Raw genomic sequence first — 42,341 nt, forward strand, 5'->3', positions numbered from 1 at the left:
GGGGGAGTGCTTTTTCTGTAGGAGCGACTGCCTGAACGCAGTGAAGGCCGGCCCGACGCAGGCAGCAACTAGAAAGCACGTTGAAAGACGCGCCGCTGGCCTGCCCGGCGCATATAGCTAAACAGCGATTTCTGTCAGGGAGGGTCGTTTAGCGGAATCAGAAAAAGTACTCCCCCGTTCGCCCCTGCCCACGTATGAACAAGATACCTTTACCACGAACTGAACTCCACGACAAACTGCAATTTATTAAAGGCTGGTCCTGGAATATATTCATTTCCTTCAAGAGGTAACGGATGAGGTGGAGATAAATGGAAAAAGCAATGATGATTATCGTCGTGCTGGTCGGTGTCGGTCTGTTTTTCGGCATCGTACTGGCACTAGCGGATAAGAAATTTTATATGGCGGTGAATCCGCTGATTAACGAGGTGGAGGAAATCCTCCCCAAAGGGCAGTGCGGCGCCTGTGGTTTTGCGGGGTGTGCCAAATATGCTGAAGCCGTGGTCGAAGACCCCAGCGTTGCCCCGAATCTTTGCGTGCCGGGCAAGGCGGCTGTGGCGGCTAAAGTTGCTGAACTTACAGGCAAAAAAGCCGAAGTGACAGAACCTAAGTATGCTGCGCTAAAATGTCGCGGCACGAAAACCGCTGCCGCCATGGCGGCCCATTACGAGGGTGTGCCGGACTGTGCGGCGGCCAAACTCATTCAGGGCGGCCCAAAGGGCTGCAAGTTTGGCTGTATTGGTTTTGGCAACTGCGTCAAGGCCTGTCCTTTTGGCGCTATGAGCATGGGGGCAGACGGCCTGCCTGTGGTGGATAAGGATATCTGTACCGGCTGCGGCAAGTGCGTAGCAACCTGCCCGCAGGCGATTTTGACCTTGAAAGGTTTTCATGACCCTGTGGAGGTCTTGTGCAGCTCCCATGATAAAGGCCCGGCAGCCAAGAAACTCTGCAAGAATGCCTGCATTGGCTGTGGCCTGTGTATGCGCAATTGCCCGCATGGCGCCATTAAGATTGATAATTTTGTCGCGGTAGTGGACAGCAGCAAGTGCCGGGAATGTACGGAAGCAACCTGCCTCGCAAAGTGTCCAACAGGTGCGATTAAGTCCGTTTTAACAGAAAAAGCAGCCGCTAAGACTGCTTAGGAGGGTAAAGATGTTCTGGCGAAAACTATTTTTATTACTGGCAGCACTATGCTATGCAGCTACTGGTCAGCTGGTGGAAGCTGTACCGCAGGACGCATTTCACAGTAAGTATCATTTGGTGCAGGCTGTTGTCCTGTCACGGCATAATATTCGGGCACCACTGGCCAGTCCGGAGAAACTGGGAAAGATTACCACGCACGAGTGGCATGATTTTGGTGTAAATGGGGGGGAGCTTACCGCCCATGGTGCGCAGCTGGAAAAAAAGATGGGGGCGTACTGCCGTCTTTATTTCCAAAAGGAAGGACTGTTCTCTGCCGGTTATCAGCCTGAAGCAAGGGATATTCTCTTTTATGCAAATGCGTTCCAGCGTACCATTGCTACGGCTAAAGGCTTTGCCGCAGGTATGTTCCCCCAGGAGGTGCCGGTCAAGTACAAGGGCCATGTAAATGACGCTGACCCGGTATTCCTGCCGGGGCAGGGGGGGCATAAGGCGCCCTTTGATGAAAATCTGACAGCAGAACTTGCAGCATTGGGCGGAGATTCTGCCTTGACGCAAAGTGTGAGCGCTGGCGTGAAGACAGCGGCGGCACTTTTGGACAATCCGGAAATCAACACGGGCGAGTTTAAGGTGACTGTCCAGAATGGTGTCCATTTTGGCGGTTCTATCCGTCCGCTGATGACCGCCTGCGATGCCCTGACTTTGCAGTATTATGAGCTGGGCGACAGCCGGGCAAGTTTCGGGCATGAGCTGTCGTTTAACGAATGGCGGGATATTGCGGCGGTCAAGGATTTGGGGATTCATGTCTACCGGCATCTGCCCACCCTTTCCAGGGCTCTGGCACGGCCTGTGCTCTCCATTTTCCAGGAGGAAATGAACCTTCAGCGGAGAAAGTTCACCTTCCTGTGCGGCCATGATACCAATATTGCCTCGGTGATGGGCGCTTTGGAGGTCAAGCAGGCTGCCCTGCCGGAAACCATCGAGCAGGAAGCCCCTATCGGCTGCAAGCTGGTGGCAGAAGAATGGCAGAATAAGGAGGGGGAACGTTTTGTGGCCTTAAAGCTGGTCTATCCTTCGACCAGTCAGCTGCAGGGAAAAACGCCTATCGATGCAGATAATCCGCCACAGGCAGTGCCCTTGCATTTGCAAAATATCCATGCCAATCCGGACGGCCTGATGACCATGCAGGATTTCCAGCAGCGGCTTACGGATGCTATTACCAGTGATGCTGAACTAATGAAAAATTGACAAAGAACCGGACGTATGAGCAGTACGTCCGGTTCTTGGCTGTGTATTATATTTTAGGAGAGCTTTAACGAAAGCCTGAATATAATATAGCATTATTGAGAATGAAAATCAATAGTTTTTTGATATTTTTTCATAAACGAAAAGAGTTTCCAGGCTAAATTTTTATCCAAACCGCCGTAAAACCCCTAGCTTTAGCTATGGGGATATAAGGCAGACAACTGCTAACTTTCGTAGTATAATAGATTTAACCTAAAGAATACGAAAGAAAGGAGAAGCCCTGCTACGATAGAAACTGGACGAATCGAAAAACAAGGCCATGGGCAACCAGTTCTTAGCAGGTTGAGGTTGCGTGTATCAACCTGCGGTGATTTAAAGACCTCACCGCTGTAAAGATAACAAGCATTCGCATACACAAATACCGTGGGACACACGGGAATCTACGCTTTTGGAGATTGTGTAAGACGAGTTGACTTAGGCCAACTCGCTACGGTCGTTGAATTAAGAATCCCCTGCGTTTACACATGGGGAGTGTCAAGAATTGTCATGGTTTGTGTCCATGAAATAAGTACATTTTTTAGGAAAGATGTGGAAGATATAGCACCCCGGCAGAATTGACTTTTGCCGGGGTGTTTTTTGTCAGGAGTTGATTCGAACGATTTGATAAAATTTCGAACGATTCTTTATTATGCTAAAGGGGTTAAGAATGCTTATGATGAAAGGCTTGACGGGCGATATGTGGAAAAACGTGCGTGATTCGTTCGAACGATTCGGCATATTTTTGAACGATTCTATTGGTCAAAAAATGGTTGGAGAGCCTAAAATGGGGATGGTGTCAGCCTGCTGTTAAGGCGTTTCCCGCCCTGCGGTGTCTTTGCTTTGGTGGACAGGAAAGGCGGGGCTGCCTTCGCATTCCCGCCTTTCCTGTCCACGTCGCCAGAGACACTAACGTATCTCGTCCAAATTGTAGTACTATCCGCACGTAGCTATCAAAGATACGGACATAAATTGACCAGTCAATTTTGATATGGGTAAATATTTTTCAAAAGTTAATGCGCAAGGGGGCGATTGTGGCGGGACGTGCGGACGCACCTCCCGCGCGTTACTGCTCGGCATCCGCAGGCCGCAGCTTTGTCGGTCAAAATCTGCAGCAAGGCGGGCGGCACTAAGGGCAGGGGGCCGTCTCTGCACATGGACACATCCGCGTCCATTCTCCGCCCCCTTTCCCCCTACGGCCCCGACCAGCGGGGCCTACCCTCTTTCCCCCGTTTTCCTGCCCTGCGGTGCTGTGGCTCCTCGGTCAGGAAGGGGAATAAGGTGCTGCGGATTAGGGGGACAGGGGGCTCGGCAGCCCTCCCTGCGGTCGGGGCGACTATGGCGGCCAGCGAGAGCGGAGCAGGATAACTCGCGCCGCCATACCCCCTGCCCTCAGTGCCTATTACTGGTCAGAAGGGGGGGGAGAAGCCTGCTAGTCGTTCATGCGTAATCCCACCCATAGCGGTGTCCCGCTGCTTTGGTGGACATGGACGCTGGTGCCGACCTTGCGACCGGCACCAACTGTCCCTGTCCACGTCGCAGAAGAACACCGCCCCGCCCTAATAAAAGGCTATGCGTGGCAGGAAAGGTGGGGGCGGCGGACAGTCCGGCTCTATTCCTGCGGCGTTCCAGTCGTCAATCTCACGCGCCCGACGGGTGCTCAAGTCTTCGCACTATTTCCGCCGGGGTGTGAGCTTTCCTCCTTCCAGCGCTTAGTCATTCCGCCAGACAGACCGCCGCCGGTGTAACCCGTCACTGGCAACGCGTGTCCATTGCTTTTGGTGGACAGCTGCGCTATCCACGTCAGCACCGACACGGGGGCGATATCCTTTAGAGAAATTTGGACATAGGAAGGGAATATGATAATATAGGGCGAATAAGGTAATAAAATATTTCAAACTTAGCAGTTGTAAAACTGTCCAATAATTATTAAATCAGGTTATCTGAAATTAAATAGCAGAGACCTCCTCCGTTTCGTATAATGAAGACAACTAATTTTGTTTAGAAAGTATCTCTATGACCTTGGAATTGCTCGTATTTCACAGACGGTACTGTTTTTTTAATATATAGCATTAAACTAAAGAATGGAGTTGAGAACATGTCAAGGTTTTGTAAAAAATGCAATATCCATTTAGATAATGATGAAAGTATCTTTTGCCCAAAATGTGGAGAAAAATTAGTCGATGATGGTTGGCAATGTAAAAACTGCAATACAAAAAACAGAGTGGAAGCGTTATTCTGTCAAAAGTGTGGCTCTCCCAAAGTTCAACCAGATTCTACTAAGAATTCATGTTTAGAATCTTATAATAAAAACGGGATAACTCCTAAAAAAATTACAGCATGTATTTTAGGTGTAATATTAATACTTGTTATAGGGGGTCTTGCGAATCAAAAGTATCAAAAACATAAAGAAGAAGTAGAACATCAACAATATATGGAGTGGCAAAAGCAAAATGAGAAAGAGATTGAAGAAAAAAAGACAATTTTTTCTGACGACTATGGACTTACTACAATTTATTTTAATAAGGAAAATATAGATATTCTCGATACAAGAGCAATTTATTTTAAAGATATAGCCTTTAAACTTTCTACAGATTTAAAGGCTATACAACAAAACGATAGCATCGCAGAGTTTTTAGGTTATTCATCGGATGGTGAACATAGGCTTGTAATAGAAGTTCTTCCCCTAAATGACATTCTAAAAGAATATAAGAAATTAAGCGATATCCCTAAAAAAGATGAAGGAAGAGTTCAAGACGCAATGTCTAATTATATTAAAGATTTAGCTGAAAGGAGACATGCCAGAGTCCATCTAAAGAACTCGGAAGCTTTTAAATACAATAAAATAGAATATTATGTAACGCTATCGACACAACAGACAGATAAGTCTGAACGACAAACTGTTTATACATACTTAATACTAAATAAAAATGATGCTTATTTTATAACTGAAATATGTCCATATAATGACAATCCTTCTAGGGTCTCTAATTATTTTTGGGCAGCGGGAGTATTATATACTATTTGGTTAGAACAATGATTAATTGCAATGCTTAATTGAACAAATGAAGGAAGAAGGTGATACTTAATGTTACTTTTCTGGATTATATTTGTAATAGGGATGTCATACTATTGTAGAGCAATACGGGCTAGTTATAAACAAAAAAATTATGGCAAAATGTTTACTTTTACCATTTTGATGTTTATCTTCTTCGGCCTATCTATGGTCATAAAGACAATATCCCAGCAAGCTATTAGAGAATCGGTTAAGCGCTCTATGGGACTATAAAAGAAGGTGGCTATTTTGTTTTGTCACAAATGTGGTAAAAAGCTTTCAAATGATGTTGATTTCTGTATATACTGTGGTGCAAAAGCAATAAAACTAGAGGGAACAATTAGTGATATCACAACGCTACATGATAGCGAGTCTCCCCAAAAGAATACTGCAGAAATAGAAAAGGAAAATATTTCGATAATGAATGATTGTACTTCCTTAAATAATTCTAAACAGAGTTTAGATAATTCTGCACAAGAATCAATCAAAGATAGTGATATTACAACAGATGATTATTCGATTTGGTCTGGTATTGCATTTATCGGTGTAATGCTAATTTATGGCTTACTATTCACATAAAATTTTTCATACTTAATATGTACAAGAATCATTGAGAAATAAATATTCTTGCTGATGAACTAGCCTCCGGTAATACACGGTTTACCTTTACCATGAGAGGTAAAGTGGGAGACTGATTGGTCAAATGACTGGTCAGTAGCTTCTTTGTGCTATTTAGTATGAAATTTATATTGGACAATTTTTTACGTCAGTTTCAAGTGGGGGGCGGAAAAAAATCCTTGCATTTGACCGGTCAACTCCATAATATAGGAATTGAAAGAACTTTCCCGTGTAAATCCTAACTGAATACATATCGGAAATGACAAATTTTACGCTATCTGGCGCGAGACTGCGCTTAGATATATTTGGGTTGTCATTCCGCATAGAAGCCGCAGGGGTGATGACCTTGCGGCTTTTATGCGTTTTTATGAAGGAGGGAAAATTATGCCTACCATTCGTTCGAAACAGACCACTACGCTGAAAATCACCCGTGTAAAGGGCACGTCTAGCACAGGTAAGGACACCCATGATTACGTCAATCTTTCCGTCAATCCAGAGCTGGAGGACGGGGACGTGCTTTCCATTGGGCAGAAGCTCAGCAATTTGCAGAAATATCCCGTTGACGGTATTGGGCGCATTGACGCTAGTTCCTTGGCAGAAGAACATTAAGGAGGGCTAGACCATGAAAGAAACGCTTTTGATTGAGTTCGCGGTGGAAAACGGCAAAAATACCACCATTTCCATCCCCGACCCGCGCACGGATGTGACCAAGGCGGATGTATCTGCGGCGGCAGATGAAATCGTGGCCAAGAAGGCCGTCCTTTCTGCCGGAAATCCGGTGAGCGCCTTCAAACGGGCTTATGTCCGCACCATTGAGGAGACGGAGTTGGCGTAATTGCCGCTGAATAGACGTAGAGGAGGCCGCAGACTAGCGGCCTCTTTTGGTAAGGAGGGACGAGCATGCGCGTGAATTCGACGACGAACCTGAAAATTGCCTGTGTGATTGGCTGTGAAAATAACCGGGATGTTTGTAAAATTATTCATTTGCGGGTCAATCCCGAGGCGACGGACGATGACCTGCTCTTTGCCGGCAAGACCATTGCCGCATTGCAGACACTTCCCCTGCATAGTATTGACCGTGCAGATTGCTGTGATTTGACCGAATAAGGAGGGGCTGACCTGTGGTAGAAACAACGCTGATGATTATTTTTTGGCTGGATAATGGCAGAACCATGACCCTTTCCATCCCGAACCCGCGCAGCGACTTGACGCAAAGAGAGGTCAGCATGGCCATGTTTGAACTCTTGAAACGCGGGCTTATCCTGTCGGAAAACGGAGGGCGGGCAACCGCGGTCAAGCACATGTACCTGCGGATTGTGGATGAACAGCTCCTGCCATAAGGGGGCGAAAAGATGGAGCAGACCATACTCACCGCCGTTTCGGCTGTGGGCTTTCCCATTGTCGTGACGTTCTACCTATTGACCAGCTTTCAGAAGTCAATGGATAAATTCACCGATAAGCTGGGGGAGCTGATACAGGAACTTAGGCGGTTTGAAAAATGACGAAGGCGGGCGGCTGACCGGTCAATTTTGACAGTTAGGCGCCCATCTTTTTGCTTTCTACCCATAACTCCGTACCTGTATCCGTAGGATTGTTTCGACTATGCGGAGTTTGAGTTATTGAAAAAGATTTATGGAATTTTCATCATCCCTGCAATCGGGTAAAGAATCTATATAAGAATCTATAATTCTCACTGCATCGTTTAACGAGATAGAAAAAAACTCTCTATCTTCATTGTATCTATAATCCGATAGTAATTTATGAATAGTTCTCTCACATTCTGTATATTCACTCACTATTCTTTTATATGAGACAGTAAATTTGCCTGGTATATTTATCCCTCTTGAAATATCACGAGCTCTTTTGACAGGCTGTTGCTTTGTTTTTCCAATCTTTAATAGCCCTGGCATGAACTCATTTTCTAGTATGTATATGTACCCTTTACATCTCAATTCATCCCTATCATTTCTAGACGTTATAATATATTTATCTATACAATCATAATTATCAACTTCAATATAATCTGTAAATCCAATGCCGCCACCCCTAGAACCGGCTAAAGCATATATTTTTTTACTATTATATTTCATGAATACATTCCAACACATGGAATGTAACGCTGTTGCAAATTCCTTAGCTTCTATTTCGTTTTCAAAAGGATAATATTTTGTAACATTATATTTTTTTGATATTACAAAAATTTGTTTCCTTTTTATAGGTGGTTTTTTATCATCACGCATATTAATAATATTATTTTTTGTGATTTCTAGAGCATCTTTTATCTTTATTTTATAAAAATTTCTAGTTCCTTTTATTAAATAATCAAGCAATAAATCTTTTATGTTTTGTTTTGTCTCGTAAAAATTATAAATTATTTGCTGATACGCCATAATAAATTCTGCTGGCATACCTGTGCCGGCGGACATTATTTCTAGGATCTTATTGGGTTCATCTAGTGTAAAACCTAAGTTGATTAGGTCAGGAATTGCAGGGTTGATTAATATATACATATATCCAATATCATCTTTATAATTGTAATTTCGGGTAAAACTTGGCGGAGATATAACAAAATCATCATTTTCTTTTGTGTTTCTAGTTACAAACGACCTAGCTTCTTCTAGACTATTAAATCCTCGTTTTATGATGCTATGATTATTTTTAATAACAACTTTATACATCTTTTCTATTTTCTGATTTACTTTATATCCTTTATCAGTCCAATGACGCGCATCATATAAGGACTTAAATCCATAACAAAAGTTAAAATCGTAGCATTCGTCAGTCCAACTTATTAAATACATAATATCACCTTTATTGTTCTATAAATAACTACTTTGATATAATCATTTCCAATATGTTTGTTTTTATTACAGAAGTTTATCGGAATATCAATAATGAAGTTCATAACCATACTTTTATCTTCGCCATTGACCGCACAAATCCTTTTCCTTAAAAAAATAATCGTTTCCGCCTATAATGGGATATACTATTTTTTTAGAGTGACTATTTAACATGACAAAAAAGTATAACTCAGTGCATAGACTTCTGAACTGAAATCATAGAAGGACGAAGATGAGTATAAAGAAATGATGGAATAGATGCAGTCCAACAATCTGACCGCTAGAGAAATTGGCCGGTAATCCCTGGGGGTTGCTTGCTAACGTGGACGGCGCAGCTGTCCACCAAAAGCGACGGACACCTCGAATCTGTGACCGCTGTCCTGCCCCGCTTGACGGGTCCACTATGCTCTTGCGGGATAAGCGAACCAGTGACAAGGTTTTACTCCTTTTCCATCAGCAGCCGGACACAAACCAAATACGCATGACCGACGAGCAGCCTTGCTGCCCGCAGTGCCGTCCTTCTCCCTGTTGATTTTGACCGACAAGGGCACGGCCTGCGGATGCCGGATTGTAACGCGCGGGAGGCGCGCAGTACGTCCCGCAAGCAGTTGATGGATGGAAATAAACTTGAGGTGTCAGATTGGAACCTCAAGTTTGAAGACAAAAGTAACAGTGGGCGGCTGACTGGTCAATGTCAGCCCCGTCTGTGTACGATGGCGGTATTGGATTCGCAATTAATGTCGGATTTTACGACATTTTACATTGACAAGGCTGACATGCTCAAGTAAACTGATTATAAAGGTGGTGTGAAATCATGCACGAGAGATTAAAGGCGGCTAGAAAGGCGCTGCATTTGACGCAGGAGTTTGTGGCCAACCAGATGGGGATGGCACGGACGACAATTGTGGCCATTGAGGCGGGGAAGCGAGAAGTCAGCGCCAGCGAGTTAGCTGCTTTTGCAGAACTGTATGGTACCTCTATGGATGAGCTTGTGCATGGAAGGGCACCGGCAGAGGGAAAGACGGCCCGGTTCGCTCGGGAGTTTGCGGAACTGCCGGCTATGGATCAGGCAGAAATCATCAATCTGATGCAGTTCAAGAAACGCTATCGGGAGAGTATGGGTGGCTGATTTATTGATAATATGCTCTTGCGGGCCTGTATCCATCATAATAAGGAGATTGAATATTGCATATGAAAACAGATAGTGTTGTATCAAGCACTGAGCAATTACAGCTTATAAATACCATAAAGGCTCAAATCCGTCAGGCCCAGTACCAGACCATTCTGCAGGTCAACAGTCAGCTTATCTTGCTTTATTGGCAGATTGGTACGCTGCTGAATGAAAATGCTGCCTATGGAAACTCTTTTGTAGAAAGGCTGGCCGCTGAAATAAGAAGCGATTTTCCACGGATGAAGGGCTTTTCTGTGCGTAACCTTTGGTATATGAAGAAATTTGCTGCTATGACGGACAAAGAGATTCTGCAGACAGTGTCTGCAGAATTACCATGGTCGCATAATATTGTTCTGATGGAAAAGGTCAAGGATATGGAGCCGCGTTTGTGGTATGCCCGTAAGGCCATTGAAAATGGTTGGTCCAAAAATGTTTTGACGCATCAGATTGAGGGCCGGCTTTATGAGAGGCAGGAGACGGCGCCGAAGATAAGCAATTTCTCCAAGCTTTTGTCAAAGCCCCAGAGTGAACTGGCTCGGGATACCATGAAAGATCCGTATATTTTCGATTTTATCGAAATGCGGGAGGATATGCTGGAGCGGGATATAGAGGATGCATTGGTCAAGGATGTGACCAAGACCATGCTGGAACTGGGTAAGGGGTTTGCATTTGTGGGGCAGCAGTACCATCTGAATGTGGGTGGCGATGATTTCTTTATTGACCTTTTGTTCTATAACCTGAATCTGCGGTGCTATTTTGTCATTGAGCTGAAAACTGGTGACTTCAAGCCGGAGTATGCCGGTCAATTGAATTTCTACCTGTCAGCGGTGGACAGCCAGCTTCGTCACGAGTGGGACAATCCTTCCATCGGACTGATTCTCTGCAAAAACAAAAACAACGTGGTGGCGGAATACTCCCTGCGAGATATGAGTAAGCCTATGGGCGTCAGTGAGTACCGCCTGACACGGGAACTGCCGGAAGACTTAAAAACACAGCTTCCTACGGGGGCGGATTTTAACAAATAAATGAGGCGCTGTGGATAAAATGCTTTCGCATTTCATCACAGCGCCTTTTATTGATAAAATTAACGAGGCCAGTACATGATGACAAAGACACCAATCATGGCAATAAGACCACCAATGATGTCAAAGCGGTCTGGGGTTATATGGTCTATGCCCCAGACCCATAGGAGAGACATGACAATGAAAATTCCTCCATATGCAGCGTATATGCGGCCAAAATTTCCTTCAGGTTGAAATGTGGGTATCACGCCGTAAAGGATAAGTATGATAGCGCCCATAAGAGCAAAATAGATGCTTTTTCCTTCTCGGAGCCACAACCATATTAGATAGCCGCCACCGATTTCAAAAAGGCCGGCAATTAAGAAATAAGCTAGGGATTTCAGTATAATCTCAAACTTCCCACATGCAAAAACCTGACGGCTTCTTGAAAACTGTATACTAAGTTTATTATTAAACTTACCAGCATAAGTATTTGCTCTTATACAATACCAATCAGATACTGTATCAGCAGGGACATGCAGGCCACCGCTGCCCAGCAGCAAAGCCCCAGGAAAATGGGCTTTAAGCCATGCTTTACCAGTTCCCCGAGCCGGGTGTTCAGGCCAATGGCCGTCATGGCCATGACAATGGCGAATCTGCCCCAGGTGCCCAGTGCTTGCGAGAGTGCTTCCGGCAGAATGCCGGTGGTGTTGACAATGGAAGCCACTACAAACCACAGGATAAACCAGGGAAAAATCTTTTTGAAGTTAAAGCCAGCACCACTGCTTGATTTTTCCCGTGCCATCAGCAGGGCAAAAATCAGGCAGACCGGAACAATCATCAGAGCTCGGGTGAGTTTTACAATGGTGGCAAGGCCACCAGCTGCTTCGCTATAAGAATACCCCGCAGCTACCACGGAGGAAGTATCGTTTACCGCTGTCCCGGCCCACATGCCAAAGCCCAGGTCAGACATATTCATCAGATGGCCCAAAAAGGGGAAAATAAATACAGCCAGAACGTTGAAGAGAAAAATGGTGGAGATGGAAAAGGCGATGTCCTTGTCCTTGGCACCAATAACGGGAGCAATCGCTGCAATAGCTGAGCCGCCGCAGATGGCCGTACCTGCGCCAATAAGGGTGGTGGTATTGCGGTCAAGATGCAGCATTTTGCCTACCACCAAGGCTACCATAAATGCTGTTAGCAGGGTAAATATCATGACGGAAAAGGACTGGCTGCCAATGTCTAGCACATGAAAGAGGTTCATCTCAAAACCCAACAGGATAATGGCGTATTGAAGTATCTTTTTGCCTGTAAAGGCGATGCCAGGCTCTAAGGCCGTGGGGCGCTTTATTCCAGCCAGCAGCATGCCCAGCAGGATGCCAAATACCGGCCCGCCGATAATAGGAAACTGCTTGCCCAAAAGCCAGGCTGGTATGGCAATGACCAACGCCAGCAAAATACCGCGTATGTGTTCTTTTTTCATTTGTTAAGATGCCTCCTCGAATATCATTATGGAAACATCCTAACATTTGCTGGGGAAATTGTAAAATACTATGATTTGATGATTATCATAGGTTATAACCTATGATAATCATCAAAATTGCCGCAAAGGTCAATGAAATTCTCCAGGGCTGGCGTCTGATATTTATTGACATGGCAGACAATCCGAAAAGTCCGTGTAAAGGAAATGCCTGGAATGTCAAACTTGCTCAGCTTGCCTGCAGCAAGTTCATGGTTGGCAACCCGTTCTGACAGCACAGCTATACCAAAACCTGCCATGACCGCCTGCTTTATGCTTTCGGAATTATTGTAGGTGCCGATTATCTTAGGTTTTATACCCTGTTCCGTCATAATACGCGTAAAGAGTTCCCGAGTGCCGCTGCCTACTTCACGGGTAATGAAAGGCATTTGGGACAGGTCGGAAATAGTACGAGGGATAGGATTATGGGGAGCAGCCAGGAATACCAGTTCATCGGCCATAAAGGGATGTTCCTTCAGATAGGGAGAATGTATGTTTCCCTCTACCAGGGCCAAATCCAATTCATCATTCAGCAGGGCTTTTTCCAAAGTAGCAGTATTGTGAATGTACGAGTATACCCGCTGCCTACAGATTTTGCGGAATCTGTCCAGCAATGGGATAAATATGCTTTCTCCCACAGACAGTGTGGCACCAATTCGCAAGGGCGAGCCGTCAGCAAAATCCTGCATAGCAGATTCTGACTGGTTAACAAGGCCGGCGATGTGACGGGCATACTGCAAGAGTTCTTCCCCAGCTACGGTCAAAAAAAGCTTCTTGCCCAGCCGTTCAAAGAGCTTCGTTCCATAATGCTCTTCCATCTCTCGAATGGCCTGACTCACCGAGGGCTGGGAAATATGCAGTTTTTCGGCGGCTCGGGTCATGCCGCCTTCATCGTGGACATAGAGAAAAATTTGGAAATGACGCAGTGTCATAAAGATGCTCCTTGTTTCGTGTTTACTTCAATACGGATGAGCTAATAAAGAACCCGATAAAAACATATAATAATTGCATAGGGCCTCCCCAAAACAGTTGTAATGAAACATAGTATAATGCGGTTCCTTGGTATCGTCACTTGCGAATACTCTCATCCTCTGACAGTGTATTGTGAAGTTGTCATTGTCTATAGACAGGATAAACAGCAGATTGCTTTTTTGTCAAGAGAGGCTTTATATCTTACGCGATGCCCCAGTATTATCAAGGGAGCGGCTCCATTTTCGTGATGGGAAAGATGAGTATAATCATAAGTTCCTCCTGATAGATGTTCTCAATATAGTTTATCGAAAAGGAGGTGGCAAAGCAAGATGTTTGTCAGATTGAGTAAATTTCGGCAGAAAGCGAAAAATCTGTGTCCAATCGCTGAATAAGGCATCAGTGTGACATTCAAGGATTAGACAGCATTTCATATAAAGTAAGAGTTGGTGCGTGGATAAAATGATTTCGCATTTCATCACAGCACCTTTTCTCTATTCAGGCAAAATAAAAGAGTCTCGCAGGTTACCAAGCTGCAGACTCTTTTATCGGTGAACCCAGTGGGCTACCATCATTACTTCATTTGTAGCTTTATTATACCACCTCACCTACGCACTGGCAAGAAAATTTGCGTAATCCGTCACGCCCCGGGCAAGGGCTCTTGCTATGTCGTCGCCGTGGCGGGTGAGGAGGTTTACGTCCTCACTGTCGATAAAGCCGGTTTCGACGAGGACGGCGGGCATAGTGGTGTTGCGCAGGACGCAGAAGGAGGGATGGGCTTTGACGCCGCGGTCTTTGTAGCCTGCGTCAAAGGGGGAGAGGGTTTTTACGAGCTGGTTTTGGATGCAGGCTGCGAGCCTTCCGCCCGCTCCTTGCAGGTCGTAGCAGTAGGTTTCTGCGCCCCGCCCGCCGCCGGCGTTGACGTGGATGCTGAGGAAGATATCGGCGGGCCAGTGGTTGGCCGCGTCCACGACGCAAGGGTAGCCGGGGGCTTCGCCGTAGAGGTTATGGCTTTGCAGGAGTTTGACTTCTAAACCTGCGGCCTCTAAGTATTTGCCGCAGAGGGAGCCATAGGTCAGGGCCAGGTCACATTCGCGCAGGGTCAGGGCTGGATTTACGCAGCCGGGGTCGGGGGCACCGCCGAGGGCGTGGCCGGGATTGATAAATATGCGCATGGAACGCTCCTTTCTCTCGTGTACCGCCTCGCCCAGATTGGCAATAATCATTTTGACGATTGTTTATGCTATCTATGGGCGAGGTGATATACTAGCTCACAATAAAGCCGTCTTCGGTCATTTCCGTCAGATAGGTGTCCTCGCCTTCGTATTCGTGGGAGTAGACGGTATAGGTGCCGTCGCCTGTCAGGCTTTCGCTGATGTAGATGCAGGCGCCCAGGGCGTTCATCAGAGCGTCCGTCCATTCGTCGAAGTCGTAGAAGGTGCCCGCGATATGGGGCATGGCGGGGAGAAAGGCGGCGGCAGAGTCGCTGTTTGGCGGTTCTGCCATTGCAGGGGCAGCGGTGCTTGTATCGTCGGAGGCGGGCGGTGGAGAGGGGGCTGCCTGCGTTCCGGCGGGTGCAGGCGATACCACATGCGGGGCAGGGGCGAGACTGCCGCCCGCCGGACTGACCGTAGTGGCCGGACTGACTGCTACGGGCGGCTGACCCGTCAAAGGTGTATCGTTTTGACCCGTCAGCGTATAGTAGAGTTTCCTGCCCTGTTTGGTCAGTTGCAGCAGCCCCGCCATCTCGAGTTCCTTGCGTCCCGCCACGATACTGCCGTGGCTTAGGCCGGTTTTGTCCCGCAGCAGGTATTCGTCCAATATGCCGCCGCCTTTTGCCTGAATTACCGCGAGCAGTTTTTCTGCTTTTGCTGATACCATATTTACGCCTCCCCGCACTTTTGGAACACCGCAAATTCCCGCACGCCGCAGGGCGGGCGTTTTTGGATGCCGTGTTCGTGGTCGCGTTTTTCCATGCCATCGGCAAAAAGCCTGCGGCCCTCGATGGTGGCAAAGTCGATATAGTCTTTGCCGAGCATACTGCAGCGGGGCAGGATTTCCCGCGCCACGTCCCAGGCAAGGCTGGCGTAGAGCTGCGCCCAAAGCCGTGCCATGTGGGGGTAGCCAAAATCCCCCAATGCCAGGGCAATATCCAAAATATCGCCGCCGGACAGGTCAAACTCGGATGCCAGGTCAATGCCGTGGGGAGCGATATGCAGGGGCACCCAGAGCATAAGTCCCTCGCGGGTGAGCCGCTGCGCCAAAAGCTGCTGCCAGTAGGCGGCAAGGGACGGTTTTCCCGCAGAAAGCTGCGCCGCCTGCTCCTCCCGCTTTAGGCAATCTTCGATATAGAGGGCCTGCGGCCCGTCCAGTCGTAATCTCACACTTCGTTCCATGAAAGACGCGCTCCTTTCTCGTAGGCGACGCGAGCCACGGGCCTGCCGTTGACCAGTGCCACCATCTTTGACCGGTCAAACCGGACGGGTATCCGCGCCCGCCGGTAGACCTCCAAAACCACGCATTCGCTGGCAGTTCTGCCGCTAAATAGTCCATAATCTGCTGTTTCTGAATCTTCTATGCTGCTCAATTTGACATCTCCCTTATTTTGTCGTCTCGCAAAAATGCGCGCGGAATCCGCAAGGGGAAAAGCAATCGCCTCCCGCACCCCTTCACGGGAAATAGCCAAAATCGTTGTGGTGAATCCCAAAAATTTTATGCCAGATGCAATCCGTTTTTCTGTGCTTTCGCTGTCTGTACCGCCTCCCCGCTTTGTTCCACCTGCGGCGCAAGTTTCTGCCCGATATGGATATTGGACAAGATGTAATACCCCGCGGGCTTGTTGCCCCCAAACGACTGGTGGCGGATATAGCCGTAATCCTCCAGCTCCCGTCGGGCGCGCTTGACCATCGTGACCGACATTTTCGTGCCGCCCGCCAGCTCCATGAGCGACAGCCGCAGCGGAAAATGCCAGAACGCCTCATTGCCCCGGTACATCAGATACGACCAGAGCGCCTGCGCATGGGTGGACAGGGGAAACGATAGTTGCCGCTTGTAAAAATAGCGGATTTCCTGCATCCAGCCGCCAAGCGTATCCATCAGAGTTCAATGGAGGGCAGGCACGCGTCCTGATGCGCGGCGCAAGTAGCCAGCCAGTCCTCTGCGGACCGCTTGTGAATCATGATGCGGTGACCGATGCGGATAGCCGGAAAGCCCTGCACATGCGACAGCCGCCGAATGGACTTTTCCCCAAGCCCTGTGATTTTGGCAAATTCCTGCACCGATAAAAGAATCTTGATTGTTTCTTCCATATTTTTTCCACACCTTTCCACTTATTTGGTCGGGATTATCCTACCCACGAGGACACAAATCAACGGAATCCGTTATAATACTAGAATTTGATTGATTGTTTCCTGATAATCCCCATCTGTTAGTTTATTATACTATTGTTTGTTCGTGTTGTCTACTAAAAGATTGGTATTTTAGCGTATTTTAATAGTATTTTTATGGTATTTTGTGCCAGACTATGGTAGAATAGGGGTGAAAGGAGGATTAGAGGTGAACGATAAAATAAAAGCATGTGCGGCAAAATCTGACCGGTCAATCCTCGCGGAACGCCCTGACCTGGCGGAACGGTTCGCCGACCTTGACGCCCAGGATGCCAGCGATAACCTGTTTCCCGGGCGGCTCAAATCCTTGCGGCAGGAGCTTTCCATCCGGCAAAGTGAGATGGCCAAAATCCTCGGCGTACCGCTGACGACTTATGCCAACTGGGAGCAGGGACGTTCCTTTCCCAGCGTTGACCGCCTGCCGCGCATCGCGGCCTTCTTCGATGTGACCGTGGACTACCTCATGGGAGCCAACCGGGACACCGTGAACCGCCGCATTGTTGAGCAGCTGGCCGCGCTCTCTCCGGAGCAGCGCCAGGCTGTGGAGCTCGTTTTATCCAGTATGAACAGCAGCAAGAAAAGCACCAAAAAAAACAGCACAATATAACGAGGCAAGAAAATGCCTCTCGCCTCATCAGTGAGGGGCACGAATAGCCAAACAGGCGGCGAGTAAAACTTCCGCCTCGTTGAAACGCCAAGAGGAAGTTTTGCCTACGGCAAAACTTGAACAACGGCGTTATAGACCGGTGTTTGGCAGGCGTTCTGCCCACTACTATTATTTATAGGTTATGTCTTCCAATTAGGTACGTCTTAGGGACTCTGGCAGGCCTTGTGCCCCAAGGGATAGCGACTATCCACAGGGCACAATGTGCCCGCAGTTGTACCCGCACTTGTACCCGAAGATGTATCCGTAATAGTACCAACCCTGCCGGTTATCCACCGATTAATCACAAGAAATTCACAAGTTATCCACAGATTTATCCACAATCTGGGGAGTAAATCCACATCTTTCCTGTATCTACTCAAGAGGAGTGACAGGAAATGACAACGCAAAGCAAGTCTACCCATCGCGGTGCCGGTGAGGGCACCATTTACAAGGATACGGCCCGCAATCGCTGGGTGGCACAGGTCACCGTGGGCTATGATGGCCGGACGGGACGTTTAATCCGGCGGTCAAAATCTGCCCGCACCCGCAAAGAGGCGCAGGCGGCGCTGGCCGCGCTCAAGGAAAAATATGCCAGCCAGACAGCTATCCTGGCCAGTCGTATGACCGTAGGCCTTTGGCTTGACCGTTGGTTTGACACGTATTCCAGGCCCCATATCCGTCAGAATACGGCGGCCGGCTATTTGCTCATGATTGATATTGCCAAGGAATATGTCGGCAGGATTGACCTGGAGGCGCTCTGCAGCTTTGACCTGCAAAATGTCATCAACAAGCGCCTTTACAACCATTACCGGGAGGCCCAGTATTTTCGTACGGTCATGAAAATGGCCTTTGCGCGGGCGGTCAAACTGAAAATCATCCCCGAAAATCCGGCGGAGGATTTGGAACTGCCCAAGAAACCACCCAAGCGGCCCTTTATCGCGCCCACCAAGGAGCAGCGGGAGGCGCTGATTGAGGCACCCTCCATTTATTACTGCTGGCGTCAGATGATGCTGGTGGAGTTTATGACCGGCCTTAGGCGCGGGGAACTTTTGGCCCTGCATTGGGAGGATTTGAACCTGGAGGAAGGCTGGCTCAAAGTTCGTCACGCACTGGTCAACGGCCGGAAGGAAGCGGGCATGGATGCGTATCCCGTCTTTTTGAGTGAACCCAAGACGGAAAAGAGCCGCCGCCAGCTTTATCTGCCGCCTGCCCTTTGTCGGGAACTTGCGGCTTACAAGGTTCAGCAAATGAAACTTCGCCTGCAGAACGGCCATTGGGAGCACCCGGAAATGGTGTTCACGGATAAGGACGGGGCCTATATCAGCCCCTGCGTCTTTTCCTCCCAATACGTCAAAGTCCGCAAAAAGCTGGGCATCAAGACCACGTTCCACATGCTGCGCCACGATATGGCCAGCCGCATGAAAGCCTCACACCGCTTTGACTTCAAGGATATTCAGGAGCAGTTGGGGCATAGCACCATCCAGATTACCATGGATATTTATACACATATTAATGAAGAAAAAAAGGCAGCCGTCAGCGACTGGCTTCAAAACGACATGGATAATGTCGTGGACTTCGGCGAATGTGACAAAAACCAATTACGTCAGATGAAATGAAAAAAGGGACGACCAGCGCAGAAAAATCTGCCTGTTCGTCCCGACTCATCTAACGAAAAATGTCCGAAAAACGGCTATCCGTGCCAAACATAATACTTTCCTGTTGCCCGCAAGTTGCCCGCAGACACCTCAAAAAACACAGCAAAAAAGACCCGCACAAAAACGCGCGAGCCCTTTAATCTCAATGGCAGAGAGGGTGGGATTCGAACCCACGGTGGCTATTAACCACACTTGATTTCGAGTCAAGCACCTTCGACCACTCGGACACCTCTCCAAGGTCGTTCATGATTGAACAACAAATATTATAACATAAGGAGGGGGTGAGTGTAAAGAAGTTTATTACAAATTATTGCCTGGCTTGTCTTGCCTGTTTCGGTGGGGAGGATATTCGAAGTTATATTAGGTGGGAGATTTTGTTCGAGACAGTTTTGGGGGAGCAGGAGGAGTTATTTTTAATGAAATTTTAATGTTCATTTAATGTGATTTACAGAAATAAGTTGTATAGTAGGTTTCGTAGTTAAGAAATGGTAATTTTAGGTTAGGGGTAGATAAAATGTTAAAGGTGAATGGTAAAAAGGTTTTGGCATTGGCTTTGGCAGGTATGTTCAGCTTTGGTATCGCAGGTACGGCGATGACTTCGGTTACGGAAGCTGCGGATAAGCCGGCTTATGAAGATGGTACGCACAATGAGTACAGCCATCGCATGAAAGAGGAAGAACGTACGCACAGACAGAATGTACTGTCGCTGAAGTATCAGAAAAGGCATGGCGAATTGTCGGAAGAAGAGTTCGACAAGAAGATGAAGCAGGAACAGAAACGTCATGACCGTGTGGTCAGCGAAATCAAAGACGATTACAATCATCATAAATAAGCTGCGCAGGGTGGTGCAGCAAGAGCCTTCTCCTTTTTGGGGAAGGCTTTTTTGCATGTCCAAAGGGCTTGTGTTACAATGGAAAAGTGATGATTTTTACGGTGATATCGGGGATTGGAGGGCGCTTATGTATAAATTGATCAACCGCTTGGTTATCTACCGTGAGGCGGATAAAGAGGGAATCTTGTCTGACTTGGCAGAAATCTGCCGCTGTGTGGATGCGGGCAGTTTTGACCGTGAGGAGATGGCGGGGAGAACGCTGGCTGTGGTCAATCGTTTGCTCGATGTGGCAACCCGTTATGGGTTTGATGGCAATTTGTGGCAGGCGTATCTCGCTTTTTTGCTTTCGGTGACGGAAGCGCCGTTCACGTTGGTCTGCGAAAAGCGGGGGGCGTCTTCGGGCAGTGTGCGCAGCTTTGCCGAAAATGACCTGACGATTTTCCGCAAGCTTTGGGAGTATGATTTTTCCGGGTTGGAAAGGGCTTTGGGGCTGGATTGTTTTTCCATTTTGACGGATTATCAGGCGGTGGCCAAGTCGGAGCAGATTTACAACAAGAGCGTCAGCGACAAGGTACGTGAACTTGCGGCGGCTATTGGCGGGGCTGCAGATGGGGCGGCACTTTTTACGGTGGTGACGGATTTTTATGCCAAATATGGCGTGGGCATGTTAGGCCTGAATAAGGCGTTCCGCGTATCGCCGGAGATAGGTATCACCGGGCAGCTGTTGGAGCCGATTACCACCACGGGGGACATCAAGCTGTCCGATATCGTAGGGTATGAGAGCCAGAAGGAACGGCTGGTCGCCAATACGGAGGCATTTGTGCAGGGGCGCAAGGCGAATAATGTGCTCTTGTACGGTGATGCGGGGACGGGCAAGTCCACGAGCATAAAAGCTATCTTAAATGAGTATTATGACCAGGGCTTGCGCATGATTGAGGTCTATAAGCATGAGTTCCAGTATCTCCAGCGGATTATTGCGCGCATCAAGAACCGCAATTACAAATTCATCATTTATATGGATGATTTATCCTTTGAGGAATTTGAAATTGAGTACAAGTATTTGAAGGCGGTTATCGAGGGCGGTCTGGAGGTCAAGCCGGACAATATCCTGATTTATGCCACGAGCAACCGCCGTCATCTGATTAAGGAGCGGGTAGATGACCGGGCCGAGTTTGTAGACCCGGATTTGCACCCCAATGATACAGTACAGGAAAAATTGTCGCTGTCCGACCGCTTTGGCCTGTCGATTGGCTATTTCAAGCCGAATCAGAAGGAGTATTTTGCCATTGTGGAGGCCATTGCGGCGCGTTACCCGCAGATTAAGTTGTCCAGTGAGGAATTGCGGGCCGGGGCTGTGCGCTGGGAGATGAGCCATTCGGGGCTGTCGGGGCGTACGGCGCAGCAGTATATCAATTCTTTGCTGGGGCGTGTAGATTGATTGAAGGTTGAGTGAGGAGTTTATATGATCAAATTGATTCTTTCCGATATGGACGGTACGCTTTTGGACGAAAATAATCAGCTGCCGGCAGAGTTTGATGAGGTGATGGCAGAGCTGCATAAGCGCGGCGTGCAGTTTGCGCCGGCCAGCGGGCGGCAGTATTATTCTCTGCTGAAGAGTTTTCCGCAGTATGAAGACCGGTTTATCTTTGTCAGCGATAATGGCACGATTGTGCGGCAGCATGGCAAAGAGCTGTTTTCAGATGTTATCGAGCACGATGTGGCGCGGGAAATCTTCAATAGCGTCAATGATGTGGAGGGCGTTTATAATGTGCTCTGTGGCAAGGAGACGGTGTATCTCTTGAAGGATAAGCAGCCGGAAGCGCAGATGGCAGAACTCAAGAAGTATTTCCGGGCGGTGGAGATTGTGGACAGCTTTGATGATATCGCCGATGAGCCGATTAAGATTTCGTTTTTTACGCCGGATGCGGACGCAGAGGAGAAAATCTATCCGTTATTTGCGCCGTATTATGATTCCATGCAGGTCGTGCTGGCCAGTGCGTATTGGGTAGATGTGACCAATAAGGGGGCCAATAAGGGCATGGCGGTGAAGGCGCTGCAGAAACGGCTGGGGCTGAAGCCGGAGGAATGCGCGGTATTTGGCGATTATATGAACGATTTGGAAATGATGGGGGCGGCTTATTACAGCTATGCCATGGAAAATGCGTATCCGCCGGTGAAGGAAGCGGCGCGGTTCGTGGCGCCGAGCAATGCGGAGCATGGGGTGATGAAGACGATTCGCGGCTTTATGGAACAGGGATTGTGTTGACAGCGAGGCTCTAAGGACGCCGAGAGGACAGGCAATATTTTTCCTCCACTTAGACAGGCTTGTCAAACGTTGCGGAAAAACATCGCCTGTTCTCTCGGCTGGAACTTGGTGATTGATTGGCTTACATCCAGGATAAAAGGACGCCGCGGGACAGGTTATATTTTTCCTCCGCCATAGACAGGCTTGTCAAAAGCTGCGGAAAAACACAACCTGTCCCGCGGCTGGGCTTGGTCGTTTGCTGTTGACAGCGGCGTGCTAAGGACGCCGGGGAGCAGGTAATATTTTCCTTCGTCATAGGCAGGCTTGTCAAAAGCTGAGGAAAACATCACCTGTTCCCTGGCTGGGCTGTACTGATATGATGTTTACATCTATATGCTAAAGACGCCCGCGGGGCAGGTAATATTTTTCCTTCGCCATAGACAGGCTTGTCAAAAGCTGCGGAAAAACATCACCTGCCCCGCGGGCTGGGTTTTGTGTACTTGAATTGGACTTGTAACGAGGTGGCGGGATAGGTCTGGATAAGTGTTTGATAGGAGTGTGAGTTTTTTGAAACAGAGAAAATATACGCGGTTTTTGGCGCAGGCGGCAGTGATTGCGGCGGTTTATGTGGTGCTGACGGTGGTGTTTGCGCCGTTTTCGTTTAGTGAGGTGCAGGTGCGGATTTCGGAGGCGTTGACGATTTTGCCGGTGTTTACGGCAGCAGCGGTTCCGGGGCTGACGGTTGGGTGCCTGCTGGGCAATATTGTTGGTGGCGCACCGCTGCCTGATGTGGTGTTCGGGACGCTGGCTACTTTGATTGGGGCTGTGGGGACGCGGATACTGCGCAGCTGGAAGCCTGCGGCGGCAATCTTGCCGCCGATTGTGGCCAATATGCTGATCATTCCCTTTGTCCTGCGTTATGCGTATGATTTGGAACTGCCGATTCCCTTGATGATGGCCAGTGTCGGCTTGGGAGAGGTGATTTCCTGCGGCGTGCTGGGGCTGCTGCTGCATAAGGCGCTGTATCCGCGCCGCAAGGAGTTGTTTCGCTAAGAGCTTTCTTGTGCAAGGACGCCCGCGACGGCAGGTAGTATTTTCCTTCGCCATAGACAGGCTTGTCAAAAGCTGCGGAAAACACCACCTGCCGTCGCGGGCTGGGCGTGGTAGCAGATGGGCCTTACATCTCGGTGCAAAGGACGCCCGTGATGGCAGGCAGTATTTTCCTTCGCCATAGACAGGCTTGTCAAAAGCTGCGGAAAACACCACCTGCCGTCGCGGGCTGGGCGTGGTAGGAGATGGGCCTTACATGTCGGTGCAAAGGACGCCCGTGACGGCAGGCAGTATTTTCCTTCGCCATAGACAGGCTTGTCAAAAGCTGTGGAAAACACCACCTGCCGTCGCAGGCTGAGGTTGATGTACTGGAGATAGGTTTACATCGAGATACTGAAAACAATAAGATAAAGATAGCATTAAGCCCGGTGGCTGCGGGTGCTTTTCCGTCGCGTTTGACAAGCTTGCGCAGAGGAAAAGTACCCGCAGCCACCGGGCGTCTTTATATTGCGATGTAAACCAAAACTAAATATGCAGCTCGACTACTTCTACGCCGCTGTTTTTGATTGCGGTGAGTTTGTTTTCTTTGCTGCCATGGCAGGTAATCAGGCAGTCCACCTGACTGAGGTCGGCGCTGTGGAAGTTGTGCTCGCGCCCGATTTTGTTGTTGGCAGCCAGTACATAGCGTTTTCCCTGGCAGCGGCGCAGCATGGTGTCGTTGATGGCGGTTTCGGGCAGTACAGAGGTGGTAATACCGCCGTCGGCGCTGATGCCGCCTACGCCGATAAAGGCTTTGTCGGCGATGATTTTGGTCAGGGTGTGCAGGGCGAATTCGCCGACCAGCGATTTACGGCGCCGGTAAATTTCGCCGCCGGTCATGATGATGTCCACCTGAGAATCATGGGGGTGATTTAGGGCAAAACCGTTATTGGTTACCACGATGACACGCTTTCCTTTTAAGTAATCCAGCATCAGCAGAGCGGTGGAACTGGAATTGATGAAGATGGTGTCGCCGTCTTCCACCAGTTCGGCGGCGTAGCGCGCGATAAGCTGCTTTTGCTCCTTGTTCTCGGTTTCGTGGTTGTCCGTGGGGATATCTTCTTCCCGCAGTGATTCTTCTAATAATGTGGCACCGCCGTGGAAGCGTTCAATTAACTTTTGTTTTTCAAACATAATCAAATCCCGCCGGATGGTGGTGGGGGAAACGTCCAGCTTTTTGGCTATGGTTTCCACATCAATAGTCTTTTCTTCCCGCAGTTCCTTTAATAAAGCCTGCTGGCGTTTGAAAACGACGCTTTTGCTATTTTTCATGGAGAAAACCTCCTTGTACCTTTATTCCTTATTATTGTGCAAATTTAGCAATATAACAATTTATTTGCTTGATTCTATTATAAAGTGAAAATAAGCATAAATCAAGAGCAAAAATAAACGTAAATTGAGCATTTTATGAATAAAATAGAAAAAAATAAGCATTTTAAGAAAAAATAATTCAAAAAGGGCTTGAAATAAGCATAAAAGTGTTGTATGATATGAACATCAAATGATTTAGACCAATAACGAACATAACAAAAAGCAAAAAGCCATAAAATGTTCGTTACGCTTATTTACATCATTAGGAGGGGCAAAATGAGCAAGATTAGTGAAATGACGAGAGAATCCTGGATTAACAGCACGTTCCCGGAATGGGGCACCTGGCTGGTGGAAGACATCGAGCAGGCGGTTGTTCCGGAAGGTCAGGTTTCCATGTGGTGGCTGGGCTGCACGGGCGTTTGGTTCAAGACGCCGGGCGGTGCCAACGTAACGGTTGACCTCTGGTGCGGCAACGGCAAGCGCACGCATGGTGATGGTAAGATGAAGGTTGGTCATCAGATGGCTAACATGTGCGGCTGCCGCACGATGCAGCCGAACCTCCGCAACGTGCCGTTCGTCATTGACCCCTTCGCATTCAAGCATGTAGATGCAGTGCTCGCCACGCATTACCATCAGGACCATATGTCCGCTGAATGGGCAGCACACGTCATCAACAGCGGCATGACCACGACGGACGAGAACGGCAAGGAAATCCCGGTTCCCTTCATCGGCCCGGAAAAGAGCGTTGAAACCTGGGTGAAATGGGGCGTACCTCGTGAACGCTGCCAGGTGGTAAAACCGGGTGACACGATCAAGATCAAGGATATCGAAATCATCGCCCTCGACAGCTTCGACAGAACCTGCATCGTGACCACGGACAGCACCGGCGAGGATCGAGAAGAACTCACCGGCAAGTGCCCGACGGACATGGACGAAAAAGCAGTTAACTACCTCCTCAAAACGCCGGGCGGCAACATTTACCACTCCGGTGACAGCCACTTCTCCATTTACTTTGCTAAACATGGCAAGGATTATGACATCGATGTGGCCTTCGGTTCCTTCGGTGAGAACCCGATTGGCATGCAGGACAAGATGACGTCCATCGATATCCTCCGCATGGCTGAAAACCTCCAGTGCAAGGTTGTTGTTCCTATCCATTGGGATGTATGGACGAACTTCCAGGCAGACTGTGAAGAAATCAAAGTTCTCTATGACTTCAAGAAGGATCGCAACGAATACAAGTTCCATCCCTTCTTCTGGCAGGTGGGCGGCAAGTACACTTACCCGCAGGATAAAGACAAACTTTATTTCCATCATCGCCGGGGCTTCGAGGATTGCTTCGAGCATCCGCAGAATATCCCCTTCCGTTCCTGCCTGTAATAACCAAAACCAGAAAGGTGATCGTAAATGTTCAAAGAATTTGTGGAGAAAAAACACTATTCCTTCCATGAAGGGTTCGATGATTGGCGTGATGCGGTTCGCGCAGCCTGCGCACCGCTTCTGGCTGACGGGACCATCGAGAAGGAATATCCGGAAATCATCATTGAAAAGGTGGAGGAGCTTGGCCCCTACATCGTCATTGCACCGAACATCTGCATTCCGCATGCTGAGCGCGGCCGCGGGGTAAACGATACGGCCATGTGCTTCATGAAGACGGAAAAGCCGGTAAGCTTTGACCCGAATGACCCGGACAAAGATGCCCGCATCTTCGTGGTGCTGGCAGCAACGGATGATGAAGTTCACCTCAACAATCTGATGGCCCTTTCGGAAACCTTATCCGATGAGGATATTGTGGCGAAAGTTCTGGAAGCAAAAACACCGGAAGATTTGCTGAAAATCGAAGGTTAAGAAAATGTTTTAGCAGGGAGGAGCCGGGGGCGGTTCCTCCTAAGGGGAAAAGAAAGAAGGGGAATCATTTTTATGGATATGTTACTTGCTGTTTGGGAGTTTTTCCAAAACAACATCTTGACGAAACCGGCCTTCTTTATCGGTTTTATCGTCTTTGCCGGTTATGCCCTGCTCGGAAAGCATTGGTATGAATGTCTGGCAGGTTTTATCAAGGGTACTGTTGGTTACATGATTTTGAACGTAGCCAGCGGCGGCTTGGTCGGCAACTTCCGTCCGGTGCTTGCAGGGCTCAAGGACAGATTTGAACTCTCCGCAGCCGTTATTGACCCGTACTTTGGTCAGGCAGCTGCACAGGCTTCGGTAGAAAATATCGGCCGTTCCTTCTCGATGATGATGATGGTACTGCTGATTGCCTTCACCATGAATATCCTTTTGGTATTGTTCCGTAAATATACGAAGATTCGTACGCTCTTTATCACCGGTCACGTTATGGTACAGCAGTCTTCCACGGCTCTCTGGCTCGTGCTGTTCTGCTTCCCGGGCCTTATGGACCCGCAGGTTGTCGTTATGCTCGGTATCCTCTTGGGTACTTACTGGGCTGTTGCGTCCAACCTCACGGTTGAACCGGTAGCTAAACTGACCGAAGGCGGCGGCTTTGCAACTGGTCACCAGCAGATGTTTGGTATCTTCCTCGTATCCAAGATTGCCAAGAAAATCGGCAACCCGAAAAATTCTTTGGAAAACCTCAAACTGCCCGGTTTCCTGTCCATCTTTAATGAAAACATGGTGGCAACGGGCGTACTCATGACCATCTTCTTCGGTACGATTATCACGATTCTCGGCCCGGACCTCATGCATCAGATTGATAAGGGCTTCGGTGCTAAGCAGAACTTCGGTTTCTACATTCTCGAAAAATCCTTGAACTTCGCCGTTTACCTCACTATCCTGCAGCTTGGTGTTCGTACATTCGTATCCGAACTCACCAATTCCTTCCAGGGTATCTCGGAAAAGCTCCTGCCGGGTTCCGTTCCTGCAGTAGACTGCGCCGCAACCTATGGTTTTGGTCATCCCAACGCAGTAACCTTCGGCTTCCTGTTCGGTGCTTTCGGCCAGTTCCTGGCTATCATGGGCCTGATTGTCTTCAACAGCCCGATTCTGATTATCTCTGGGTTCGTACCCCTGTTCTTCGATAATGCAACCTTTGCTGTATTTGCTAACCGTCTCGGCGGTATCCGCGCTGCAGCCATCATTCCCTTCTGCTCCGGTATCATTCAGGTACTGGGCGGCGGCTTTGCTGCTTACCACTTCACCACCGGTAACTTCGGCGGCTGGCATGGCAACTTCGACTGGGATGCTGTATGGCCGTTCATCGGTGTGATTATGGAAAACTTCCAGTACTTCGGTGTGGCAGCAGTGGTTATCTTCCTGCTGGCGATTCCGCAGATTATCTATCAGAAGAACAAAGATACTTACTTTGTCATTGCTGAGGATTTCGATAAGTATAAAGAAATCCTGGCAAAGAAACAGGGCGTGCCTGTTGATCAGGTCGTTATTGATTAAATTGAAATCCCATCCGGGGATTTACGCCCGCAGGCGCCCTTCCTTGGGCGCCGGGATTATCGCTATTGTTCTAGAGTTATATAAAAGGAGTGCTTGAAAATGGCTAAATTGAAAGTTATCGCTGCATGTGGTTCTGGTATGGGTTCTTCCCAGATCATCAAGATGAAACTCGAAAAGGTCTTCAAGAAACTGGGCCTCGAGGCAGAAATCTATCATACGAATGTTGGCGATGCCAAATCGCAGGCCAATAACTACGATGTAGTGTTCTGCTCCGAATCCCTCGTGGGTACATTCACCGGCACCAAGGCTAAGGTTATCGGCCTGAAGAACTTGCTGGCAGAAAAAGAAATGGAAGAAAAAATCAAAGCCAATATCGTTGACGCATAAGAAACGTTTGGCCGTAAAAGATAGCCAGAAAAAGTCCGTTGACGAGAACGCCAACGGACTTTTTTATCAAGTGCAGTTTGTTAGTGCGTGCTGAAATATTTTTTGTTACAGCTCAGTGGGGGCGGAGGTGGTAATACTTTTCGCCGTTGCACTAAATGGCCCACAAGTAAATGTATGGCCTTTTTAGTAACCTGCGCCGGGCAAGACCGGCGGCGCGTATGTTCAGCTCAATTTTTAGGAACTACCGTTTGTGGGCCAGTCCTCACTGCGTTCGGACAGTCGTTCCACGGCGAAAAGCATCACCACCTCCGCTCTAAGTGATGTTCGTATCAACTATCATTTTCGCGGTGACAAGCAGCCAGTACATCGATGTTCCCGTTACAGGAGCAACGAGTTTGTGGCAATAGGCTGAATCGCAGCGGAGAGAATGAACTGTTCCCGCCCAAAGTTATGCATGTATCATGTGGCTATGTTGTGATGACAAACAGCAAGTACCGCGATGTTCTTGTGACGGGAGCAACGAGTTTCGTAGCAACAGCCTAATCCGCAACTTAGGGCGAACGGGGAGTGCTTTTTCTGTTAGGAGCGACTGCCTGAACGCAGTGAAGGCCGGCCCCTGTAGGAAGCAGCTAAGCAAATACGCTGAAAGAAGCGCCGTTGGCCTGCCCGGCGCAGGTAACTGGACAGCTATTTTTTCCGAAGAGGTCGTTTAGCGGGAAACAGAAAAAGTACTCCCCGTTCACCCCTGACCACGTATGAACTGGATACCTTTATCACGAACTCGCCAACAAACTGCAATTTAGATGTATCTGTGGGGATTTATGTCAGAAAACATAGGGAAAAGGACGATTTTTATGTGTAAATATCAGTTAGGTTTATATGAAAAAGCCATGCCGGGAACGCTTAGCTGGGTGGAAAAGCTGCAGGCGGCGAAAGAGGCTGGCTTTGATTATGTGGAAATGAGCATTGACGAAACGGATGCGAAACTGGCTCGTCTTGATATGAGCGAAGGGGAAAGAGACAGCATTCGCGCAGCCATGCGGGCTGTGGGGGTGCCGTTCCGCTCCATCTGCTTGTCGGGGCATCGCAAGTACCCCTTGGGCTGCCCGGATATGGAGAAGCAGAAAAAGAGTCTGGCCATCATGGAAAAGGCCGTGAAACTGGCGGCGGACTTGGGGATTCGCACCATTCAGCTGGCAGGGTATGATGTGTATTATGAAGAAAGCACGGAAAAGACGCGGGCAGATTTCGTGAAGAACCTCAAAATTGCAGCCGAAATGGCCGGCAAAGAGGGGATTCAGATGGGCTTTGAAACCATGGAAACGCCGTTTATGGACAATGTGCAAAAGGCTATGGAATATGTTAAACTCGTTGATTCGCCGTATCTGGGCGTATATCCGGATTCGGGCAATATCACCAATGCGGCCCTTCTCTATGATGACGATGTGACCGAAGATTTGAAACGCGGCAAGGGGCATATCGTGGCGGTGCATTTGAAGGAAACTGTGCCGGGCAAGTACCGCGAGATTCCTTATGGCACAGGTCATGTGGATTTTGAAACGGTTATCAAGACCAGCTGGGAATTGGGCGTGCGCCGTTATGTAGCGGAATTCTGGTACTTAGATGGACAGGACTACAAGGCAGAACTCAAGAAGGCCAGTGAATTTATGCGCAGTCGTTTGGATAAGATGAATTAAGAGGTGTCATATAATGAAAGCAACGAAAAAAGTTATTGGTGAACTCGAAAAATGTTATTCTCTGGCCATGCTCCATTATCAGGGCAAGGACCATTTCCTCTGTGCTGCAGAAAAGGTCAACAACTGCTATCTCATCAGCCTTGACGGCGAGATTGAGGAAACGGTCTGGGAAGGCCCCGGCGGGGTTATGACCATGGTGCAGGTGCCGGGCACGGACGGACAGTTCCTGGCTACGCGCAAATTCTATTCGCCGAATGACTCCAAGGAAGCATCTATTGTCGTGGTTACACCGCGCGGCAAGAACGATTGGGAAGTGCGTACCCTCGTTGACCTGCCGTTTGTTCACCGTTTTGGCATTTTGCAGGCGGGCGGCAAGAACTACATCATTGCCTGCGCGCTGAAATCCGACCATGAATACAAAGATGACTGGCGTTTCCCCGGAAAGGTGTTCGTGGCTGAACTGCCGGATGACCTCTCCGGTTACAACGACGATAATCAGCTGGAACTGACGGTGCTTAAGGATAATATGCTCAAGAATCACGGCTATTATCTGCATGAGGAAAAGGACGGCTCTACTTCGGCTGTCGTATCCTGCGATAACGGCGTGTTCCAGTTCTTCCCGCCAAAAACTGCTGGCGGTGAATGGGAAGTAAAAGAACTCACGAGCGATGCAGCCAGTGATGCCCTGCTCATGGACCTCAATGGCGACGGTGTGGAAGAACTCTGCGCTCTGGCTCCGTTCCATGGCGATACCATAAACATCTACGAGCAGAAAGATGGCAAGTTTGAAGTGGCCTATACCTATCCGGAAAAACTGGAATTCCTGCATGCCATCTTCGGCGGGCAGGTCAATGGGGAAAATACCTTTATCATTGGGCACCGCAAGGGTGAGCGGTATTTGCTGGCATTTACGTACAAAGATGGCAAGTATGTGGCTGACAAACTCGATGAAGGCTGCGGCGCGGCGAATGTGCTGCACTATACCCATGATGGGAAGGAAATCCTCATTGGGGCTAATCGCGAGATTAATGAGATTGCCATGTATGAGTTGACGAAGTAAAGCTGTTGGGTTACATCATGGCATGAAGGCCGCCCGCGACAGCAGGTAATATTTTCCTTCGCCATAGACAGGCTTGTCAAAAGCTGCGGAAAACAACACCTGCCGTCACGGGCTGGTGCGTGGTGTTTGAGGTTGTGGTTTACATCTAGGTGTAAAGGACGCCCGCGACAGCAGGTAATATTTTCCTTCGCCATAGACAGGCTTGTCAAAAGCTGCGGAAAACACCACCTGCCGTCACGGGCTGGTGCGTGGTGTTTGTGATTGTAGTTTACATTAAAGCAGGCAGTAGAGTCAGGAAATAATACCTTTCGGCAGCGTTTGGCAAGCTTGTCTAAGCGGACGAAAGGTATTATTTCCTGACGGCTTGCCGAGTAGAAAATGTGTACGAGCACAAATTTTCTAAACCTATTGAAATGTCGCTTTTTGTGTTGTATGATATGTGTGTAAGTAATCCTAATGGATACCAATCGGTAATAATGTGTGCATAGCACAATGTTGGAGGGGAAGTTATGTTAGAAGAACTGAAAGAGAAAGTCTACGAAGCCAATATGCTTTTGCCGAAGCATCATCTGATTACCTTTACCTGGGGCAATGTTTCCGGGATTGACCGGGAGAAGGGGCTGTTTGTCATTAAGCCGTCCGGGGTGGAATATGATGTGATGAAGCCGTCGGATATGGTGGTTGTGGATTTGGACGGCAACAAGGTGGAAGGTGACCTCAATCCGTCTTCTGATACCGAAACGCATCGGATTTTCTATAAGGAATTCCCCAACATTGGCGGCGTGGTGCATACCCATTCCCGCTGGGCAACGATTTTTGCACAGGCCGGGCAGGGGGTGCGTGCTTATGGCACGACGCAGGGCGATTATTTCTATGGGGAAATTCCCTGCACTCGCGATATGACCGAGGAAGAAATCAAGGGCGCTTATGAATACAACACCGGCGTAGTGGCAGTGGAACGCTTCAAGAAATACGGCATCAATCCGGATTATGTACCGGCTGTGCTCGTCAAGAATCATGGCCCCTTCACCTGGGGGACGGATTGCTTCAACGCAGTACACAATGCCGTGGTGCTCGAAGAAGTGGCCATGATGGCCTTCCATACCCAGATGCTCACGCAGGACCGCGACCCCATGCCGCAGGTGCTGCTCGACAAACACTTCCTGCGTAAACATGGCCCGAATGCTTATTATGGGCAGAAGAAAAAATAAATAGCCGCATAAAAAAACAGCAAGCCTTTTGCATGGCTTGCTGTTTTTTATGCGGCTTCGTAGGAAGAGACGATAATCTCTGTGGCAGATTTTTTCATTTTTTCAACAATTTTTTCCAAACGCATAACTACGTTTGTATCATAGGAAATCTCACCGCACTGTGTGCAGACATGAGAAGGAACACCTTTTACGATAATAATACAACCATCAACCTCTACCATAAATGTTGTTAATTTATCTTCCACATCTCCGCGGCACATAAAGCAAGTCATACTTCTGGCCTCCTTCTAGTCTTCAAGTCGCTTTCCCATTTATCCGGTGTGGGGCTATAAGCTGTTATAATCCAAAGCCTACCTTCACCTACACCGCAAACTACATGCAATTTATTGCTTCCTAGTACCAGACAACTGGGGTATGGGTAATCGTCAGGATAATCTTCAATAATTTCTCCAGTCATAATTGCTTCTACGACATCACTGGTGTGAATACCTCTCTGAATCAGCCGTTGCAAAACATGATTTGTCCAACTAATATTATCTTCTTTGCACAACTTTTTTAGCATACTTTAGTATTCTCCTGCAAATCGTATCGTTCAAGTTTATTATAGTTATTATAACGCTGACAAAAACTCCCTGCAAGCCTAAAATTGCAGGGAGCTGGTTGTTTTACCGTTTCATATTAATCATGGTTTCGAGCATTTCATCACTTACGGTGATGACCTTGGAGTTGGACTGGAAACCACGCTGGGTGATAATCATATCGGAGAATTCGTTGGCGATGTCGACGTTGGACATTTCGAGAGCGGAGGGTGTGATGGAACAGCCGAGGTCAGAAGCACCTTTCACATTTGGTGTGCCGGAGTTGTTTGAGGTTTGATACAGGCTGCTGCCCGTTTTGGTAAGACCGGCGGCATTAGAGAATTGGGCGATGGCCACCTGAGCTTCCGGCTGTATGACACTATTCGTATATACACCTGTAATCACACCGGAACTGTCGATGGAAATGCTCTTGAGTGTACCTGCAGCATTGCCGTCTGGTGTTGCATTAATGGTATTGATGTCTGCGTAGGAGGTTACTGTGCTGTAATCGAGGACAATACTCTGTGGACGAGTGGAGCCATTAGGTGCGCTGACTGATGCTGTCAGGGAAATAGTCGCAGCACTAGTTGTGCTGACAGCTGTAGGCGTGTAGCTGAGAGTTGTTGCATCATACGTATCACGATTAAGTGCGGTAGGAGTGCTAAAACTAGTCGCTTCACGTAAAACACCATCTTCGTCAAAGGTCAATGTATCTCCTCCAAGACTGTATGTCGTTTTAGAACCATCTGCTTCGGTAACTGTGTCGGTAGAACCTAATAATACAGACCAAGCAGTACCTGTTTTTGTGACAGTATTACCATTAGTATCTAGATATTGCAACGTGCCAACATCAGCTTTTTCTAGCAAAACTGTAGCCGTATGTACAGAACCAAGGCTATCATAAAAGTTAAAAGAGGTTGTTACCGGCAGAGAACGTCCTACTGTATAAACACCTGAAGTATATGTGGTTTTTGTGCCATCACTAAAAGTTACTGTAACAGGCTGTGTAGCGGAAGCTCCAACATAATCTCCAGAGTTAGTGCTGGTAGAAGTTTTCGTAGTAGGGGGGGTCGTAGTGGTGTCGGTATATTTAAAAGAATATTGTGTAACGACCGGGGGATTGGATTTTAGGTTATAGCTGTAAGTGGTTTTTTCTGTAGCTTTTGCAGCCATCGCCTTACCAATCTGAATGGATATGTCTGTAACTGCGCCGGAAGTAGACACCACGCCGTCCGTTCCCATCCATCCCTGTACTTTCATGCCGTTGCCGGGCATAACATAATTACCGCTTTCATCAAATTCAAAGGCGCCATTGCGCGTGTAATAAGTTTCGCTGCCGTTTTTTACAACAAATAAGCCATTGCCGGACAGGCACAAATCGGTATTTTTGCCGGTAGATTGTACGGCGCCATCTGTAAACAGCGTATCAATGGTGGATACCCCTACGCCCAAACCAATCTGTTTAGGGTTGGTGCCACCGAGATTCCCCGTAGGTGCAGAGGCATTGGCTGTGGTTTGGCTCAAGGTATCGGCAAAGGTCACACGGCCGGATTTGAAACCTGTAGTATTTACATTGGCAATGTTATTGCCAACAACATCCATTCGGGTCTGATGACCTTTTACACCAGAAACACCGGAATACATTGAACGCATCATGATAAATCACTTCTCCTTTATCCCATAAACTGTTGCAACTAAGCGACGTTCCTTGTCAAAGGCCGTAATGCGAATCCCTGCATAACGGCGAATCATAGTTTTTTCCTATGGAAAGAATGTTTTTATAAACCTATACTTTTCTGAAAAGCAGTTTTCCTTCCCAATCTACAATGTTTATCGGAGAGAATGCGATTTTTCTTAAGTAAAAAATTTATTTTCGCAAAAATTCTTTTTTTGTGAAATGTTAACAAGAAGCGTAACAGCCATAAGTATTGGTATTTGCGGCTGTCACGCTTCTTGTTTTATCTGTTTACACTTCACGTAGAACGTGGATATGGGCATGTTGCAGGCTTTGGCTGCTTGCGTGAGGCTGCATTTTCCACTGTGCCACAGGTCATATTGACCATAAAAATTTTCCGGCAGCGGCTTTCGTGGCCGGCCAAAGCGTACACCGCGTTCCTTGGCTGCAGCGATTCCCTCCGCCTGCCGCTGGCGAATGTTGCGGCGTTCATTTTCTGCCACAAAGGACAATAACTGCAAAACCATATCGCTGATAAAGGTTCCCAACAGGTTCTTGCTGCGCCGTGTATCGAGCAGCGGCAGGGCGATAACCACGATATCCGCGCCCTTTACCTGCGTAATATAGCGCCATTCGTCCATAATCTCTTTATAGTTACGGCCTAAACGGTCAATGGATTTGACATACACTACAGAATCCTTAGTCAGCCTGCGCACCATTTTGCGGTAATTGGGGCGGTTGAAATCTTTGCCGGAAATTTTATCCATATAAATATTGGCTGCCGAAACTCCTGCCTGTTTCAACGCCACTAACTGACGGTCTGGATTTTGTTCCTTTGTACTCACTCTTACATAGCCATAAATTTTTGACATAAATCTACCTCCTAAAAATATATATGGTCTATTGTAAAAGATTTATTGCAAAAAAGTATAGGTTTATAAAAATGTACTTCCCATAGGAAAAAACTATAACGAGGGAGATGCGGTATCCCACTTCCATAAGTGGAGGAATATCTTGGAACAGATGGTGGAGAATTACCCGCCTCGTTGAAACGCTAAGAGGAAGTTTTACCTACGGCAAAACGGGAACAATAGCGTTATAACATACCGTTCGCATGGATTCGCAGTACGGTATTTGACAGGGAACGTCGCTTATCTTTGATAGTGTATGGGGTAAAGGAGAAGTGATTCATTATGATGCGTTCGTTATATTCAGGAGTTTCGGGGCTTAAAGGGCATCAGACGAAGATGGATGTTGTGGGCAACAACATTGCCAATGTAAATACTACTGGCTTTAAGTCCAGCCGCGTAACTTTTGCAGATACCCTTAGCCAAACCCAAGCCGGGGCCTCTGCGCCAAGGGGAAATCTTGGCGGTACCAATCCCAAACAGATTGGCTTGGGGGTAAGTGTGGCCAGCATTGATACCATTTTTACGGATGGCTCAGTGCAGGCTACGGGGAAAAATACCGATTTGTGCTTGTCCGGCAATGGTTTGTTTGTTGTGAAAAAAGGGGATGAAACGTACTATACTCGTGATGGTGCTTTTGAATTTGATGCAAATGGCAATTATGTCCTGCCGGGGAGTGGTTTGAAAGTACAAGGCTGGATGTTTGAAAATGGCAATATTTCTACGAATAGTGACCCCACCGATATTGTGATTCAATCCGGAAAGTCCATGAAACCAACAGCCACAACGCTGGCTACCTATGCCAATAATGTAAAGGCAGATAGTGCCGTGATAACGAAGGTAAATGGTTGCGATAAAACGAATTGGACTTGCACGAATGGTATGCCCTGTGATTTGGTGTTGACTGGAGATATCAAGGTGGCGGGAACTCCTGGTACCACTTATAAGCTTGATGATGTTTATTCCACTACCGTTAAGGATTTATCTGCTTCAACTGCACTTGAGGTAAATAAATATCATTCCCCGGTAACGGTCACACTGAATGGTGGCACAACACATTCGTTTGAAAATACCTCTACGGATAAGACCTGGCGTTATGGATATGTTTTGGATAGTACGACAGGTGCTTCATCTAATGATAAAGTTACAGCGAAAAAGGGCATTGTAGATGTTACATTAGAAAAGGACTATGGTGGTGGCAATGTTCGTACAACGACTGGCGTGGATGGAACAACGTATACCTATGGTGACCTTGTAACGATTGAAAATACGACTATTGGTGATACGGTTACGCAAATGGATGCCAGTGAAACTTTAGTGCTGACTTTAGCTGATGGTACCACTCATGATGTATCGCCCGTAGGCCCTCCACAGTCGTATGTTATTGGTACGGATACATATACTTATGGTGGTGTTACATCTAAAGTCGTAGGAGCAAAAATTACGTTCACCCCAGATAAGATGACCGTTACATCTAGTGAAGGTGATGGCACCTCCTTGCGCTTTGGCACAACTACAAATATTAATGAAGGTTATGCACTGGAGGCCGTAACTGGAAGTGCTACCGCCACAGCGACTTCACCATTGGTATTAACGCTTAAGGATGGCAGGACGATTTCTGTAACAAGCAGCAGCACGCCGCCGGGACCTTATGCTGTTGGTGATAACTATGCAGATGCATTTACCACTACCCCGGCACAAGTACCGAGTGGGACAAAAGTGCGCATTGAATTGAGTGATGGTACTTTCCATGACGATATGATTCCCACAGGTACTACATATACCGTTGGTGGTTCTTATACCTATACATCAAGTGGTGGTACTGGTACGCCAGTGACGGCTACAATTGTACAGTATGCTCCCTTGACCGAAATAACTAATGTTGAGAAACAAACGAAAATAACCGGTGTTAAGTATAATGATAATACTCTGGTAGAAGAAATTATTCCGGGAAGTGTTACGGCCTCCGGCACGGAAGCTTTATCACTCACATTTTCTGATCAGACTACGCAGACAGTGACATCCGGAACCTATAATATAGGCCATAGCCTGCCAATTACGACAATCCTCAATGTATATGACAGTGATGGCGGTGTCCATGCTGTTCCGGTGTATTTCACCAAGACCGCTACAGGTAGTGGCGTTACTGCGAGTGATGGTAATCAGTGGACGATTAATCTGGATGGTTCCAATGTGGCGGGAACAACCAACACGATTACGGATTCCAGTGGCACAATTACGGTTGACATGAAGCCCGTTACAGTTCAATTTTCAACCTCCGGGCAAATGTTGACCGGAAGTGGCAATATCGAGTTGACCATGACAAATGGTGCAAATCATACCCAAACGGTGGCAATTGATGTTTCACAATTGACGCAGTTTGTTGGTGACAGCACCTTTAATGGTACAACCGATGGTAATCCGGCAGGAACGTTGAAGTCTATTTCCATAGATAGCTCGGGGATTATTCAGGCTACTTATACAAATGGTGTGAGACAGGCTGAAGGACAGATTGCCGTGGCGCAGTTTACAAATGCAGCCGGCCTGACGAAGACAGGAAGCAGCCTTTATCAGGCATCTAATAACTCCGGAACACCCAATGTGCAAACAGCAACTGCACTGGGGTGTGATATAACGCCTTCCGCCCTCGAAATGTCCAATGTCGACATTGCCAACGAATTCTCTGATATGATTATCACCCAGCGTGGTTTCCAGTCCAATTCCAAGGTTATCACGGTAAGTGATGAAATGCTTGAAACCATGATTAATATGAAACGGTAATATAGCAATCCCCCTGCAATTTACTATTGCAGGGGGATTGTTTTAGTTGAACGTATACGGTTTATCGACTTTATGGTAGTGCGTATGGAGGAGTTCGTGGGCTTTTTCGCTTAGGGGCTCGCCGAGGAAATCGTGGTAGAGGGTCTGGATATCCGGGTTTTCGTGGGATTTGCGGATAGGCAGGTTCTTGTCGATTTCGTAGAGGGCGGCCATGCGTTTTTTGCGGATGGCGTTGGTGGTGCCGATGGGCTGGCCGCCGCCGCCGATACAGCCGCCGGGGCAGGCCATGATTTCGATGAAGTCGTAGGGGCTGGTACCCTTTTTGACCTGTTCCATGATGGTGCGGGCGTTTTTGAGGGTATGGGCAACGGCGATGCGCACGTCACGGCCGGGCAGGCTGACGGTGCATTCTTTGATGCCGTCAAAGCCGCGCACGTCCAGGAATTCGAGCTTTTCGAGGGTCTTGCCGGTGACTTTTTCGTAGACGGTGCGAAGCGCCGCTTCCATGACGCCGCCGGTAGCGCCGAAGATGGCACCGGCGCCGGAGGAGAGGCCCAAGGGGCTGTCAAAGTCGTTTTCGGGCAGTTTGCCGATGGACAGGCCCACGTATTTGATGAGTTTGATGAGCTCGCGGGTGGTCAGCACAATGTCCACATCGCGGCAGCCGTCGCGGCCCATTTCGGGGCGGGCGGCTTCAAATTTTTTGGCGGTGCAGGGCATGATGGAGACGGTGACGATTTCCGCAGGCGTTAGCCCTGCTTTTTCGGCGTAGTAGGTTTTGGCAATGGCGCCGAACATGCTCATGGGGGATTTTGCCGAAGACAGGTGGTCGATGCAGGAGGGGAAGTGCTTTTCCATATAGCTGACCCAGCCCGGGCTGCAGGAGGTCATCATGGGGAAAACTCCACCGTGTTCGAGGCGATGGAGGAATTCGTGGGCTTCTTCCATGATGGTTAAATCCGCGCCGAAGTTGGTGTCAAATACTTTGTCAAAGCCCAAAAGTTTCAGGGCGGTGACCATCTGGCCTGTGACGATGGCGCCTGGTTCCAGGCCAAAGGCATCGCCTAAGGCCACGCGGACGGAGGGGGCCACCTGCACGATAACGTGCTTATTTTTGTCCTGTAGGGCATCGAGTACCTTTTGGGTATCGTCTTTTTCGACGATGGCGCCAGTGGGGCAGACAAGGCTGCACTGGCCGCAGAGAATGCAGTCGGTTTGTTCCATGGGCTTGTTAAAGGCGGTGGTCACGGTAATGTCGCTGCTGCGTCCGGCGTAGGTCAGGGCAGCAATGCCCTGTACGTCCTTGCAGGCGCGGATACATCTGCCGCAGCGAATGCATTTTGCCGGGTCACGCACGATGGCGGGGTTCGTCTCAATGCGCGGTTCTTCCTTGACCACGCTGGGCAGGTGGGATTTCAAGATGTTGAAGCGGCTGCAGAGTTTTTGCAAATCGCAGTTTTGGTTGCGGGGGCAGCTCAGGCAGTCTTTGTGATGGTTGGCCAGCATAAGCTGGAGAATGGATACCTGCGTATCGCGGACAATCTGGGTGTCGGTATGGACGTCCATGCCTTCCCAGACTTCGGTGGAGCAGGCGGCCAGGAGTCTCCTTTTGCCGGTGACTTCCACGGAGCACAGGCGGCAATGCGCTTTGATGCGCTGGTCTTCATGGTAGCACAGGTGAGGAATGTCGATGCCGATTGTCTGGGCGGCCTGCATGATTTTCGTGCCTTTGGGCACTTCGATGGGGATATTGTTGATGGTCAGATGAATCATTTCGCTCATGCGTGCGTACCTCCAAGGTCAAAAACTTCTGGGAATTTAATCATGGCCGATTGCAAGCTGTTTTGGGCGGTTTCGCCTAAGCCGCAGAGGGAGGACATGCTCATGACGCGGGCGATGGTGGCCATGGTCTTGATGTCTTCCGGTACAGCGGTGCCTGCTGCCAATTTGTCGAGGATAATCTTGATATGCAGGTTGCCTTCGCGGCAGGGGGTGCACTGGCCGCAGCTTTCCTCGGAGAAAAATTCCTGATTCATGCGCAAAAAGTCGAGTACGCTTGTGCGCTTGTCGATGACGAGGATACCGCCGGAACCGACCATGACACCTGCGGCCTGCAAATCTTCGTAGGTGTAGGGGGTGTCCAAAATGGAACTGTCTGCGACTTTGCCGGAGGCACCGCCAAATTGAATGAGCTGAATCTCCCGGTCGTGCTGTATGCCGCCGGCGAGGTTGTAGACGATTTCCCGAATGGTGGTGCCAAACGGGATTTCAAAGACACCGGGCTTGTTGACGTTGCCGGCTACGCTGATCATTTTCGTGCCGATGGATTCGCCCATGCCGCAGTGCATATAGGTATCGCTGTCCACCAGGAGATGGGGAACAAGCGACAGGCTTTCGACGTTATTCAAACAGGTGGGGCGGGCAAAGAGGCCGCTGACCTTGATAAAAGGCGGTTTCATGCGGGGGCGGCCGGCCTTGCCTTCGATGGAGCGGATAAGGGCGGTACCTTCGCCGCAGACATAGGCGCCGCCGCCGGAATACAGGTGAATGTTGAAGTCAAAGCCCTTGCCCAAGATGTTTTCACCCAGGAAACCGTAGTTTTTGGCCTGACGAATGGCGTTTAAGAGCAGGGGGCGGAAACAGGCGTATTCGGCGCGCATATAGATGTAGCCGTCGGTGGCGCCGCAGACGAAGCCGGCGATAATCATGGCTTCGATGAGGTTGAAGGGGTCGTTTTTGATGAGTTCGCGGTCTTTGAAGGTGGTGGTTTCGCCTTCGTCTGCATTGCAGATGACGACCTTGTTTTCGCCGCGTACAGCACGCGCCTGACTCCATTTGCGGCCCAAGGGGTATTCGGCACCGCCGCGCCCTTTGATTTTGGCATCGGAAAGCAGGGTACAGATATCCTCCGGGTCCATGTTGACGGCTTTTTTGAGGGCGGAAAAACCGCCGATATTCATATAGGAGCCGATGGAGGAGGTGTCGTAGGTACCAAAGTTTTTGGTGAGAAATTTTATGCTCATAATCTCCTCCTATATTATTGTAAGGAACGAAGCAGGGCTTCGATTTTTTCCGTGGAATCCAGATGGTCATAGACATGGCCGTTGATGCGCACAGAGGGGGCGCGGTCGCAGGCACCATAGCAGGTGGTGCGCTCGAGGGTAAAGCGGCCGTCATAGGTGATTTCACCGATTTTGATGTCCAAAAGGTCCTGCAGGGTGGACAGCAGGCGTTCCGTGTCGATGCGGTTCACGCGGCAGGCCGGTGAGGAGCACACTTGTATGGGGTATTTTGCCCGTGGGGTTGAAGACAGTTCGCTGTAAAAATTCAGGCAGTCGAATACGTTGGTCACAGGAATCGAAAGCCGGTCAGCTAAGTAGTAGGCCGTTGGTTCCGGCACATAGTGCCGTTCATGTAAATCCTGAACGTCCAGCAAAATGCCCACAATCTGCGTTGGGTCGTTGTCGTGGGATTCTAAGACCAAGTCAATCTTGGCCTGTAAATCCGCTGGCAGCGGATATTCTTTGGTCTGAGTCGTTAACATCGCAAAACCGTTACTGAAAACTTATAAAAAGCCATAAACCTTCCGTAGAAAGTTAACTTTTATGTTCCATTCCTCATTCACCGCGTCCGCTTTTGCCGTCCTGAAGAACAGACTACTCTCACGTTTGATATAACGCTCCAGAGGCTTAAATTCCCGACTAACGAATCGGTACATATCTGCATTGACTTGTTGGTGTCAGCTTGCAGATTTAGATAGCTCCGCTTCCCCATAGCGTTTGAGATTCAAAGATGCTTGGAAGTCACGGCCTATCACATTGCCACAGACGGGACAGACATATGTCCTGTCTGACAGCTTCAGGTCTTTATTTACATATCCG

The 42,341-nt window shown here is 48.5% G+C and carries 44 protein-coding genes and 1 tRNA gene; 26 read left to right on the top strand and 19 right to left on the bottom strand.

Going from position 1 to position 42,341, the window contains the following annotated elements; genetic code table 11:
* The first annotated feature begins 308 nt into the window (after nt 1–308).
* From rnfB to G598_RS19575, 9 genes are all read left to right on the top strand, one after another.
* Nucleotides 309–1,139, top strand: a complete 831-nt coding sequence (rnfB, locus tag G598_RS0115790; protein ID WP_026767736.1) for an RnfABCDGE type electron transport complex subunit B — start codon at nt 309–311, stop codon at nt 1,137–1,139.
* 10 nt (nt 1,140–1,149) lie between these two features.
* Nucleotides 1,150–2,385, top strand: a complete 1,236-nt coding sequence (locus tag G598_RS0115795) for a histidine-type phosphatase (protein WP_026767737.1) — start codon at nt 1,150–1,152, stop codon at nt 2,383–2,385.
* Nucleotides 2,386–4,516: 2,131 nt separating this feature from the next.
* Nucleotides 4,517–5,458, top strand: coding sequence for a zinc ribbon domain-containing protein (locus G598_RS0115805; RefSeq protein WP_026767738.1), 942 nt, complete (start codon nt 4,517–4,519; stop codon nt 5,456–5,458).
* Nucleotides 5,459–5,713: 255 nt separating this feature from the next.
* On the top strand, nt 5,714–6,052 hold the full coding sequence (locus G598_RS0115815; RefSeq protein WP_071837995.1) for a zinc ribbon domain-containing protein: 339 nt from the start codon (nt 5,714–5,716) through the stop codon (nt 6,050–6,052).
* Between the two features lie 423 nt (nt 6,053–6,475).
* Nucleotides 6,476–6,700, top strand: a complete 225-nt coding sequence (locus G598_RS0115820) for a DUF1659 domain-containing protein (RefSeq protein WP_037364800.1) — start codon at nt 6,476–6,478, stop codon at nt 6,698–6,700.
* Between the two features lie 13 nt (nt 6,701–6,713).
* Nucleotides 6,714–6,926: a DUF2922 domain-containing protein gene (locus G598_RS0115825; protein ID WP_026767742.1), complete on the top strand. Its 213-nt coding sequence runs from the start codon at nt 6,714–6,716 to the stop codon at nt 6,924–6,926.
* Nucleotides 6,927–6,991: 65 nt separating this feature from the next.
* Nucleotides 6,992–7,198, top strand: coding sequence for a DUF1659 domain-containing protein (locus tag G598_RS0115830; protein WP_026767743.1), 207 nt, complete (start codon nt 6,992–6,994; stop codon nt 7,196–7,198).
* A 14-nt stretch (nt 7,199–7,212) separates the two neighbouring features.
* A complete protein-coding gene (locus G598_RS0115835; protein ID WP_051180441.1) occupies nt 7,213–7,431 on the top strand; it encodes a DUF2922 domain-containing protein in 219 nt (72 codons plus the stop codon).
* A gap of 12 nt (nt 7,432–7,443) precedes the next feature.
* On the top strand, nt 7,444–7,593 hold the full coding sequence (locus G598_RS19575) for a YvrJ family protein (protein ID WP_071837954.1): 150 nt from the start codon (nt 7,444–7,446) through the stop codon (nt 7,591–7,593).
* 114 nt (nt 7,594–7,707) lie between these two features.
* On the opposite strand, the gene G598_RS18820 is transcribed toward G598_RS19575, so the two are convergent.
* The gene (locus tag G598_RS18820) at nt 7,708–8,892 is read right to left on the bottom strand and encodes a GIY-YIG nuclease family protein (RefSeq protein ID WP_051180443.1); all 1,185 of its coding nucleotides are present in this window, start codon (nt 8,890–8,892) and stop codon (nt 7,708–7,710) included.
* A 599-nt stretch (nt 8,893–9,491) separates the two neighbouring features.
* On the opposite strand from G598_RS18820, the gene G598_RS19895 reads away from it, so the two are divergent.
* The 3 genes from G598_RS19895 to G598_RS0115860 all read left to right on the top strand — a co-directional run bounded on the left by G598_RS19895 (nt 9,492) and on the right by G598_RS0115860 (nt 11,127).
* Nucleotides 9,492–9,719 (top strand): hypothetical protein, encoded by a 228-nt coding sequence (locus tag G598_RS19895; RefSeq protein WP_157833380.1) that lies wholly within the window; start codon nt 9,492–9,494, stop codon nt 9,717–9,719.
* A gap of 26 nt (nt 9,720–9,745) precedes the next feature.
* Nucleotides 9,746–10,060 carry a helix-turn-helix domain-containing protein gene (locus G598_RS0115855; RefSeq protein ID WP_037364803.1) on the top strand — a complete coding sequence of 105 codons (315 nt, stop codon included), beginning with the start codon at nt 9,746–9,748 and terminating at the stop codon, nt 10,058–10,060.
* A 62-nt stretch (nt 10,061–10,122) separates the two neighbouring features.
* The gene (locus G598_RS0115860; protein ID WP_037364834.1) at nt 10,123–11,127 is read left to right on the top strand and encodes a PDDEXK nuclease domain-containing protein; all 1,005 of its coding nucleotides are present in this window, start codon (nt 10,123–10,125) and stop codon (nt 11,125–11,127) included.
* A gap of 59 nt (nt 11,128–11,186) precedes the next feature.
* Here the strand turns inward: G598_RS0115860 and G598_RS0115865 are convergent, their stop codons facing one another.
* The 9 genes from G598_RS0115865 to G598_RS18295 all read right to left on the bottom strand — a co-directional run bounded on the left by G598_RS0115865 (nt 11,187) and on the right by G598_RS18295 (nt 16,899).
* Nucleotides 11,187–11,666 carry a YnfA family protein gene (locus G598_RS0115865; protein WP_336433150.1) on the bottom strand — a complete coding sequence of 160 codons (480 nt, stop codon included), beginning with the start codon at nt 11,664–11,666 and terminating at the stop codon, nt 11,187–11,189.
* Complete coding sequence (locus G598_RS0115870) at nt 11,603–12,586, bottom strand: YeiH family protein (RefSeq protein WP_026767748.1); 984 nt, start codon at nt 12,584–12,586, stop codon at nt 11,603–11,605. Before G598_RS0115870 ends, G598_RS0115865 begins: the two co-directional genes overlap by 64 nt.
* Before the next feature lie 92 nt (nt 12,587–12,678).
* On the bottom strand, nt 12,679–13,554 hold the full coding sequence (locus G598_RS0115875; RefSeq protein WP_026759374.1) for a LysR family transcriptional regulator: 876 nt from the start codon (nt 13,552–13,554) through the stop codon (nt 12,679–12,681).
* A 645-nt stretch (nt 13,555–14,199) separates the two neighbouring features.
* Nucleotides 14,200–14,817 (bottom strand): N-acetylmuramoyl-L-alanine amidase family protein, encoded by a 618-nt coding sequence (locus tag G598_RS0115880; RefSeq protein ID WP_419185363.1) that lies wholly within the window; start codon nt 14,815–14,817, stop codon nt 14,200–14,202.
* A gap of 40 nt (nt 14,818–14,857) precedes the next feature.
* A complete protein-coding gene (locus G598_RS0115885) occupies nt 14,858–15,490 on the bottom strand; it encodes a hypothetical protein (protein ID WP_157833381.1) in 633 nt (210 codons plus the stop codon).
* Nucleotides 15,475–15,987, bottom strand: coding sequence for a hypothetical protein (locus G598_RS0115890; protein WP_026767751.1), 513 nt, complete (start codon nt 15,985–15,987; stop codon nt 15,475–15,477). The genes G598_RS0115885 and G598_RS0115890 overlap by 16 nt, the downstream gene beginning before the upstream one ends.
* Nucleotides 15,972–16,277: a hypothetical protein gene (locus tag G598_RS19990; protein WP_211221602.1), complete on the bottom strand. Its 306-nt coding sequence runs from the start codon at nt 16,275–16,277 to the stop codon at nt 15,972–15,974. Before G598_RS19990 ends, G598_RS0115890 begins: the two co-directional genes overlap by 16 nt.
* Nucleotides 16,278–16,303: 26 nt before the next feature.
* Nucleotides 16,304–16,687: a helix-turn-helix domain-containing protein gene (locus G598_RS0115900; protein WP_026767753.1), complete on the bottom strand. Its 384-nt coding sequence runs from the start codon at nt 16,685–16,687 to the stop codon at nt 16,304–16,306.
* Nucleotides 16,687–16,899 carry a helix-turn-helix domain-containing protein gene (locus G598_RS18295; protein ID WP_037364807.1) on the bottom strand — a complete coding sequence of 71 codons (213 nt, stop codon included), beginning with the start codon at nt 16,897–16,899 and terminating at the stop codon, nt 16,687–16,689. Before G598_RS18295 ends, G598_RS0115900 begins: the two co-directional genes overlap by 1 nt.
* Before the next feature lie 247 nt (nt 16,900–17,146).
* Between G598_RS18295 and G598_RS18825 the strand changes: the two genes are divergently transcribed.
* Both G598_RS18825 and G598_RS0115915 read left to right on the top strand, forming a co-directional pair.
* Nucleotides 17,147–17,584, top strand: coding sequence for a helix-turn-helix domain-containing protein (locus G598_RS18825; RefSeq protein ID WP_051180445.1), 438 nt, complete (start codon nt 17,147–17,149; stop codon nt 17,582–17,584).
* A 434-nt stretch (nt 17,585–18,018) separates the two neighbouring features.
* Nucleotides 18,019–19,239, top strand: a complete 1,221-nt coding sequence (locus G598_RS0115915) for a site-specific integrase (RefSeq protein ID WP_026767754.1) — start codon at nt 18,019–18,021, stop codon at nt 19,237–19,239.
* Nucleotides 19,240–19,424: 185 nt separating this feature from the next.
* Here the strand turns inward: G598_RS0115915 and G598_RS0115920 are convergent.
* A tRNA-Ser gene (locus G598_RS0115920) sits at nt 19,425–19,513 on the bottom strand.
* Nucleotides 19,514–19,792: 279 nt separating this feature from the next.
* Here G598_RS0115920 and G598_RS0115930 point away from each other — a divergent pair.
* The 4 genes from G598_RS0115930 to G598_RS0115950 all read left to right on the top strand — a co-directional run bounded on the left by G598_RS0115930 (nt 19,793) and on the right by G598_RS0115950 (nt 23,408).
* Complete coding sequence (locus G598_RS0115930) at nt 19,793–20,110, top strand: hypothetical protein (protein WP_051180448.1); 318 nt, start codon at nt 19,793–19,795, stop codon at nt 20,108–20,110.
* A gap of 127 nt (nt 20,111–20,237) precedes the next feature.
* A complete protein-coding gene (locus G598_RS0115935; RefSeq protein ID WP_026767756.1) occupies nt 20,238–21,548 on the top strand; it encodes an ATP-binding protein in 1,311 nt (436 codons plus the stop codon).
* A 24-nt stretch (nt 21,549–21,572) separates the two neighbouring features.
* A complete protein-coding gene (locus G598_RS0115940; protein WP_026767757.1) occupies nt 21,573–22,376 on the top strand; it encodes an HAD family hydrolase in 804 nt (267 codons plus the stop codon).
* A 546-nt stretch (nt 22,377–22,922) separates the two neighbouring features.
* Nucleotides 22,923–23,408: a QueT transporter family protein gene (locus G598_RS0115950; protein WP_026767758.1), complete on the top strand. Its 486-nt coding sequence runs from the start codon at nt 22,923–22,925 to the stop codon at nt 23,406–23,408.
* A 522-nt stretch (nt 23,409–23,930) separates the two neighbouring features.
* Here G598_RS0115950 and G598_RS0115955 read toward each other — a convergent pair.
* Nucleotides 23,931–24,716: a DeoR/GlpR family DNA-binding transcription regulator gene (locus G598_RS0115955; RefSeq protein ID WP_026767759.1), complete on the bottom strand. Its 786-nt coding sequence runs from the start codon at nt 24,714–24,716 to the stop codon at nt 23,931–23,933.
* Between the two features lie 315 nt (nt 24,717–25,031).
* Here G598_RS0115955 and ulaG point away from each other — a divergent pair, with 315 nt between their 5' ends.
* The 7 genes from ulaG (at nt 25,032) to G598_RS0115990 (ending at nt 32,518) form a co-directional block, all read left to right on the top strand.
* Nucleotides 25,032–26,135: an L-ascorbate 6-phosphate lactonase gene (gene ulaG / locus G598_RS0115960; protein ID WP_026767760.1), complete on the top strand. Its 1,104-nt coding sequence runs from the start codon at nt 25,032–25,034 to the stop codon at nt 26,133–26,135.
* A gap of 27 nt (nt 26,136–26,162) precedes the next feature.
* Entirely contained in the window at nt 26,163–26,603 is a 441-nt protein-coding gene (locus G598_RS0115965) for a PTS sugar transporter subunit IIA (RefSeq protein WP_026767761.1), read from the top strand.
* A 72-nt stretch (nt 26,604–26,675) separates the two neighbouring features.
* A complete protein-coding gene (locus G598_RS0115970; RefSeq protein ID WP_026767762.1) occupies nt 26,676–28,163 on the top strand; it encodes a PTS ascorbate transporter subunit IIC in 1,488 nt (495 codons plus the stop codon).
* Between the two features lie 99 nt (nt 28,164–28,262).
* Nucleotides 28,263–28,550, top strand: a complete 288-nt coding sequence (locus G598_RS0115975; RefSeq protein WP_037364811.1) for a PTS sugar transporter subunit IIB — start codon at nt 28,263–28,265, stop codon at nt 28,548–28,550.
* 854 nt (nt 28,551–29,404) lie between these two features.
* On the top strand, nt 29,405–30,247 hold the full coding sequence (locus G598_RS0115980; protein WP_037364813.1) for an L-ribulose-5-phosphate 3-epimerase: 843 nt from the start codon (nt 29,405–29,407) through the stop codon (nt 30,245–30,247).
* A 13-nt stretch (nt 30,248–30,260) separates the two neighbouring features.
* Nucleotides 30,261–31,307, top strand: a complete 1,047-nt coding sequence (locus tag G598_RS0115985) for a hypothetical protein (RefSeq protein WP_026767765.1) — start codon at nt 30,261–30,263, stop codon at nt 31,305–31,307.
* Nucleotides 31,308–31,816: 509 nt separating this feature from the next.
* Nucleotides 31,817–32,518, top strand: a complete 702-nt coding sequence (locus tag G598_RS0115990; RefSeq protein WP_026767766.1) for an L-ribulose-5-phosphate 4-epimerase — start codon at nt 31,817–31,819, stop codon at nt 32,516–32,518.
* A gap of 47 nt (nt 32,519–32,565) precedes the next feature.
* Here the strand turns inward: G598_RS0115990 and G598_RS0115995 are convergent, their stop codons facing one another.
* The 4 genes from G598_RS0115995 to G598_RS0116010 all read right to left on the bottom strand — a co-directional run bounded on the left by G598_RS0115995 (nt 32,566) and on the right by G598_RS0116010 (nt 35,643).
* The gene (locus G598_RS0115995) at nt 32,566–32,790 is read right to left on the bottom strand and encodes a type II toxin-antitoxin system MqsA family antitoxin (RefSeq protein WP_026767767.1); all 225 of its coding nucleotides are present in this window, start codon (nt 32,788–32,790) and stop codon (nt 32,566–32,568) included.
* Nucleotides 32,787–33,080, bottom strand: coding sequence for a DUF4258 domain-containing protein (locus tag G598_RS0116000; RefSeq protein ID WP_026767768.1), 294 nt, complete (start codon nt 33,078–33,080; stop codon nt 32,787–32,789). Before G598_RS0116000 ends, G598_RS0115995 begins: the two co-directional genes overlap by 4 nt.
* A gap of 103 nt (nt 33,081–33,183) precedes the next feature.
* Nucleotides 33,184–34,752, bottom strand: coding sequence for a flagellar hook protein FlgE (locus tag G598_RS0116005; protein ID WP_026767769.1), 1,569 nt, complete (start codon nt 34,750–34,752; stop codon nt 33,184–33,186).
* Nucleotides 34,753–35,040: 288 nt separating this feature from the next.
* Nucleotides 35,041–35,643: a recombinase family protein gene (locus G598_RS0116010; protein ID WP_026767770.1), complete on the bottom strand. Its 603-nt coding sequence runs from the start codon at nt 35,641–35,643 to the stop codon at nt 35,041–35,043.
* 321 nt (nt 35,644–35,964) lie between these two features.
* Here G598_RS0116010 and G598_RS20305 point away from each other — a divergent pair, with 321 nt between their 5' ends.
* A complete protein-coding gene (locus tag G598_RS20305) occupies nt 35,965–38,460 on the top strand; it encodes a flagellar hook-basal body complex protein (protein WP_026767771.1) in 2,496 nt (831 codons plus the stop codon).
* 42 nt (nt 38,461–38,502) lie between these two features.
* Here G598_RS20305 and G598_RS0116020 read toward each other — a convergent pair whose 3' ends face one another.
* Genes G598_RS0116020 through G598_RS0116030 form a run of 3 tightly spaced genes read right to left on the bottom strand, consistent with a single transcriptional unit; the run spans nt 38,503 to nt 42,004 of the window.
* Entirely contained in the window at nt 38,503–40,242 is a 1,740-nt protein-coding gene (locus G598_RS0116020; protein WP_026767772.1) for an NADH-dependent [FeFe] hydrogenase, group A6, read from the bottom strand.
* The gene (locus G598_RS0116025; protein WP_037364816.1) at nt 40,239–41,483 is read right to left on the bottom strand and encodes a complex I 51 kDa subunit family protein; all 1,245 of its coding nucleotides are present in this window, start codon (nt 41,481–41,483) and stop codon (nt 40,239–40,241) included. Before G598_RS0116025 ends, G598_RS0116020 begins: the two co-directional genes overlap by 4 nt.
* Before the next feature lie 14 nt (nt 41,484–41,497).
* Nucleotides 41,498–42,004 carry an NADH-quinone oxidoreductase subunit NuoE family protein gene (locus G598_RS0116030; protein ID WP_037364818.1) on the bottom strand — a complete coding sequence of 169 codons (507 nt, stop codon included), beginning with the start codon at nt 42,002–42,004 and terminating at the stop codon, nt 41,498–41,500.
* Between the last annotated feature and the right edge of the window lie 337 nt (nt 42,005–42,341).

The sequence above is a fragment of the Selenomonas ruminantium subsp. ruminantium ATCC 12561 genome, assembly GCF_000424065.1.
GTDB lineage: Bacteria > Bacillota > Negativicutes > Selenomonadales > Selenomonadaceae > Selenomonas_A > Selenomonas_A ruminantium.

Coding starts and splice junctions, on each gene's coding strand:
- G598_RS20305 (WP_026767771.1), top strand. CDS start 35,965: ATGATGCGTTCGTTATATTCAGGAGTTTCGGGGCTTAAAGGGCATCAG.
- G598_RS19575 (WP_071837954.1), top strand. CDS start 7,444: ATGGAGCAGACCATACTCACCGCCGTTTCGGCTGTGGGCTTTCCCATT.
- G598_RS0116020 (WP_026767772.1), bottom strand. CDS start 40,242: ATGAGCGAAATGATTCATCTGACCATCAACAATATCCCCATCGAAGTG.
- G598_RS0115830 (WP_026767743.1), top strand. CDS start 6,992: ATGCGCGTGAATTCGACGACGAACCTGAAAATTGCCTGTGTGATTGGC.
- G598_RS0116010 (WP_026767770.1), bottom strand. CDS start 35,643: ATGTCAAAAATTTATGGCTATGTAAGAGTGAGTACAAAGGAACAAAAT.
- G598_RS0115940 (WP_026767757.1), top strand. CDS start 21,573: ATGATCAAATTGATTCTTTCCGATATGGACGGTACGCTTTTGGACGAA.
- G598_RS0115870 (WP_026767748.1), bottom strand. CDS start 12,586: ATGAAAAAAGAACACATACGCGGTATTTTGCTGGCGTTGGTCATTGCC.
- G598_RS0116005 (WP_026767769.1), bottom strand. CDS start 34,752: ATGATGCGTTCAATGTATTCCGGTGTTTCTGGTGTAAAAGGTCATCAG.
- G598_RS19895 (WP_157833380.1), top strand. CDS start 9,492: ATGCCGGATTGTAACGCGCGGGAGGCGCGCAGTACGTCCCGCAAGCAG.
- G598_RS0115805 (WP_026767738.1), top strand. CDS start 4,517: ATGTCAAGGTTTTGTAAAAAATGCAATATCCATTTAGATAATGATGAA.
- G598_RS0115995 (WP_026767767.1), bottom strand. CDS start 32,790: ATGACTTGCTTTATGTGCCGCGGAGATGTGGAAGATAAATTAACAACA.
- G598_RS0115980 (WP_037364813.1), top strand. CDS start 29,405: ATGTGTAAATATCAGTTAGGTTTATATGAAAAAGCCATGCCGGGAACG.
- G598_RS0116025 (WP_037364816.1), bottom strand. CDS start 41,483: ATGAGCATAAAATTTCTCACCAAAAACTTTGGTACCTACGACACCTCC.
- G598_RS0115825 (WP_026767742.1), top strand. CDS start 6,714: ATGAAAGAAACGCTTTTGATTGAGTTCGCGGTGGAAAACGGCAAAAAT.
- G598_RS0115855 (WP_037364803.1), top strand. CDS start 9,746: ATGCACGAGAGATTAAAGGCGGCTAGAAAGGCGCTGCATTTGACGCAG.
- G598_RS0115900 (WP_026767753.1), bottom strand. CDS start 16,687: ATGGATACGCTTGGCGGCTGGATGCAGGAAATCCGCTATTTTTACAAG.
- G598_RS0115985 (WP_026767765.1), top strand. CDS start 30,261: ATGAAAGCAACGAAAAAAGTTATTGGTGAACTCGAAAAATGTTATTCT.
- G598_RS18295 (WP_037364807.1), bottom strand. CDS start 16,899: ATGGAAGAAACAATCAAGATTCTTTTATCGGTGCAGGAATTTGCCAAA.
- G598_RS0115795 (WP_026767737.1), top strand. CDS start 1,150: ATGTTCTGGCGAAAACTATTTTTATTACTGGCAGCACTATGCTATGCA.
- G598_RS0115990 (WP_026767766.1), top strand. CDS start 31,817: ATGTTAGAAGAACTGAAAGAGAAAGTCTACGAAGCCAATATGCTTTTG.
- G598_RS0116000 (WP_026767768.1), bottom strand. CDS start 33,080: ATGCTAAAAAAGTTGTGCAAAGAAGATAATATTAGTTGGACAAATCAT.
- G598_RS0115915 (WP_026767754.1), top strand. CDS start 18,019: ATGACAACGCAAAGCAAGTCTACCCATCGCGGTGCCGGTGAGGGCACC.
- G598_RS0115935 (WP_026767756.1), top strand. CDS start 20,238: ATGTATAAATTGATCAACCGCTTGGTTATCTACCGTGAGGCGGATAAA.
- G598_RS0115820 (WP_037364800.1), top strand. CDS start 6,476: ATGCCTACCATTCGTTCGAAACAGACCACTACGCTGAAAATCACCCGT.
- G598_RS0115930 (WP_051180448.1), top strand. CDS start 19,793: ATGTTAAAGGTGAATGGTAAAAAGGTTTTGGCATTGGCTTTGGCAGGT.
- G598_RS0116030 (WP_037364818.1), bottom strand. CDS start 42,004: ATGTTAACGACTCAGACCAAAGAATATCCGCTGCCAGCGGATTTACAG.
- G598_RS0115955 (WP_026767759.1), bottom strand. CDS start 24,716: ATGAAAAATAGCAAAAGCGTCGTTTTCAAACGCCAGCAGGCTTTATTA.
- G598_RS0115880 (WP_419185363.1), bottom strand. CDS start 14,817: ATGATTATTGCCAATCTGGGCGAGGCGGTACACGAGAGAAAGGAGCGT.
- G598_RS0115860 (WP_037364834.1), top strand. CDS start 10,123: ATGAAAACAGATAGTGTTGTATCAAGCACTGAGCAATTACAGCTTATA.
- G598_RS0115890 (WP_026767751.1), bottom strand. CDS start 15,987: ATGGAACGAAGTGTGAGATTACGACTGGACGGGCCGCAGGCCCTCTAT.
- G598_RS0115965 (WP_026767761.1), top strand. CDS start 26,163: ATGTTCAAAGAATTTGTGGAGAAAAAACACTATTCCTTCCATGAAGGG.
- rnfB (WP_026767736.1), top strand. CDS start 309: ATGGAAAAAGCAATGATGATTATCGTCGTGCTGGTCGGTGTCGGTCTG.
- G598_RS0115875 (WP_026759374.1), bottom strand. CDS start 13,554: ATGACACTGCGTCATTTCCAAATTTTTCTCTATGTCCACGATGAAGGC.
- G598_RS18820 (WP_051180443.1), bottom strand. CDS start 8,892: ATGTATTTAATAAGTTGGACTGACGAATGCTACGATTTTAACTTTTGT.
- G598_RS0115970 (WP_026767762.1), top strand. CDS start 26,676: ATGGATATGTTACTTGCTGTTTGGGAGTTTTTCCAAAACAACATCTTG.
- G598_RS0115975 (WP_037364811.1), top strand. CDS start 28,263: ATGGCTAAATTGAAAGTTATCGCTGCATGTGGTTCTGGTATGGGTTCT.
- ulaG (WP_026767760.1), top strand. CDS start 25,032: ATGAGCAAGATTAGTGAAATGACGAGAGAATCCTGGATTAACAGCACG.